50 protein-coding genes (2 of these 50 running past the window's edge) are annotated in these 57671 nt (G+C 60.2%); 21 read left to right on the top strand and 29 right to left on the bottom strand.

What is annotated here, in order from left to right; genetic code table 11:
* From HDE75_RS12220 to HDE75_RS12265, 10 genes are all read right to left on the bottom strand, one after another.
* Positions 1 to 115 carry the 5' end (the start) of a PilN domain-containing protein gene (locus HDE75_RS12220; protein ID WP_183677404.1) on the bottom strand. Its footprint begins 572 nt before the window's first position, so only the first 115 of its 687 coding nucleotides appear in the window; the start codon lies at positions 113 to 115; its stop codon lies off the left edge, out of view.
* Positions 112 to 1083: a type IV pilus biogenesis protein PilM gene (locus HDE75_RS12225; RefSeq protein WP_183677403.1), complete on the bottom strand. Its 972-nt coding sequence runs from the start codon at positions 1081 to 1083 to the stop codon at positions 112 to 114. Before HDE75_RS12225 ends, HDE75_RS12220 begins: the two co-directional genes overlap by 4 nt.
* Before the next feature lie 137 nt (positions 1084 to 1220).
* Entirely contained in the window at positions 1221 to 1676 is a 456-nt protein-coding gene (locus HDE75_RS12230; protein WP_260173983.1) for a pilus assembly PilX family protein, read from the bottom strand.
* Positions 1673 to 2569 (bottom strand): prepilin-type N-terminal cleavage/methylation domain-containing protein, encoded by an 897-nt coding sequence (locus HDE75_RS12235; protein ID WP_183677402.1) that lies wholly within the window; start codon positions 2567 to 2569, stop codon positions 1673 to 1675. Before HDE75_RS12235 ends, HDE75_RS12230 begins: the two co-directional genes overlap by 4 nt.
* Positions 2566 to 3093 (bottom strand): prepilin-type N-terminal cleavage/methylation domain-containing protein, encoded by a 528-nt coding sequence (locus tag HDE75_RS12240; protein WP_183677401.1) that lies wholly within the window; start codon positions 3091 to 3093, stop codon positions 2566 to 2568. The genes HDE75_RS12235 and HDE75_RS12240 overlap by 4 nt, the downstream gene beginning before the upstream one ends.
* On the bottom strand, positions 3080 to 3649 hold the full coding sequence (locus tag HDE75_RS12245) for a pilus assembly FimT family protein (protein ID WP_183677400.1): 570 nt from the start codon (positions 3647 to 3649) through the stop codon (positions 3080 to 3082). Before HDE75_RS12245 ends, HDE75_RS12240 begins: the two co-directional genes overlap by 14 nt.
* Before the next feature lie 125 nt (positions 3650 to 3774).
* Positions 3775 to 4266 (bottom strand): type II secretion system protein, encoded by a 492-nt coding sequence (locus tag HDE75_RS26955; RefSeq protein ID WP_183677399.1) that lies wholly within the window; start codon positions 4264 to 4266, stop codon positions 3775 to 3777.
* Positions 4267 to 4307: 41 nt separating this feature from the next.
* A complete protein-coding gene (locus HDE75_RS12255) occupies positions 4308 to 4838 on the bottom strand; it encodes a type II secretion system protein (RefSeq protein WP_260173986.1) in 531 nt (176 codons plus the stop codon).
* On the bottom strand, positions 4838 to 6073 hold the full coding sequence (locus tag HDE75_RS12260) for a type II secretion system F family protein (protein WP_183677397.1): 1236 nt from the start codon (positions 6071 to 6073) through the stop codon (positions 4838 to 4840). Before HDE75_RS12260 ends, HDE75_RS12255 begins: the two co-directional genes overlap by 1 nt.
* A 1-nt stretch (position 6074) precedes the next feature.
* Positions 6075 to 7778, bottom strand: a complete 1704-nt coding sequence (locus HDE75_RS12265) for a GspE/PulE family protein (protein WP_183677396.1) — start codon at positions 7776 to 7778, stop codon at positions 6075 to 6077.
* A gap of 195 nt (positions 7779 to 7973) precedes the next feature.
* On the opposite strand from HDE75_RS12265, the gene HDE75_RS12270 reads away from it, so the two are divergent.
* The 12 genes from HDE75_RS12270 to HDE75_RS12325 all read left to right on the top strand — a co-directional run bounded on the left by HDE75_RS12270 (position 7974) and on the right by HDE75_RS12325 (position 20410).
* On the top strand, positions 7974 to 8735 hold the full coding sequence (locus HDE75_RS12270) for an ABC transporter ATP-binding protein (RefSeq protein ID WP_183677395.1): 762 nt from the start codon (positions 7974 to 7976) through the stop codon (positions 8733 to 8735).
* A 116-nt stretch (positions 8736 to 8851) separates the two neighbouring features.
* Positions 8852 to 10810, top strand: a complete 1959-nt coding sequence (gene mshL, locus HDE75_RS12275; protein WP_260173989.1) for a pilus (MSHA type) biogenesis protein MshL — start codon at positions 8852 to 8854, stop codon at positions 10808 to 10810.
* On the top strand, positions 10807 to 12111 hold the full coding sequence (locus HDE75_RS12280) for a tetratricopeptide repeat protein (RefSeq protein WP_183677394.1): 1305 nt from the start codon (positions 10807 to 10809) through the stop codon (positions 12109 to 12111). Before mshL ends, HDE75_RS12280 begins: the two co-directional genes overlap by 4 nt.
* A 7-nt stretch (positions 12112 to 12118) precedes the next feature.
* On the top strand, positions 12119 to 13822 hold the full coding sequence (locus HDE75_RS12285; RefSeq protein WP_183677393.1) for a GspE/PulE family protein: 1704 nt from the start codon (positions 12119 to 12121) through the stop codon (positions 13820 to 13822).
* Complete coding sequence (locus HDE75_RS12290) at positions 13822 to 15027, top strand: type II secretion system F family protein (protein WP_183677392.1); 1206 nt, start codon at positions 13822 to 13824, stop codon at positions 15025 to 15027. The genes HDE75_RS12285 and HDE75_RS12290 overlap by 1 nt, the downstream gene beginning before the upstream one ends.
* A gap of 14 nt (positions 15028 to 15041) precedes the next feature.
* The gene (locus HDE75_RS12295) at positions 15042 to 16607 is read left to right on the top strand and encodes a hypothetical protein (protein WP_183677391.1); all 1566 of its coding nucleotides are present in this window, start codon (positions 15042 to 15044) and stop codon (positions 16605 to 16607) included.
* On the top strand, positions 16604 to 17257 hold the full coding sequence (locus tag HDE75_RS12300) for a hypothetical protein (protein WP_183677390.1): 654 nt from the start codon (positions 16604 to 16606) through the stop codon (positions 17255 to 17257). The genes HDE75_RS12295 and HDE75_RS12300 overlap by 4 nt, the downstream gene beginning before the upstream one ends.
* Entirely contained in the window at positions 17254 to 17613 is a 360-nt protein-coding gene (locus tag HDE75_RS12305; protein WP_183677389.1) for a hypothetical protein, read from the top strand. The genes HDE75_RS12300 and HDE75_RS12305 overlap by 4 nt, the downstream gene beginning before the upstream one ends.
* Positions 17610 to 18314 (top strand): prepilin-type N-terminal cleavage/methylation domain-containing protein, encoded by a 705-nt coding sequence (locus tag HDE75_RS12310; RefSeq protein ID WP_183677388.1) that lies wholly within the window; start codon positions 17610 to 17612, stop codon positions 18312 to 18314. The genes HDE75_RS12305 and HDE75_RS12310 overlap by 4 nt, the downstream gene beginning before the upstream one ends.
* A complete protein-coding gene (locus HDE75_RS12315; RefSeq protein ID WP_183677387.1) occupies positions 18314 to 19081 on the top strand; it encodes an ABC transporter permease in 768 nt (255 codons plus the stop codon). Before HDE75_RS12310 ends, HDE75_RS12315 begins: the two co-directional genes overlap by 1 nt.
* Positions 19081 to 19803 (top strand): hypothetical protein, encoded by a 723-nt coding sequence (locus HDE75_RS12320; RefSeq protein ID WP_183677386.1) that lies wholly within the window; start codon positions 19081 to 19083, stop codon positions 19801 to 19803. The genes HDE75_RS12315 and HDE75_RS12320 overlap by 1 nt, the downstream gene beginning before the upstream one ends.
* 34 nt (positions 19804 to 19837) lie before the next feature.
* Positions 19838 to 20410, top strand: a complete 573-nt coding sequence (locus tag HDE75_RS12325) for a prepilin-type N-terminal cleavage/methylation domain-containing protein (protein WP_183677385.1) — start codon at positions 19838 to 19840, stop codon at positions 20408 to 20410.
* A 55-nt stretch (positions 20411 to 20465) separates the two neighbouring features.
* Here the strand turns inward: HDE75_RS12325 and lanKC are convergent, their stop codons facing one another.
* Together lanKC and HDE75_RS12335 are read right to left on the bottom strand one after the other, a co-directional pair.
* Positions 20466 to 23186, bottom strand: a complete 2721-nt coding sequence (lanKC, locus tag HDE75_RS12330) for a class III lanthionine synthetase LanKC (protein WP_183677384.1) — start codon at positions 23184 to 23186, stop codon at positions 20466 to 20468.
* A 42-nt stretch (positions 23187 to 23228) separates the two neighbouring features.
* A complete protein-coding gene (locus HDE75_RS12335) occupies positions 23229 to 23507 on the bottom strand; it encodes a hypothetical protein (RefSeq protein WP_183677383.1) in 279 nt (92 codons plus the stop codon).
* A gap of 277 nt (positions 23508 to 23784) precedes the next feature.
* Here HDE75_RS12335 and HDE75_RS12340 point away from each other — a divergent pair, with 277 nt between their 5' ends.
* Positions 23785 to 28281 (top strand): PAS domain-containing protein, encoded by a 4497-nt coding sequence (locus HDE75_RS12340; RefSeq protein ID WP_183677382.1) that lies wholly within the window; start codon positions 23785 to 23787, stop codon positions 28279 to 28281.
* Positions 28278 to 29201: a diguanylate cyclase domain-containing protein gene (locus tag HDE75_RS12345; RefSeq protein ID WP_183677381.1), complete on the top strand. Its 924-nt coding sequence runs from the start codon at positions 28278 to 28280 to the stop codon at positions 29199 to 29201. The genes HDE75_RS12340 and HDE75_RS12345 overlap by 4 nt, the downstream gene beginning before the upstream one ends.
* Here the strand turns inward: HDE75_RS12345 and HDE75_RS12350 are convergent.
* Complete coding sequence (locus HDE75_RS12350) at positions 29198 to 30049, bottom strand: oxidoreductase (RefSeq protein ID WP_183677380.1); 852 nt, start codon at positions 30047 to 30049, stop codon at positions 29198 to 29200. The genes HDE75_RS12345 and HDE75_RS12350 overlap by 4 nt on opposite strands.
* A 127-nt stretch (positions 30050 to 30176) precedes the next feature.
* On the opposite strand from HDE75_RS12350, the gene HDE75_RS12355 reads away from it, so the two are divergent.
* Entirely contained in the window at positions 30177 to 31082 is a 906-nt protein-coding gene (locus HDE75_RS12355) for a LysR family transcriptional regulator (protein ID WP_183677379.1), read from the top strand.
* Here the strand turns inward: HDE75_RS12355 and HDE75_RS12360 are convergent.
* Genes HDE75_RS12360 through HDE75_RS12375 form a run of 4 tightly spaced genes read right to left on the bottom strand, consistent with a single transcriptional unit; the run spans position 31073 to position 34371 of the window.
* On the bottom strand, positions 31073 to 31537 hold the full coding sequence (locus HDE75_RS12360) for a MaoC family dehydratase (RefSeq protein ID WP_183677378.1): 465 nt from the start codon (positions 31535 to 31537) through the stop codon (positions 31073 to 31075). The genes HDE75_RS12355 and HDE75_RS12360 overlap by 10 nt on opposite strands.
* The gene (locus HDE75_RS12365; protein ID WP_183677377.1) at positions 31530 to 32021 is read right to left on the bottom strand and encodes a MaoC family dehydratase; all 492 of its coding nucleotides are present in this window, start codon (positions 32019 to 32021) and stop codon (positions 31530 to 31532) included. Before HDE75_RS12365 ends, HDE75_RS12360 begins: the two co-directional genes overlap by 8 nt.
* Positions 32018 to 33163, bottom strand: coding sequence for an acyl-CoA dehydrogenase family protein (locus HDE75_RS12370; protein WP_183677376.1), 1146 nt, complete (start codon positions 33161 to 33163; stop codon positions 32018 to 32020). Before HDE75_RS12370 ends, HDE75_RS12365 begins: the two co-directional genes overlap by 4 nt.
* A 17-nt stretch (positions 33164 to 33180) precedes the next feature.
* Positions 33181 to 34371: an acyl-CoA dehydrogenase family protein gene (locus HDE75_RS12375; protein WP_183677375.1), complete on the bottom strand. Its 1191-nt coding sequence runs from the start codon at positions 34369 to 34371 to the stop codon at positions 33181 to 33183.
* A 703-nt stretch (positions 34372 to 35074) separates the two neighbouring features.
* Between HDE75_RS12375 and HDE75_RS12380 the strand changes: the two genes are divergently transcribed.
* A complete protein-coding gene (locus HDE75_RS12380; RefSeq protein WP_183677374.1) occupies positions 35075 to 36550 on the top strand; it encodes a serine hydrolase domain-containing protein in 1476 nt (491 codons plus the stop codon).
* 103 nt (positions 36551 to 36653) lie between these two features.
* Here HDE75_RS12380 and HDE75_RS12385 read toward each other — a convergent pair whose 3' ends face one another.
* The 4 genes from HDE75_RS12385 to aceE all read right to left on the bottom strand — a co-directional run bounded on the left by HDE75_RS12385 (position 36654) and on the right by aceE (position 41793).
* Positions 36654 to 38243 (bottom strand): aspartate:alanine exchanger family transporter, encoded by a 1590-nt coding sequence (locus HDE75_RS12385; protein WP_183677373.1) that lies wholly within the window; start codon positions 38241 to 38243, stop codon positions 36654 to 36656.
* 240 nt (positions 38244 to 38483) lie between these two features.
* Positions 38484 to 38768 (bottom strand): glutathione S-transferase family protein, encoded by a 285-nt coding sequence (locus HDE75_RS26960; protein ID WP_311735125.1) that lies wholly within the window; start codon positions 38766 to 38768, stop codon positions 38484 to 38486.
* Positions 38769 to 39110 (bottom strand): glutathione S-transferase N-terminal domain-containing protein, encoded by a 342-nt coding sequence (locus HDE75_RS26965; protein ID WP_311735107.1) that lies wholly within the window; start codon positions 39108 to 39110, stop codon positions 38769 to 38771.
* 16 nt (positions 39111 to 39126) lie between these two features.
* Complete coding sequence (gene aceE / locus HDE75_RS12395; protein WP_183677372.1) at positions 39127 to 41793, bottom strand: pyruvate dehydrogenase (acetyl-transferring), homodimeric type; 2667 nt, start codon at positions 41791 to 41793, stop codon at positions 39127 to 39129.
* Between the two features lie 151 nt (positions 41794 to 41944).
* Here aceE and HDE75_RS12400 point away from each other — a divergent pair, with 151 nt between their 5' ends.
* Complete coding sequence (locus HDE75_RS12400; RefSeq protein WP_183677371.1) at positions 41945 to 42403, top strand: MarR family winged helix-turn-helix transcriptional regulator; 459 nt, start codon at positions 41945 to 41947, stop codon at positions 42401 to 42403.
* On the opposite strand, the gene HDE75_RS12405 is transcribed toward HDE75_RS12400, so the two are convergent.
* The 4 genes from HDE75_RS12405 to HDE75_RS12420 all read right to left on the bottom strand — a co-directional run bounded on the left by HDE75_RS12405 (position 42395) and on the right by HDE75_RS12420 (position 48853).
* Positions 42395 to 43477 carry a transketolase-like TK C-terminal-containing protein gene (locus HDE75_RS12405; RefSeq protein ID WP_183677370.1) on the bottom strand — a complete coding sequence of 361 codons (1083 nt, stop codon included), beginning with the start codon at positions 43475 to 43477 and terminating at the stop codon, positions 42395 to 42397. The two genes, HDE75_RS12400 and HDE75_RS12405, sit on opposite strands and share 9 nt — an antisense overlap.
* Positions 43478 to 43737: 260 nt before the next feature.
* The gene (locus HDE75_RS12410; protein WP_183677369.1) at positions 43738 to 45063 is read right to left on the bottom strand and encodes an MFS transporter; all 1326 of its coding nucleotides are present in this window, start codon (positions 45061 to 45063) and stop codon (positions 43738 to 43740) included.
* A 78-nt stretch (positions 45064 to 45141) separates the two neighbouring features.
* On the bottom strand, positions 45142 to 46302 hold the full coding sequence (locus HDE75_RS12415) for a YdcF family protein (RefSeq protein ID WP_183677368.1): 1161 nt from the start codon (positions 46300 to 46302) through the stop codon (positions 45142 to 45144).
* Between the two features lie 4 nt (positions 46303 to 46306).
* Positions 46307 to 48853 carry a TonB-dependent receptor gene (locus tag HDE75_RS12420; RefSeq protein WP_183677367.1) on the bottom strand — a complete coding sequence of 849 codons (2547 nt, stop codon included), beginning with the start codon at positions 48851 to 48853 and terminating at the stop codon, positions 46307 to 46309.
* Between the two features lie 156 nt (positions 48854 to 49009).
* Here HDE75_RS12420 and HDE75_RS12425 point away from each other — a divergent pair, with 156 nt between their 5' ends.
* The gene (locus tag HDE75_RS12425) at positions 49010 to 50143 is read left to right on the top strand and encodes an ROK family transcriptional regulator (protein ID WP_183677366.1); all 1134 of its coding nucleotides are present in this window, start codon (positions 49010 to 49012) and stop codon (positions 50141 to 50143) included.
* Positions 50144 to 50270: 127 nt separating this feature from the next.
* Here the strand turns inward: HDE75_RS12425 and HDE75_RS12430 are convergent, their stop codons facing one another.
* Complete coding sequence (locus HDE75_RS12430; RefSeq protein ID WP_300758663.1) at positions 50271 to 50603, bottom strand: helix-turn-helix domain-containing protein; 333 nt, start codon at positions 50601 to 50603, stop codon at positions 50271 to 50273.
* Positions 50578 to 50976 carry a type II toxin-antitoxin system RelE/ParE family toxin gene (locus HDE75_RS12435; RefSeq protein WP_183677365.1) on the bottom strand — a complete coding sequence of 133 codons (399 nt, stop codon included), beginning with the start codon at positions 50974 to 50976 and terminating at the stop codon, positions 50578 to 50580. Before HDE75_RS12435 ends, HDE75_RS12430 begins: the two co-directional genes overlap by 26 nt.
* Before the next feature lie 535 nt (positions 50977 to 51511).
* On the opposite strand from HDE75_RS12435, the gene HDE75_RS12440 reads away from it, so the two are divergent.
* The 3 genes from HDE75_RS12440 (at position 51512) to HDE75_RS12450 (ending at position 55574) form a co-directional block, all read left to right on the top strand.
* Positions 51512 to 52045 carry a sigma-70 family RNA polymerase sigma factor gene (locus tag HDE75_RS12440; protein ID WP_183677364.1) on the top strand — a complete coding sequence of 178 codons (534 nt, stop codon included), beginning with the start codon at positions 51512 to 51514 and terminating at the stop codon, positions 52043 to 52045.
* Positions 52042 to 53019 carry a FecR domain-containing protein gene (locus tag HDE75_RS12445; RefSeq protein ID WP_183677363.1) on the top strand — a complete coding sequence of 326 codons (978 nt, stop codon included), beginning with the start codon at positions 52042 to 52044 and terminating at the stop codon, positions 53017 to 53019. The genes HDE75_RS12440 and HDE75_RS12445 overlap by 4 nt, the downstream gene beginning before the upstream one ends.
* Positions 53020 to 53105: 86 nt before the next feature.
* Complete coding sequence (locus HDE75_RS12450) at positions 53106 to 55574, top strand: TonB-dependent siderophore receptor (protein WP_183677362.1); 2469 nt, start codon at positions 53106 to 53108, stop codon at positions 55572 to 55574.
* 7 nt (positions 55575 to 55581) lie between these two features.
* Here HDE75_RS12450 and alaC read toward each other — a convergent pair whose 3' ends face one another.
* Positions 55582 to 56784: an alanine transaminase gene (alaC, locus tag HDE75_RS12455; protein ID WP_183677361.1), complete on the bottom strand. Its 1203-nt coding sequence runs from the start codon at positions 56782 to 56784 to the stop codon at positions 55582 to 55584.
* Positions 56785 to 56888: 104 nt separating this feature from the next.
* Positions 56889 to 57671 carry the 3' portion of an alpha/beta fold hydrolase gene (locus HDE75_RS12460; RefSeq protein WP_183677360.1) on the bottom strand. 270 nt of this gene lie beyond the right edge of the window, so 783 of the gene's 1053 nt are visible here — the last part of the coding sequence; its start codon lies off the right edge, out of view — the gene reads right to left on this strand; it ends in the stop codon at positions 56889 to 56891.

The following is a 57671-nucleotide window of genomic DNA, read 5'->3' on the forward strand; positions in this document are numbered from 1 at the left end:
TCAGCGCCAGCAAGCCGGCGAACAGCAAGCCCAGGCACTGGCTGGCGGCGCGCGCCGATATCTGGTGTTTTTGCCGTTCGAACTTGGGGTTGAACAGATTGATTTGCTGGCTCATGGCCCCTTCCCTTCGGCATGGCCGCCACTACGGCTTTCATCGCGCAGGGCCGTGCCCAGCGCCAGGAAGTAGCGTGCCTGTATCAAGGGATTACGCAATTCGGCAACTTCGCTGAAATCGAAAATGGTGTCCAGGTCCAGGCGCTCCACCGGCATGTAGAGATTGTCGGCCAGATAGCCGTGCAAGCCATCGGCACCGGCTGCCATCAGCATCAGGCGCGACAGGGAAATGAAATGGAACTGGCGGTCGAAATGGTCGAACGAGCGCTGCAATTCCAGGGTGATGCGGTCGTAATACTGGCTGGCCTGGTCCGATTGCAGCTGCGCCAGTTTCACGTCGATGCGGCGCGCCTGGTACAGCTCGCCATCGAAACTCATCGTCAGCAAGCCGCCGTCACCGTCAAAGAACAGCATGGCCAGGCCGCGCCCCGGCGTTTCCAGCAAGGTGGCGATATTACGCTGGGCCATTTCGGGAATGTCAATCACGGACAGGGCGAGCTTGCACTCGCCATACAGCGCCTGGCGGCGCGACACGGCGGCGTTGCGCGCGGCAACGGCAAACACATTGCTGCCGCGCTGGGTGGCGTTCGCATCGCCGGGAATATCGAACACATCGATGGTGGCGTCGGCCAGCGGAAAATCGAGCATATCTTTCAGCCGCCAGCCGACGGCCGTCTTCAGTTCTTCGCGCGGCACGGCGGGCGCTTCCACCGACAGCAATTGGTACTCGCCCGCCGCCAGCACGGTCGTACAGCGGTAGGATGCGGCCTGTAATTCCTTGGCCAATTTATCGAGCACATCTGCCGGCGCGGGACGCACGCCCGGCTGAAATGCCACGCGCCTGACCAGCGGTTTGCCTTGCTGCTCACCCTGCCTTTGGCGCACGACCACGGCGGCGCTCACGCCTTCGCTATCAAATGCCGTCGCCAGCCATCCCTCTTGTTTTTTTACTCTAGCGAATAAACCCATGCGACCTGTCCAGTGTAAGTGCTTGCGCGATCTTGCTGCGCAGATAATGCATCCCGCCAATTTTAATTCATGAAACCAATTTTGTTGTATAAAAACAATAAATTAGGCCATTTTTTCATCTTTTTTTGATCTGTCTCTTAATCCGACAACACCGCCTGCACACGGCGCTGAATGTAATCAGCGTTATTGCCAGGATTCGGGCAGCCGCCCGCTCCCGGCTGGTTACAGGCAGTGGCCGTGATCTGCCAGCTGCGCAGGGTACCGGGACTGGTCGTCAAACGGCATTGCACGCTGACGGTAAAGCTGGACAGCGTCGTGCCAGCAGGCAAGGCAAACGAGGTATCGGCAAAGCAGTTGCCGCCCGTGTTCACGCGCAACTGCTGGTACAAGCCCCACTCCAGGCCAGTGCGGGCCGCCTGGGTGACGCGCGCGCCCTGCACATCCATGGCCGAACCGGTCTGCTGGAAAGTGCTGATATTGACCATGGCAACGGCCAGGCCAGCCAGCACCACCAGCAGGAAGATGGCGGTGACCAGGCTGAAGCCGCGCTGGCGAATGCGGGAAAAATGCTGCATGGTGCTCATGGTGCTCATGGTGTATTGGCCACTTGTACTTGCTGCACCAGGCTCACCGTGCCCGTATTGCTGCTGGCCACGCCTAGTTTCAGCGTGATGCCGACCAGGCCACGCTGCACATTGGCCAGCTGCGTGTAGCTGAAAATGCAATCGGCGCCCTGCCCCGCCAGCAAGGCGCGCACCGGTGCAGCCACCAGCGGCGCCGCACTGGCGTCGACCGGCTGCGCAGCCTGAATCGCATAGCCCGAATAGCGGGTCAGGGTGCCACGCACGGCGTCGCAGACATAGGTGACGGGTGTCGAGACTACCTGGAAACGGTGCGACGGCGATGACATCGGTGGTTGCTGCGCAACAAAAGGATTATTGGCCAGCGTGATGCTGTTGCCAGCCACACCAGTGACGGTGGCGCGGTTGCAGCCCGCCGCGCAGTTGTAGGCATTCGCCGGCTCATAGCCCGGTCCCAGGTTATAGACGACAATCGCGTCGCCCACCTGGATTTGCTGGCGCGCGCCCAGCGCATCGACGGGCGCGGCGCCCACCAGCGTAAAACGGTTCGGATTGGGGTAAGTGGCGGTCGCATCAAAGCCCAGCACATCGCCCAGGCCAGGCGCGTCATCGTCGCTCAGATAGCGGCCACCGGCCTTGGTCAACAGCAATTCCAGGTAGCGCCCATCGGCCGACACGCGCACGCTGTTGGGCAAGGCCAGGCGCAGATCGCGCGCGATGCGGCGCGTGGCAATATCGGCGGTATCGGCCAGGTTGGCGCGCGCCGTGGCATCGATATACCCCTGCACGGGCACGCGGATAAATACGGCGACCATGCCGCCGATAATACCGGTGATAACAATCACGATCACCAGTTCCACCAGGGTGAAGCCGCGCGTACGGCGCAGGGAAAAGGACGTCTTCATGGAATACTGTTCGGTGCGTAGCGCGTGCGGTAGCCATCGAGCACGACTTGCTGCTTGCCCTGGAAAGCGACGGCAACCTGTATCCACAAGGACTCGCTGGCGGCAACGCCATTCAGGGCGGCCTGCTGTATCGTGACGGTGGCGTTATAGCCGGCAGGGAAAGGATTGCCCGCCGCATCCGTGGTGTAGGGGTTGGCTTGCTGATAATCAGTCACTTGCATATACGGCCGCGTACCCGGCGCTGCCGGCCCCGTGGTGCAGTCAGCCGTACTCTTGGCCGTCGCCGCGGCAGGATCATCGACGGCGCAAAAGGTAAACCGCGCGCCTTCGATTTCTTCGAGCATGCCTTCGGCCAGCGCCAGCGCCTGCTTGCGCAACTGCGGATCGGCGCTATTGCGCGTGGTTAAACTCATCACGCCCAGGATGGCGGTGACTGCCACGCCGACGATGATAATAAATACCACCAGTTCGATCAGGGTCACGCCGCGCTGGCGGCGAAGATACAGCAACTCAGAGGTAGACATAACCGGTCTCCCCTTCAATCTGGATGGTGCGTGTGCTGCCGTCGCCCTGTATCGTCACGGCCAGGCGGGCAGGAAAGGTGGAAGCGGCAGGAAACACGTCGCCCTGCGCATACGGTTTGCCCAGCGCATCGAAATAAAAGCCTGTTGTATTGGCCGGTACGGTCGCCATGCTGACGGTGGCGGGTTTTCCTTCACACAGCCAATTGCTTTGCTGATTGCAGGCGGCCAGGGTTTCCTTGTTGCCGCTGTTGCTGCCTGATGGCGGCAGCACGCGGTTGGCGGCAGTACAAGCAGCATCGAAACACAAGGCCACGCTAACGCCATCGAGGCGCACGAACACGGGCCGGTTTTGCGCCACGGCCAGTTTTTGTCCATAGCGCATTATGCCCATGGCTTGATCGGTGAAGCTGCGCGCGTCATACGCTTCGCGCTGGAAAAAACGCGCGCCGGCAAACGCGGCCAATATTCCGGCCAGCACCAGTACCGCCACCAGTTCGATCAGTGTAAAGCCACGCGCCCGGCTAAACAGCTTGTCAGGGTGGGCAGTATGCTTCAACAGGTTCAAAGGTGCTAACAATAGATGGCCCGTAAAAAAGCCCAACTGGCCAGAGCCTGGTGTTGGGCTGGTGATACACAAGGGCGCTCCGCAATCGCAGCGTGCCCTTGCAAACGGTGGAACAATTATTTACACGTCGTTACAGTGGCGTTATTCGCAACGGTAGCCGCGGTGACAGCACCTGTCGTGGCATTGGTGGAAGCAGGCGTATAGACGACGGAGCATCCGCTACGGCTTAAATCGGCCACAGTAAACGAGCCTGTCGCCGCAGTCAGCGCGTAATCCGTTGCAACCAGACCGGCAGCCAATTGAATGCCGTTAGCCGTCGCATCTGGATAACCGCCGACGGCGGAAATTGGCGTGCCTTCCATCGAAACAGTACTGCCATCGGCTGGGGAACCCTTGATCAGCCATTGTGAGTGATACAGTGCAGCACCAGCCTTGAGCGAACCGGCCGCCGCCGCCATCTTGGCAACGCGCGCATCGGTCGATACATCGATGAATTTAGGAATCGCTGTCGCCGCCAGAATACCCAAAATAACGATCACGACGATCAATTCAATCAGGGTAAAACCTGCCTGGGCGCCACTTTTAAAACTGCGTACCGACTTGTTCATGCTTCGTCTCCAAAATCAAAAAAATACACCATAAAAACAGTTCAATTTCTTGCCGCACCGGCAACTCCCGCTGCCACGCTATCTGGTCCACTTTCAGCCACAATATCTGGCACGCGAGCCAGTTGCTCGGCGTTGGCGTCACTATTGGGCAAGAGTACCTTAAATTTCATTACATCAACTCTCACCGGTGAAAAAATATTACCGGTTCTCAACAAAAAGACAAGTTTTTGATCGCTTCTATCAAAAAACCAATTTCCACTCGGCAACTTCTCCACGTCAGGCGCCAACAATTCGCCCAGGTCATTCGGTGGCCGCTGTTCCAGCCAGTCCAGCGGATTTTGCCGCTGCAAGACAGGCAGCTGCGCCTGCTTGCCCTGTAAATACAACTGCAGCGCCTGCACCCGCACGCTGGTGCGCAATACGCCCAGCATCTGCGCCACGGCCGCGCGCTGCGCCTGCTCCTGGTAATAGGCAAGCCGGCTCAGCAAGACAGTCGCCAGCAAGCCCATCACGATGACCACCACGGCCAGCTCGAAGAAGGTAAAACCACGCTGGCGGCTTCTGTGGATCATCAATGCATGGCCGCGCGGCCGAGGTCCCAGATCGGCAGGAAGATGCCCAGCGCCAATACCAGCACCATCGCACCGAGGAAGACGATCAAGATCGGCTCGATCTGCGACGACAGGGTCTTCAATTCATAATCGACTTCGCGCTCATACATTTCCGCGATCTCGTCCATCAAGTCATCGAGCGAGCCCGACTCTTCGCCCACGGCGATCATTTGCAGCACCACCGGCGTAAACACATTGGCAGCCACCGAGGTGCGCAAAATGCTCTCGCCGCGCTCGACGCCATCGCGCATTTGCTCCACTCTTGAACTGAGGTAGGTATTGTCAACGGTTTGCGCCACCACCGTCAACGCTTGCACAATTGGCACGCCACTGCTGCTTGACAAAGCAAAACTGCGGGCAAAACGGGCCATCGTGCCCTTCAGGATGATCTTGCCGGCGATCGGTATACGCAGCTTGCTGCGGTCCCATTTATATAGTCCGTCAGCCGTTCCCAGCCATGCGCGCCAGCCAAAATAGCCGCCCACTCCCAGCAGCGCCAGCATCGGCCAGTAGGTGACGGTAAAGCGCGATGTCCCTATCAGAATGCGCGTCATCAGCGGCAATTCGGCATGAAAACTGGCAAACACTTTCTCGAACTGGGGAATTACAAACATATTGACCACCACCATGGCGCCGAGCATGGCGAACACCACGAAGCTGGGGTAGCGCGTCGCCGATTTCACGCGCGCGCGCATGTCGCGGTCAAATTCCAGGTGGTCGAACAGGCGCAAAAAGACTTCGTCCAGGCGCCCTGTCATTTCTCCCACGCGCACCATTGACAGGTAAAACGGTGTAAAGATGGTGGGATGGCGCGCCATGGCGGCCGAAAGCTCACGGCCGGCGTCCAGCGATTCGCGGATATCCTTGATCACGCGCCCGAAGGCGGGACTGATGGCCGACTCTTGCAAACCGGCCAAACCACGCATGATGGGCACGCCAGCTTTCAGCAAGGTGTACAGCTGGCGGCTGAACAGCTGCACATCCATGGGCGTGACTTTTTTTTCAAGCAGCCTGGCCCACCAGCCTAGCCCGCTGGCGCCCGCGCCCGTCACGGTCTGCGTGGTGACGCTGATTTCCACCGGCGTGATGCCGCCGGCCATCAACTGGTCGGCCACGGCATTGCTGTCCGCGCCTTCCATGACGCCCGTCAGCAATTGCCCGCTACCGTTGCGGGCCTTGTATGCAAAAAACGCCACGTCAATCCTCGGTCTGGTTGCTGATACGCATGGCTTCGCTGATCGTCGTGCGACCGGCAACCACCAGTTGCACGGCGTGGCGGCGCAAGGTTTCGCCCGCCATTTGCGCGGCCGCCACCTTCATGAAGTGCGACGGATCGGCATGGTTGGCCGCGTCGGCCACGGCGCGCGTGATTTCCAGCAATTCATATACGCCCGTGCGGCCCCGGTAACCCATGCCATTGCAATGCGAACACCCTTTACCATGGAAATACTGGTTGCGCTCGACCAGATCGCCCAGCTCCATGCGCAACCATTCATACTCATTGGCCGTAGGCGCATATGGCGTGCTGCAACTTTCGCAGATCACGCGCACCAGGCGCTGCGCCAGCACGGCTTGCAGCGAGCTGCCGACCATGTAACGTGGCACGCCCATGTCCATCAGCCGCAGCGGCGTGCTGATGGCGTCGTTGGTATGCAGGGTCGACAGCACCAGGTGACCCGTCATGGCGGCGCGCAAACCGATCTGCGCCGTTTCCTGGTCGCGCATCTCGCCTACCAGCACGATGTCCGGATCTTGCCGCAAGGCCGAGCGCAGCACGCGGGCAAAGTTCAGCTCGATCTTGTCATTGACTTGCACCTGGTTGATGCCCGGCAAGCGGTACTCGACCGGGTCTTCCACCGTGATCAGCTTTTTTTCCACCGAGTTCAGTTCGGACAAGGCGCAATACAGAGTCGTCGTCTTGCCGCTACCGGTTGGCCCCGTCACCAGCACCAGGCCATTCGGGCGGTGCACGATGGCGCGGAATTGCTCGACCAGCGCGGGCGGCATGCCGATCGCGTCCAGGCGCAGGGACGTGCCGCCCTGGTTCAGCAGCCGCATCACCACCGATTCGCCATATTGCGTGGGCATGGTGGAAATACGCACGTCGATGCGCTGGTTTTTCACGCGGATGGCGAAACGGCCATCTTGCGGCATGCGTTTTTCGGAAATATCGAGATCCGACATCAATTTGAGGCGCAGCGCCAGCGAACTGGCAATCTTGCTGTCGGCTTCCGTTTGCAGATGCAGCACGCCGTCGATGCGGAAGCGGATCTGCAGCCGGCCTTCCTGCGGTTCGATATGGATGTCGGACGCGCGCACCTGCGTGGCGTCTTCAAACACCGATTGCAGCAGCTTGACAATGGGCGCTTCTTCCAGCCCCGGATTGACGGCCAGCGCGCCGAAATCGACGGAGACATCGCCCAGGTCCTGTTCCAGCTCGCGTGTCAGCGTGGAAATATCTTCCGTGCGGCGATAGATGCGGTCGATCGCTTGCAGCACTTCCGTTTCATTGACGACGGCCAGCTCGATATGGCGTTTGACCAGGCGCGCGATCTCGTCGTAGGCGAACAGGTCAGTCGGATCGGACATGCCGACCAGCAAACCTTCGCGGCGGTCTTCCAGTATCAGCGCGCGGAAACGGCGGGCCTGGGTTTCCGGCAGCAAACGCACCAGCTCGGGATTGATGTTAAAGAATTTTAAATTGATGTAGGGAATGTCCAGCTGGCGCGCCAGGGCGCCCGAAATCTGCTCTTCGGTCACATAGCCATGTTCGACAAACACCCGCCCCAGCTTGCGTCCCGAACGCTTCTGTTCCGTCAACGCCAGGCCCAATTGTTCTTCCGTCAGCAGTTTCTGCTGCACCAAAATTTCACCGAGACGGACTTTCTCAGGCCTTGCCATGCTTACTCCTCAACAGGTTCGACGGACATCGTGCGCTAACGGCGCGCAGCGGTATTTTATTCCAGAACGTGTTGTTTCTTAAAGAAAATACATTCCAAAGTTTGATTTCCGCATATACCGCCACAGTATCAGGAAACACTTGCCCGATGCCAGCGGCCGTGGCAATAATGGTATTCACTTAACTTCACTTTTACCATGAGCGACCACGCCATCCGCTACCATCAGGTGCATAAACAGCTGGCAGGCATGGCGGTGCTGCGCGGCGTCGACCTGGTCATACGCCCCGGCGAACTGTTTGGACTGGTGGGCGTGAATGGCGCCGGCAAGACGACCATGCTCAAGTGCCTGTTCGACTTTTGCACGCCGGATGCGGGCAGCATCGCCATCTTCGGGTTAGCGCATCACCAGAGCGCCGCGCGCCAGCCGCTGTCTTTCCTGCCCGAACGTTTCCAGGCGCCCTATTACCTGACGGGCCGCGACTTTTTGCGCTACCTGCTGGGCCTGCATGGCGTGGCGTATGACGACACTGCCGTGCGCCATGGCATGGCCACGCTGGACCTCGCGCCCGAAGCACTGGGCCGGCCCGCGCGCGACTACTCCAAGGGCATGATGCAAAAGCTGGGACTGCTTGCCTGCCTGCTATCGGGCAAGCGGCAACTGGTGCTCGATGAACCGATGAGCGGCCTGGACCCGAAGGCGCGCGCCCTGTTCAAGCGTGCGCTGCTGAACCTACGCATGCAGGGCCGGGGCGCCTTGCTGACCTCGCATGCGCTGGCCGATGTCGATGAACTGTGCGACCGCATGGCCATCCTGCACGAAGGCCGCATCGTGTTTACAGGCACGCCGCTTGAATGCCGCCAGCGCCACGGCGATGGCGCGCAAACCAGCCTGGAACAGGCGTTTTTGAATTGCATTGCTACCGAAAATATTGCTATGCAACATCGCGTATATCCATAGGGAAATCAAGCTTGCTGATGAGGCAAGCATCAGCTACGTGATGACCGTGGCGAGGGGCAACTTTATTTCAATCGATGCCTGCTTTTGCCTGCACACACGATTGCTTTTAGGCCATCATGCTGTTTAAAATTGCAAAAGCACAACACGACATCAAGGGCGATATCTTCATGAGCAAACACCCTATTCCTGTGCTGGCCCCAGTCGCCCTTGCCTGCTGCGCCATGCTTGCTGGCTGTGCAGTGCAGCAAACACCGTTATCGCAGGGCCATATCAATGAAGCGCCCCGCCCTTCCGGAGCGATTCCCGAGACGGTACAGCAAAGCGCCGTGCTGGCCCCACCCGTGGCCGCGCCCAAGGTCGAGACCTACAGCGTGACGGTACATAGGGTGCCCGTGCAATCCTTGTTGTTTGCACTGGCGCGCGACGCCGGCATGAATATCGATATCCACCCGCAGATCGATGGGCTGGTCACGCTCAATGCCTTGAACCAGACCTTGCCGCAATTGCTCACGCGCATATCCCGGCAAGTGGACATGCGTTATGAAATCGATGGCAAGAACCTGACCGTGCTGCCGGACGAAGCCGTCTGGCGCAATTACAAGATCGATTATGTCAACATGGCGCGCAGCACCAACAGCAGCGTCAACATCGCCACGCAGATTTCCACGGCGGGCGGCGGCGCCAGCAGTAGCAATAACAACGGCAGTGGCGGCAACAATACTGCTAATACCAGCAGCCCGGTAGTAGGCGGCAATGGCAACAACAACTCGACCACCCTGGTGGTGAACCGTTCGGAAAACAATTTTTGGTACAGCCTGGAACGCAATATTCGCGACCTCTTGCGCGACACCACGCTCAACGATCCGCTGGCCGACCCGCTGGCCCTGCTGAACCAGCAACTGGCCAGCGTGCCGGTCCAGCCGCAAAGCAACAATCCCAATGCCACGCCATCGGGCAACAATCCGCCATCGGACAGCCTCAATCCGCCTGCCGGCCAGCCTGCGCGTAATCAGACTGGCGGCAGCGTGCCGCTGGACGCGAATGGCTTGCCGCTATTAAAGCTGGCCAACAAGGGCAAGCCTTCTTCGGTGGTGGTCAATGTGGAAGGCGGCTTGATCGCGGTGCGCGCCACGGGGCGGCAACATGAAAAGGTGGCTGAATTCATCGATATCGTGCAGCACAGCGTCAAGCGGCAAGTACTGATCGAGGCCACCATCATCGAAGTTCGCCTCAGCAATGAATACCAGCAAGGCATCAACTGGTCGCGTTTGACGGGCAGCTTGCGCATCAACCAGGGGCAAGTGGGCACGGCCAGCCTGCCATCGGGCGTGGTGCCAAATTCCACGCCCGGCATCTTCCTGCTCAATTACGCGAAGGACAGTTTTGCCACCACCATCCAGCTGCTCGAATCGTTCGGCAAGGTCAAAGTGCTGTCCAGCCCGAAAATCAGCGTGATGAACAACCAGACGGCGATGCTGAAAGTAGTCGACAACAACGTCTTCTTCACCATCAAGGTCACGCCCGCCGTGATCAGTTCCACGGGCACCATCACCACCCCGGCCACGTATGAGTCGAAACTGGAAACCGTGCCAGTCGGCTTCGTCATGAGCGTCACGCCGCAAATTTCCGACAGCGACGAAGTCACGCTCAATGTGCGCCCCACCATCACGCGCATCGTCGGCTACGTGCAAGACCCGAACCCGGCCCTGGCCACGGCCAGCGTGGTCAGCCGCGTGCCCGTGATCCAGGCGCGGGAGCTGGAATCGATCATGAAAGTGGCCAGCGGACAAATTGCCGTAATGGGCGGCCTGATGCAGGATTCGGTCGACAATGCCAAGGATGGCGTGCCTGGCCTGTCCAGCCTGCCGTTGGTCGGCAACCTGTTTACCTATCGCAATGAAGCGAGTAGCAAGACGGAACTGGTGATCTTCATGCGCCCCGTGGTGGTCAAGGACGCCAGCATCGAAGGCGATTACCGCGACTACCGCTACCTGCTGCCTGGCCAGGTGCCGCTCGATAACCAGCCTTACTCGGATGGACCGCCGCAGGCGCGCCTGCAGGGAGACCCGCCATGAGCTTGCTGATGCAGGCGCTCAAGAAAGCCGAGCGCGCCAAACAGAACAGCCTGCAGGAGGAAGAGCTGGAAAAGCCTTCCGAAGCCTACGACCAGGTGCTGGAGCTGGCGCCAGCCGATGACACGCCGATACCGAGCGCAAGGCAAGCCCAGCCGCCGCCATCGTTCGAGACCACCGATACGCTGAGCCTGGAGCCGATGGCGTCCAATACGCCGTCACAGCCCGAACCTCCGACAGAACCGCGTACGGAAAAGCGCGCAGAAACTCCGCCACCTCCACCGCCAAAGCCAAAGACCAACCAAGCCAGCCGCGCCACCCCGCCACCGCGCAGCGCCGTCAGCATCGACCCGGCCACCGTGCGCCTGGCCGTGCTGCTGGGGATATTGCTGCTGGTGGTGGGTGTGATGGGCTATTGGTATTGGCGCGCCAGCAGCAGTCCTGGCGCGGGCGCCAACCTGCCCGGCGTGCCCATGCCGCTGACGGACGCGCCCGGCGCCAGCAACGCTGGCCCGGCCGCTCCCATCGTTGTAGTGGCGCCATCGGCGTCCGAGCAAGAACCGGCGCCAGTGATCCACCACGAAGAACGGACTGTCGTGCACGCCGAACCAGCGCCGCCGCCTGCACCGGTACCGCCACGTGTAGTCCCGCCCGACACCAGCAATATCAAGGTGCTGCGCACCGATACGGCACCACGCATCAATCCCGGCCTGCAGCAAGCTTATCAGTCACTCAACGATGGCCAGTTGACCAGTGCGCGCCAGCAATATGAAGCCGTGCTGCGCCAGGAAACCAGCAACCGCGACGCGCTGCTGGGCCTGGCCTCGGTAGCGCTGCGCGAACAGCAAGGCGCACAGGCGGCCGCACTCTACGTGCGTCTGCTGGAACTCAATCCCGACGACGGCGTGGCCCTGGCTGGCCTGATCAGCTTGCGCCAGGGCGACGTGGTGCAAAGCGAGTCGAAGCTGAAAGCCATATTGGCCCGCTCGCCCGACAGCGGCCCCGTGCTGTTCGCGCTAGGCAATGTCTACGCCAAGCAGCGGCGCTGGCCCGAAGCGCAGCAGCAATTTTTCCGCGCCTACAGCGCCGCACCCGGCAACCCCGATTACGCATTCAACCTGGCCGTTGGCCTGGACCAGTTGAACCAGCCAAAGATGGCGGCCAGCTATTACGCGCGAGCGCTGGCCCTGGCGCAGACAGCACCAGCCGCCTTCAACCAGGCAGCGGCGCAGGCGCGCCTGCGTGAACTCGGTGCACCTGTCAACCCTGCAACAGACGGCATCGTCATTACCAGACAGGAATAAGCATTACATGGCAGAACAGGCAAAACTTCCGTTAGGTAAATTGCTGATCCAGAAAGGCGTGATCAGCGAAGACCAGTTGCGCATCGTGCTGATCGAGCAAAAGCGCAGCGGCGAACCGCTGGGCAAGCTCTTGATCAGCCTGGGCTTTGTGACGGAAGCCACCGTGCGCGAGGCGCTCAGCGAAAACCTCAGGCAGCAAAGCGCGGACTTATCGAATCTGGTGGTGGACGCCATCGCCCTCAAGCTGATCCCCAAGGACGTGGCCAAGCGCTACCGCGTGTTTCCCATCGTCTATGAACGGCAAACGGATAACTTGATCCTGGCGATGGCCGACACCAGCAATATCGTCGCGCTCGACCAGATCAGCGCCATGCTGGTGAAAGGCATCACGATTTCCACCCTGCTGGTCAATGAATCCGATATCACGCGCGCGATCGACCAGTATTATGGTTTTGAACTGTCGATCGATGGCATCTTGCATGAAATCGAAACGGGCGAAGTCAATTACCAGAGCATGGCTTCGCCCTCGGACGAATACAGCCAGCCCATGGTGCGCCTGATCGATGCGCTGCTGGCCGACGCCGTGCAAAACGGCGCGTCCGACATCCATTTCGAGCCGGAACAGTCGTTCCTGCGCATCCGCTACCGCATCGACGGCATCTTGCGGCAAATCCGCAGCCTGCACAAATCGTACTGGCCCGCCATGGCCGTGCGCCTGAAAGTGATTTCGAACATGAATATCGCTGAAGCGCGCGCGCCGCAGGATGGCCGCATCACGATCAAATTTTCTGGACGGCAAATCGATTTTCGTGCTTCCGCGCAACCCACCGTGCATGGCGAAAATTTTGTATTGCGCGTGCTGGACCGGCAAACGGGCATCGTCCCGCTCGACGCACTGGGCCTGGCCGAGACGGAACTCAATCTTTTGAAACTGATGATCGCCCGGCCCGATGGCGTGATCCTCGTCACGGGCCCGACCGGCAGCGGCAAGACCACCACCCTGTATTCCATTATCAACCATATCAACACGGAAAGCGTCAACATCATGACGCTGGAAGACCCGGTTGAATATCCGATGAATATGATACGGCAGACTTCCGTCAACGAATCGGTCAAGCTGGGCTTTGCCGACGGCATCCGTTCGATGATGCGGCAAGACCCGGACGTGATACTGGTAGGCGAGATACGCGACCGCGAAACGGCCGAGATGGCCTTTGCCGCGGCCATGACGGGCCACCAGGTGTATTCCACCCTGCATACGAATTCAGCCATCGGTTCGCTGTCGCGCCTGCTCGATATCGGCATCTTGCCCGACATCATGGCGGGTAACATCATCGGCATCGTGGCCCAGCGCCTGGTGCGCAAACTGTGTCCGCATTGCAAGGAAACACAGATAGCGGATAGCGTCGAGCGGCGCTTGCTGGGACTGCACCCTGACGATGGCCCCATCAATATCTGCCGCGCCGTCGGTTGCGAGCGCTGCGCCCACCAGGGCTACAAGGGACGCCTGGCCATCATGGAATTGCTGAAAATGACGCCCGAACTCGATGAAATGACGGCGCGCCGGGCCAGCACGCGTGAACTGAAGAATGCGGCCCGCGCAGCCGGTTTCCACGCGCTGGTCGATGACGGCTTGCGCCGCGTGCGCGAAGGCGTGACGACCCTGGACGAAGTGGCGCGCGTGGTCGACCTGACGGACAGGTTAAGCTAATGCCGCAATATGTCTACCGCGCCATGGACGCTGGCGGCGCCCTGATTCCCGGCAGCATGGAGGCGGCCAACGTACCCGACCTGGAAGCGCGGCTGCACCGCATGCAGCTGGACTTGATCGACTGCAAGATTACGGGCCAGTATCTGGCGGTGTTTGGCAAGCGCGTGATCCACCGCCGCGACCTGATCAACTTTTGTTTCCATATGGAGCAATTGACGGGCGCGGGCGTGCCCATTCTGGACGGCTTGAATGATTTACGGGTCAGCACCGACCACCCGCGCCTGCGCGAAGTGGTCACCGACTTGATCGAAAGCATAGAAGGCGGCTTGCCCTTGTCGGGCGCAATGGCCCAGCATGGCGATATTTTCGACGCCACGTTTACCAGTTTGATCCTGGCGGGCGAGCAAAGCGGCAAGATCGCCGAAGTGTTCAAGAACCTGTCGGAAAGTTTAAAGTGGCAGGATGAGCTGGCGTCGCAGACGCGCAAGATCGTGATGTACCCGATCATCGTTGCCATCGTGGTCTGCGCCGTGACGTTTTTCCTGATGATCTACCTGGTGCCGCAGCTCACTGCCTTTATCCGCAACATGGGCGGCGAATTACCGCTGCACACGCGCGTGCTGATTGCCGTCTCGAACGTCTTTATCGATTACTGGTATCTGCTGCTGGCCCTGCCCATCGTGCTGCTGCTGGGCGCGCGCAGCTGGATCAAGCGCAGCGCGGCGGCCCGCTATGCTTTCGACGGCTTGAAACTCAGGGTCTGGCTGATCGGCCCGGTGCTGCATAAAATCATCCTGGCCCGCTTTGCCACCTTTTTTGCGCTGATGTATGCCTCGGGCATCACCATCCTCGAATGCATACGCTTGTCCGAAGGCATCGCTGGCAACCAGGTGGTGGCGGCCGGCCTGCGCCGCGCCGCCCAGCTGATCAGTGAAGGCCAGGGCGTGACCAACGCCTTCCAGCACACGGGCATCTTTCCGCCGCTGGTGATCCGCATGCTGAAAGTGGGCGAGGCAACAGGCTCGCTGGACACGGCCTTGCGCAATGTCAGTTATTTCTACAATCGCGAAGTGAAGGAGTTGATCGAGAAGGTGCAAGCGATGATCGAGCCAGCCATGACGGTGATCCTGGGCCTGCTGCTGGGCTGGATCATGCTATCCGTGCTCGGGCCCATTTACGACACGATCAGTACGATCAAGACGTGAAGGCTGAAACGATCATGTCCCGTAAACAACTCTTTTATCTCACCAGCGACACCCTGACCGCCTACGACTGGCGCCAGGGCGCCTTCGGTCCTGGCCAGGTTTTTCCTGCCAGCGCGGCCGGACTCGACGCTTTCGCGGCCTGGCTGCAAGACCCCAGCGAGCAACGGCAACGCGTACCCGCCTATCTGCTGACGGACTTGATCGAAGAAGATTTCCAGCGCCAGCTGCTGCCCCATGTACGCGGCAAGGCGGGCCGCGCGCTGCTGGCGCGGCGCCTGGGCCAGTTGTACCGCGACACGCCCTATCGTGGCAGCAACCTGCTGGGCCGGGAAGAAACGGGCCGCCGCGATGACCAGCTACTGTTTTTTGCGCTGACCAATCCTGCGCTGCTGCAACCCTGGACGGACGTGCTGGACCAGTTGTCCATCCCGGTGGCCGGCATCTATTCGACCAGCCTGCTGAGCATTGCGCTGGTAAAAAAACTGGCGCTACCGCATGAACACTTGCTGCTGGTGACGCAACAATCGGGCGGCTTGCGGCAAAGCTATTACGAGCAGGGAGAGTTGCGCTTTTCGCGCCAGACGCCGGCCATTGCGCTCGACGGCGTGGCCGTCAATATCGCGCTGGAAACGGAAAAGACGCGGCAATTCCTGACCAGCACGCGCATGCTGGCGCGCGGCGACGTATTACATACCGTCATCCTGGCGCCCACTGCCCAGATCGCCAAGCTGGCACAAATATGTGAAAACGGCATCGAAGTGGCGTATCACTTCATCGACCTGCAGACCGCCAGCGAGCGCGTGGGTTTGAAAACGGCGCCGCTGCTGGCCGATGCATTGCTGCTGAGCTTATTGGGCAAACGGCCGCCAGCCAGCCATTATCCGCCGGGCACGCTGGCCCGCCACCGCCATGTGCAGCGCACCCGCACCGCGCTGTATGGCGCCAGCATCGCGCTGGGCACGCTGGCCGTCATATGGAGTGCGGTCAACTTGCTGGGCGGCTTGCAGGATGGCTCAGAGACCACGCGGCTACGGCAGGAAACGGCCTCGTACCAGGAACGCTACCGCCAGCTCATGTCCGGCATGCCACCGGCGCCGGCCAAGACGCAAACCATGAAAACGGCCGTCACCGTGGAACGCATGCTCAGCAGCCAGGCGCCGGAGCCGGGCCGCCTGCTGGCCATTCTCAGTGCGGCGCTCGATGGAGCGCCGCAAGTGCGGCTGAACCAGCTGCACTGGAATGCAGGGCCGCCACCTGCGCGGACAACGTCCGGTGCGCAAGCGGCGCCGCAAGGCCAGGCGGCGCCAGCCATCGCCAGTACACTGGCCGGTATCCCGGCGGCGCCTGCACAAGCCTTGCGCCTGGAAGCCGATGTCGATATGCCACGCAATGATTACCGCAGCGCATTGGCCGCCATCACCGCCTTTGCGCAAGATCTGGCGCGCCAGCCGCGCCTGCGCGTGGAAATCGAGGAAGCGCCGCTCGATTTGCGGCCCGGCGTGTCCCTGAGCGGCAAGAGCACCGCGCCGGCGCCGGATGGCCATGCGCGCTTCACCGTCTTGCTTGTGTGGCAGCCATGAGCGGCCCCGTCAAATCGCCGCCCTTGCCCGGCATGAAAAAAGCCGTCGCCGCCGCACGCCCCGCACCGTGGTGGCTGGCCGAACTGCACAGGCTAAGACCCGCCCTGCTGTGCGCCGCCTTGACAGTGGCGGCCAGTCTGCTGGTACTCGGATTGAGCTACCGCTACGCCGACCACCAGCGCGATGAACGGGAACTGGCGCGCCAGGCCCGCGCGACAGCGGCCAACCGGTTTAATCAGGTGGAAACGGAAAAGCGCGATATCCGCGCCTATGAACCGGCGTTCCTGGCCTTGCGCCAGCGGGGCTTGATCGGCGAGGAAAACCGCCTGGCCTGGATCGATACCATCCGCCACAGCCAGGAAGAACGCAAGCTGCTCACTATCAGCTATGACATCAGCGCCCGCCAAGTACTGAAAGTGCCACCGGCGCTTTCCATGGGGACGCTGCAGTTACGGGGCACGCCCATGCGGCTGCAGATGGACTTGCTGCACGAAATGGATATGCTGAACCTGCTGGACGACTTGCGCCAGGCCGGCTACTTTGCGGTGCACGATTGCAGCATCAAGCGTAACACTGCAGCGGCTACCTTGAGCGCCGAGTGCGGCTTGTTGTGGCTGACGTTGGGCAATACCGGAACGGAGCGCCCATGAAGCGTTTAATAATCATTTTGCTCGTCACTATGCCGGCGCAGGCACAGCCTCCCCAGTTGGGGCGGCTGTTTTCCTCACCAGAACAGCGGGCCCAGCTTGACGCCCAGCGCTATGGTGCGCCGCCCGCCGACAAGGCCGCCCCGGCAACGCCGCCAGAACCGCCGCCACCGGTGGAATTGAACGGCGTGGTACAGCGCAGCAGCGGCCATTCCACCATCTGGCTGAACCAGTCGCCGCACAACGATACCAAGGGCACCTTGCGCCTGTCGAATGGCTTGCCACTGCGCTTGAAACCGGGCCAGCGCTACGATCCGGCGAGCGGCACCATCAAGGACGTGATCGAGGTGCAGCCATGAAGCCGCAGCATCAAGCGGGCTTCAGCCTGATCGAAATCGCCATCGTGCTCGTCATCGTGGGCTTGATGATAGGCGGCCTGGTCACACCTTTGACGGTGCAACTGGAGCAGCGCAAGGTAGCGGAAACGCAAAAGTCGCTGGAAGACGCGCGCGAAGCGTTGACGGGCTTTGCCGTGCGTTATGGCTACCTGCCCTGCCCCGCCATTTCCGCCATGAATGGATTGGAAGACCGTAGCGGCACCCGCTGCACGGAAGAGAAACGCTCTGGCTTCTTGCCATGGGCCACGTTGGGGTTGCGCAAGAGCGACAGCTGGAACAATCTGTTCCGCTACAGCGTTACGTCGGCCTTCAGCGACAGCGAACAGCAATTTGGCCTGGCGACACCGCGCGATATCAGCATCGCCACGCGCGACGGCGGCCCGTTGACGCAAGCCACCGCCCTCAACGACATTCCCGCCGTGATCATGTCCCATGGCAAGAACGGCTTTGGCGCCACCAGCGCGCAGGGCCAGCGCCAGGTGGCCCAGGCAGATGCTGGCAATCTCGATGAGCGCAACAACATTGCCAGTAACACGCTCTTTATCAGCCGCGCCGCCAGCACGGGCTTGCAGGCGGGCGGCAGCTTCGACGACATGGTCGTGTGGCTGTCGCCCAATATCCTGTTCAACCGCATGGTCACGGCGCAAAGGCTGCCACGCTGATGCACTCGTCCATCATCCTCATCGCCCGCTACACCTTGCTCGAAGCGCTGCGCAGCAAGCTGCTGTGGCTATTTCTGCTGGCTGCCTGCGCCGCGCTGGGCTTGTCCGGCTTTTTGCGGCAGCTGGCTCTGACGGAAAGCCTGGCCGTGCAGGCCGCGCTGCTGGCAGCCGTGCTGCGCCTGGCCAGCGTGTTCCTGCTCGCCACGTTTATCGTCACCAGCATGGCCCGCGAAGCAGCCGACAAAGGCACCGAATTGCTGCTGGCCCTGCCCATGCCGCGCTCCAGCTATTTGTTGGGCAAGCTGGGCGGCTATGCGGCATTGGCGGCCGTGCCGGCGCTGCTGTTTGGCGCCTTGACGGCCTTGTTTGCACCGGCTGCACAAAGCGCGTTGTGGGCGATTTCCCTGCTGGGTGAATTATGGATAGTCGCCGCCTTCAGCCTGCTGTGCGCGGCCAGCCTGCAGCACGCCTTGCCGGCGCTGGCGGCCAGCAGCGGCTTTTATGTGCTGGCGCGCAGCGTGGGCGGCTTGCAACTGCTGGCCCATAGCCCAGGCAGCGGGCCGTCGTGGCCGCGACAGGCCATGGCCAGCAGCATCGATGGCCTGGCCTTGCTGCTGCCGCGCCTGGACAATTTCACGCGCACGGAATGGCTGCTGTACGCCACCGGTGACTGGCATGCGCTGGGCATGGTGGCGGCGCAAACGGCCATTTACGTGACCTTGCTGGCTGCCTGCGCGCTATGCGACTTTTATCGCAGGAATATCTGATGATTAACCGCCTGCGCCCAATGGCTAGCGTACCCAGGTCAGTATGGCTGCTGCTGGCTTGCGCCCTGCTGCTGCAACTGGGCTGGCGCTGGAATCAGAACAACGATGCAGTCCAAGCGGAGCAGCTACCGGCTCCGCCGCCCTTGGCCGCCGTCCGCCTGGCCAGCCTGGGCGACCCGCTGGCCATGGCCAAGGGCTGGCTGCTGTATCTGCAAGCGTTTGAAGACCAGCCCGGCGTCAGCCTGCCGTGGCGCAGCCTCGATTACGATCATCTTGCTGGCTGGCTGGAAACAGGACTGGCGCTTGATCCACGCAGCCAGTACGCGCTGGTGGCGGCCAGCGAAGTCTATGCGGGCGTGTCCGACCCGGTCCGTACGCGGCGCATGCTCGATTTTGTCGCCCGTAGTTTTCACGACGATCCCGCGCATCGCTGGCCCGCCATGGCGCAAGCCACATTGACGGCCAAGCACCAGCTGCACGACTTGCCGCTGGCCCTGGCCTATGCCCGCCAGCTGCGCCTGCAAACGGCAGGCGTGCGGGTGCCGCCGTGGGTACGCGAAATGGAAGCCTTTATCCTGGAAGACATGGACCAGCTGGACAGCGCGCAAATCGTGCTCGGCGGCCTGATCCAGGATGGCCAGATCACCGACCCGCACGAACTGGCCTTCCTCGCGCGCCGCCTCGATACCTTGGGAAGAAAGTTATCAAAAAATGTACAATAGCCTGCCACTGGCAGCTTCTTTGAAAGGAAACGCCATGTCTCACCATCGCCAATCCGGTTTCACTCTGGTTGAAATCGCCATCGTCCTTGTCATCATCGGCTTGCTGCTGGGCGGCGTGTTGAAAGGACAGGGCTTGATCGACAGCGCCAAGGTGAAAAACATCATCCAGCAATCGAATTCGCTGACGGCCGCCGTGAATGCCTACCAGGACAAATTCCGCGCCCTGCCCGGCGACGATATCCAGGCCACCCTGCACGTACCGAACGCAGCCGGCAATGGCAATGGCGATGGGCAAATCGGCGATGGCCAGCCGCGCGAATTCACGCTGGCGCCGCAACACCTGGCGCTGGGCGGCTTCATTACCGGCTCGTTCAACGGCACCAGCCAGTTCATGACCAGCGCCCAGGGCGGCGCCGTCTACCTGTACAACGACGAAGTGGGCGGACGCGCCGGCAACGGCATCCGCTTCGACAACCTGCCCGAAGGCTATGCCGAACAAATCGATAGCAAGCTCGACGACGGCGTCGCCACCACCGGCTCCGTACGCGCTACCCAGCCGTATGGCAATACGGGCGCGATCATTCCCCGCACTGCCGTGTTTTTCTGAACGGCTCTGGCAAGCCTGGCATGGGCATGCCAACCAGGGCTGGCATGCCGCATGTTTAATCGGCGTCGAGCAAATGATCCAGCATGAAGTTCAGATTCGGTCCGCCGCCTTGCAGACGATGCAGGAACAGGGCAATACCGGCTGCGCCGCAAGCGTAGTCGGAACTGATCTTTGCCTGATCCAGCGCCACAAAAGCGGAGCCGGTTTCGCGTGGCAACTCGAAAAGCTTCAAACCGTGCGACAGCCGATGGGCCAACCCCAGGTACGAGTCGTCGTCCAGCATCTGATGAGCATCGAGCAGGTAGTTACCCATCCCGGCCAGACCGGTGAACAGGTCTGGCGACACCGAGTACTTCTGTGCCACGGCAACCTTGATAGCATCGATAAAATCACGATACATGGGACGCTTCGTCACCATATAAAACCGCAGTGCCACACTGCCCACGCCGGCACTGCCATACGCCAGGTACGGCAACAGGATACTGTTCGCACCGGCTGAGTGGCGAGGAAAGCCAATTCCTCCCTCGATGCGCCGGCCGCACGCCATATCAAAACGCAATCCTTGCTCGCCCGTCTCCAGATACCGCGGCGTCCCTGTGACGCGGTAGGCATACAAGAGGAATAGGGCGATGCCGCTGGCCCCCGTCAGCAGGCCGACAGCAGCGCCATCTGCCGCCGCCGGGTCTTCCCAAGCACACCCATCTTGCGTCGGAATCGCTGCCTCGCACACGATATCGGCGATCCGGATGGCTTCCGTCAGATAGGCTTCAGAGCCAGTCTGCTGCCAGAAATACAGATTGGCCAGTCCGTAGCCAGCAGCGCCGTGGCCCAGCGACATCTTTTGAAAGAGGAGCGGGTGCAAGCTGGCCGACTTGATGGCGGCAACCGCCATCTTCTGCCTTCCCAGCGAAGCGAGTACCCATGCAGCCCCGGCCAACCCGTTCATCAGGCCGGGCCGCTGCCCCGCCGCATGAAACCTGCGCCGTATCCATTCGTCGAACTGCGGCGGCAGTTCCTTGTTCACCTGGTGCCAGACATAGGCGATACCCAGCATACCGTGGTCCACCGTCATGGGATCGGTCAATGCTGAGCCGACAGGAAATACCCGCTCGCTTTGCCCCGTATCCATCACGCTGGTCTGATACGCATAGATTGCCTTGAGCATGCGGCGACAATCCGCCACATCGCGCTCTGCCGTATTGCTTGCCATGGAAATACCATGACCATAGCCGGCAACACCCACCTCCACGCCCTGGCGCAAGCTGGCAGCTATCTGGACAAGATCGACCTCGCGATTATCTAATAAATGTTTTACGCATGTGATAAAGTATTCCGGAAGATCGATTTCCTTCGCCACTTCCGAAAAGAATACTTCTACAAAGTCCTCGCGTTTCTGAATCAAGGTCACATTTGGTGCTATCAAGGCCAATAAAGTACAGCCAAGTGCATAATAATCGTCTGAAAATTCGATGCTGACACGATCAAGCCGCTCTTCCGTTCCATAACCAGGCGTAAACATATTAATGGAAGCATCAATTCCCGGCTCCAGCGCACATTCGAAATCAATCAGCTTCAAGGCCAGTGTTTCTGGATTGATCATCACATTGTTCAGTGACAGATCACCGAAAATAATATTACGACCATGCAGCTTGACAAAGATATCGAGCAGATCGACGGCGATCTTCATCGCATTATCCAGCCAAATCTTTAAGGCATCGCCCGAAGTTTCCCCATGAATCAGGCGGTTGGTTTTCACGACATACTGCCGTAACGTAATACCCTCGATAAATTCGGTCGCCAGGAAACAATGGTCCCACTCCTTGAAGAAGTCAAAAGGCCTGGGGCAAATGTTCAGATCGGATATTTTTCCCAATATCCGGAATTCTTTTTGCAGGCGGACGATGGCATCGTTGCCCCTGGCATCGGCGCCCACAAAAGGCCGCGCTTCCTTGACAATGCTCGCTTCCTGGTTTTCCACGTTGCGGCCATAGTAGACACCACCGGCATTGGAAAACTTAATAACGTGCAATATTTCGTACTTCTCACCGAATAAAGGCTTCTCCCCGGAGCGAACTGCATCTTCGTCTTCAACCTCTTCCGGCTCGACAACTGTCTGTTCGAATGGATCGGATACAAAGTCGGGCAATGAAAAGCGGGGCGTACGTGCATCTTCAAAGAATTCGAATTGATCATTCAGGATGCATAGCCTGTTACCGCCATCGACATCGATCTCGGGAAACCGGTGGAAGCCACCATAGCGGTAATGCAGTACGCGAGAATCCTGATATTGCATATCAGATAATATATGTGGCCCCTGCTCCCCCTGCAACGGCCCATACAGCGCAGCGAGCATGGCCTTGAACACCGCGAGGCTGGGAGGATAGATGGTGATGAATTTGCCGCCTGAACCACGCGCACAATTTTTCGACAGCAGCCGCGTCAGGATTTTCGGATCGCTGGCAAACTTGAAATCAACCCCGAATTCCACGCAAATCGGCACAACCTTGGACAGTATATCCGCCGCAGATGCATGAATAGCTGAAACATGTATCTTCCAGCCTTGGGCGACATTGATCACCGAGGGTGACATGGCGTGGGTCCAGAAACTTTCCTGCTTCAAACGCCAGATTTTCGGCAATAGTGCCGACACTTGGTCATGGTATTGGTGTGAAGGCTGGTAGGACGATTGCGGAAGAAAAATATGCGGATCAGGTTTCAACAATTTCAAGGGCGCGTGCAATTTTCTTCCTTTTTCAATACGTTGATGATGACGCAAAGGCCGAGCGCTCAACCTTCACGTCATATTTTCTATCGACGATTAACGGCAATCGTTGCTGGCAGTGCTCCACTCATCAGCCTGGACGGTTTGGCAACGATTGCTGGCAGTGCTCCAGGAATCGACCTCCACTGTTTTACCACCGCTCACTTCGGCAAGTTCCTGCAAATCCAGCACTTTCATCTTGTTTTTAGCCTGGTCTACTGCCTTGACACTATTTGCCATTACCGTTCCTTTAATAAAATAAAAGCACAGCATTTCTTTGAAAAAGAAAGCAATGCGAATCAATGATAATAAGAATGCCAAAAAAAATATTGGCAATTAAGTATCTATTAAAAATGAAATTCCTGTCAACGTCTTTCATGATTTCATGTAAAAAATTATCTCGCCTTTGAAAGCCATGATTGTTAATTTCAAATAATATTTACTTCACATTTATTTGCATCAGGATGTCTGTTCTTTCCTGCTAAACTAAATTCAATATATTGCAATGCAAGAAGCGCGGTGGCATACCTCGGTCTTTACCGGTAAGCTTGTCATCAGCATGCATTTCAACTAGCATCGTTTCATTCCTCGCATCTTTCTGGGAGTTCGCCGCTTGCACGATTTGCCTTCGATACGCGCAAGAATCTCGCGGCTCGTGCTGGCCTGGGCCGTGCCGACAGCGATCGTCTTCGCGCTGCTGGCCACGCAAAGCTACCGGCGCGAGCGCGATCACGTTGTCAGCGAAACGGCGCAGGCGGCGCGCGCGCTCAGCGCCACCGTCGAACGCGATATCGACGGCGCCCGCATGGCGGCCTATGTGCTGGGCAACTCGCCCGCCCTGCGCAATAACGATATCGCCGCCCTGCGGGCCCAGGCGGCCAGCCTGCTGCGTCCCGGCTTTGCCGTCAGCGCCTTTGTTTTGTCCGACACGGCGGGCCATCAGTTATTCGACACCGCCCTGCCCCTGCAGGCCACGCCGCCCGACCTCACGCCCAAGGCCGCCGCCAGCATGCAGCGCACGGTCGATCGCGGGCAGCCCCGCTTGACCAGCCTGCCTTCAGGGGCGCCGGAAATGCCGCAAATGGCCTGGAGCACGCCGCTGGCTAAGGGCAATGGAGCGCCGTTGATCCTCACGGCGCTGTATCCCGCCAACTATCTGCCGGGCGTGATGCGCGAACTGGGCATGCCGTCCTATCTGAGCGCCGCCATCATCAATGCCGACGGCATCAACGTGGCGCGCACGCGCGATCCGCAACGCTATGTGGGGCAGCGCAGCATGCCGCAACTGCTGGAACAGCTGCTGCAGACGCGCGACGGCATGGTGCGCCATGAATCGATGGAAGGGCTGGACGTCTACACGGGCTTTCACCGCGCCCGCGATGACGCCTGGACGGCGGCCGTCACCATGCGCACGGCCACCGTCAGTGAAGCCCTGCTGCGGTCAGTGCTGACAGGTTCGGCGATCCTGGCCCTGCTGCTGGGCGCGGCCTTTGCGCTGGCCTGGAAAATGGGCGGCCGCCTGGCCTACACGCTGCAGACCCTGACGGCGCAGATACAGGCGCTGGCGCAAGGCCAGCGGCTGGCGCCCGGCCGCCATACGACACGCGAATCGGCCAATATGGCGCAGGCACTGGCCACCCTGGAAAGCGATCTGCAGCGTCACCGCACGCAGCTCGAAAGCCTGGTGGCGGAACGCACGCTGGCGCTGGAGCAATCCACGCGCCTGCTGGCCACCGTGTATGCGACGGCCCCCATCGGCCTCATTTTCGTCGATCACGACCTGCGCATCGTGATGATCAACGACTACCTGGCCGCCCTCAATGCCACGCCAGCGGCCAGCCATATCGGCCGTCCCCTGTCGGAAATGATCTTCAACGATGGCGTGCGAACGGAAGTGGAACGGGGCTTGCGGCAGGTTTTACAGACCGGAAAAGCCATCGTCAATATCGAAATGAAAGGCTATAACGGCGAGAATCACGACGAACCCAGCGATTGGATCGTGTCTTACCACCCGATTTTCGGGCCGGAACAGCAGTTATTGGGGGTCTCTGGCCTGTTGCTCGACATTACGGAGCGCCGCCGCACTGAAGCGGAATTTCGCCACTCGCGGCATCTGTTCGGCACTATCATAGAAAATATTCCAGCAATGGTTTTCGTCAAGCGCGCCGACAGGCTGAGCTTTGAGATGGTCAACCGCCATGCCGAACTGACTTTGGGCCGTTCGCGCGAGCAATTGCTGGGCAAGACCGACCATGACTTCTTTCCGCCACAGCAGGCCGCCGCCTTCATCAACGCCGACCGCAAGCTGCTGGCCACGGGACAAATGGTGGAAATCGAACAGGAAGCGATCAATACGGCCGATGGCACGACACGTTATTTCACTACGCGCAAGGTGGTCTTGCGCGACGACGCCGGCCGCGCCAGCCATGTGCTGGGCGTGTCCATCGATATCAGCGAACGCAAGCGGGCCACGGAAGTGCTGCACGCCACCACCTTACGCCTGGAGCAAAGCGAACGTTTCATCCGCACCGTCACCGACAATCTGCCGGGCATGGTGTCGTACTGGGGCCGCGACTTGCGCTGCCGTTTCGCCAACCAGTTTTATACCGAGTGCTTCGGCCGCAGCAGTGCCGAACTCGATGGCATCCATATGAGCGACCTACTGGGAGAGGAACTGTTCAAGGTCTACATGCCCCATGTGGAAGGGGTGCTGGCCGGCCGCCCGCAAAGTTTCGAGCGTGACCTGCCCGCCCCGCAAGGCGAAGTACTGCATACCTGGACAAATTACATTCCCGACTTCGACGACGAGGGCGGCGTGCGTGGCTTCTTCGTGCTCGGCTCGGATGTCTCTGAACTCAAGCGCACGGAATTGCGCCTGCAGGAACTGAACGAGCAGATGGTGCGCGCACGCGACAAGGCGGAGGCGGCCAGCATCGCCAAAAGCAACTTCGTGGCCAATATGAGCCATGAAATCCGCACGCCGATGAACGCCATCATCGGCCTGGCGCGCCTGCTGGAAGAGTCGCCGCTGGAACGGCGCGAGCGCAGCTATGTCAGCAAGATCCAGATGGCCACGCAGTCGCTGCTGGGCATCGTCAACGACGTGCTCGACTTCTCGAAGATCGAGGCGGGCCAGCTGGTGCTGGAACAGCGCCGCTTCCAGCTTGAACGCATGCTGGCCAGTATCGGCGTGCTGCTGGCCAGCGGCGCCTGGGCGCGTGGCGTGGAACCCGTCTTCGTACTGGACCCGCGCGTGCCTGCCGAACTGATAGGCGATGCGCTGCGCGTGGAACAGATCCTCATCAACCTGGTCGGCAATGCCGTGAAGTTCACCAGCGACGGTGACGTGGTGCTGGGTATCGACCTGCTGTTCGAGGACGCCGATACCGTCACACTGGAGTTTTCCGTACGCGACACAGGCATCGGCATCGCGGCGGCCGAACAGGAACATATCTTTGACGCTTTTTCACAGGGCGATGGCAGCACCAGCCGCAAATATGGCGGCACGGGGCTGGGACTGGCCATCTGCCGGCGGATGGTGGAGCTGATGGGTGGCAGTCTCAGCGTCAAGAGCACCCTGGGCCAGGGCTCCGACTTCCGCTTCGTCTGCCGCTTCGGCCGGGCCGGACCTGTGCCCGTGCGCAGCCCCGCAGCGCCGCTATCGGTCCTGATCATCGACGATAACGCGAGCGTGCGCAGCATGCTCGAAGCACTGTGTGCGGCGCAGGGCTGGCACAGCCGCAGCGCCGATGGGGGCATGGCCGGCATGGCGCTGCTGCGCAGCCACGCTAGGTGTGACGATGGCAAGCCGCCGGCCGACCTGGTGCTGCTCGACGCGGCCATGCCGGACATCGATGGCATTTCCATGCTGACCGAAGTGCGTGCCGATCCGGCACTCAAGGTGCCACCCGTGATCATGCTGGTGGCCGACCAGGCCAGCGAAAACCTGGAACGCATCGCTGACAGCCTGGCGCTGGCGGGCATCGTATCCAAGCCGGCCACCCCGGCGCGCCTGTTGGCCGCCATCGAAGCGGTGCGCCAGGGCCGCAGCGCGCCGGCCAGCCTGCCCATTTCCACGCCTTTGTCAGGCCTGCTGGCGGGCATGCGCGTGCTGCTGGTGGAAGACAATGAAATCAACCAGGAAGTGGCGCAATACATCCTGCTGCATTCCGGTGCAAGGGTCGCCGTTGCCGCCAATGGCCAGCTGGCCGTCGACCTGCTGGCACGCTCTCCGCGCGATTTCGACGTGGTGCTGATGGACTTGCAGATGCCGGTACTGAACGGCTATGAAGCCACGCAAGCCATCCGCGCGCTCGGCTTGACCGGTTTGCCCATCGTTGCCATGACGGCCAACGCCATGGATGAAGACCGCTTGCGCGCCATCTCCAGCGGCATGAATGCCCATGTGGCCAAGCCGATCGATGTCGATGAGCTGATCCAGACCTTGACGCGGCTGGTGCCAGGCTTGCAGGCAAGCGATACCCAGTCCCAGGCCTCCAGTGAGCATCACGCTGCCGTGGCCATATCCGCCAGCGTACCCGGCATCGACCTGACTGCGGCGCTGCACCGCTTCGGCGGCGATTACGGCGCTTTCCTGGCGCTGCTCAAGCGCTTTGAAAATTCCCAGGGCGACGCCGTCGCCGAGACGCGCCAGTTACTGGCCCAAGGCGAGATGGAACAGGCGCAGCAATTGCTGCACCGCCTGTGCGGCGTGGCGGCCAACCTCGGCGCCAGCGCCGTGGCGGGCTTGAGCGCCAGGGCCGGCAAAGCCATCAAGGCGGGCCAGCGGCAAGCGGGTAGCACGCTGCTGGAGCAGCTGGAGCACGCCATGGGCGTGGTGATCGAAGGCGCGCGCACGCTGCCACTGCCGCTCAGCCATGCAGCACCCGGCGCCAGCCAGATCGACCTGCAGGCAGGATTGGCCGAACTGCTGGACCTGATCTTGAACAACAACTTGAAAGCGCTGGCGCAATTTCACCGGCTGCGTCCAGCCCTGGAGCAATCGGACCGGGAAACGGCGCTGGCATTGGATTATGCGATCGGCACATTACATTTTTCGGACGCAGAAAAACTCGTGCGCGAACAGATGAAACGAGAGGAAAACACGTGAGCTGGACCAATCTTGCCATGAACGGGCGCATTCTGATCGTCGATGACGCCATGGAAAACATCCAGGTCCTGCACCAGTTGCTGCGCGAAGAGCATGAAGTGCTGTTCGCACTGAGTGGTGAAAAAGCGCTGGAAATCGCTGGCAAACAGCTGCCGGACCTGATCCTGCTGGACGCCGTCATGCCCGGCATGGATGGCTACGCCGTCTGCAAGGCCTTGCGCGAATCGGAGGCACTGCAAGCCATCCCCATCATCTTTGTGACGGCCCTGAACCAGCCCGAAGATGAAACGCGGGCACTCGAAGCGGGCGCCGTCGACTTCATCACCAAACCCTTCAACGCGGCCGTGGTGCGGGCACGCGTGCGTACCCAGCTGACCATCAAGCGCCAGGCCGACGCCATGCGCGAGCTGTCGCTGACGGATACACTGACAGGCGTGGCCAACCGGCGCAGCTTCAACGACACCATGGAAAGCGAATGGCGCCGCTGCGCCCGCGACGGCGTGGCGATGGCCATCATCATGGCCGACATCGACCATTTCAAGGATTTCAACGATACCTATGGCCACCAGGCCGGTGACCTTTGCCTTCAGCAGGTCAGCGCCGCCATGCGCCGCTGCGCGACCCGCCCGCCAGACCTGCTGGCACGCTACGGCGGCGAAGAATTCATCGTGCTGCTGCCGCAGGAAACGCGTGAGGGCGCCGAAGTGGTGGCCCAGCGCATCCTGGAAGAAGTGCGCGCCCTGCATATTCCGCACGCCCGGTCCAGCGTGGGCCCGCACGTCACTGTCAGCCTGGGCATGGCCAGCATCCTGCCGGCCGAAGGCATGGACGCCAGCCTGCTGATACGCGCCGCCGACGCCCTGCTGTACCGCGCCAAGCACTCGGGACGCGACCGCTACTGCGCCTCGGAAGTCGATTAGAAATCCGTCGAGCGCGACAGCGCTTCCCAGCGCGCCATTTCCTCTTCCACGAACGCATGCTTGGCCCGCACGCGCTGCAGGGCGTCGCTGCCCAGTTGCAATCGCAATGGCGGCTGCGGCAGATTCACCAGTTGCAGCACGGCGTCGGCCAGCTTGCGCGGATCACCCGGCTGCGACGGCGCGCGCACAGCCGCCCTCACCACTTCGCGCACCACACCGGCAGTGCCTGCATAATCGGCCAGTTTGCTGGCCGCCTGCTGCAGCGAAGCGCCAAACGTGGTGCGGAAGTAGCCAGGCTCGATCACCGTCACCTTGATGCCCAACGGCGCCAGTTCCGCGTGCAGCGACTCGCTCAAGCCTTCGACGGCGAACTTGGTGGCGCCATACACGCCAAAGCCCATGCCTGCGGAATAGCCACCCAGCGACGATACATTGATCACATGGCCGCTGCGCTGGCGGCGCAACTGCGGCAGCACGGCACGGCTCACATTGAGCAGCCCAAGCACGTTGGTGTTGAACACGGCCCGCGCCTCGGTGCCGCTCACTTCCTCGACCGCGCCCGCAATGCCATAGCCAGCATTATTGACCAGCACATCGATGCGCCCGAACTGAGCCACCGCCTGCGCTGCCGCCACATGCGCCGCCGCTTCATCGGTGACGTCCAGCGCCAGCGCCAGCAAACCGGGCTGCTGACCGAAGCGCTGTGTCACATCGGCCGCCAGGCGCGCCGTCGCCACTACCCGATCGCCCGCTGCCAGTGCTGCCGCCACGATTTCGGCGCCCAGGCCACGCGAAGCGCCCGTCACCATCCATACCTTGCTGTCACTACCCTTGTCCTGTGCCTGCATCTTGTTCTCCAGTCTGGCCAGGCCGTGATACGGCCTGCAACCAGAATCCACGATACGCGCCCGATTACCAAAGAAAAATGTGGATACGGTATATTCGGTATGAACCAGCAGTTCATAAAGGAGTATCGTGGATAAAGACAAGCTCGACGGCGTCGCCGTCTTCCTGGCCGTGGCGGAACTGGCCAGCTTCACGGCCGCCGGCGCGCGGCTGGATATTTCCGCCAGCGCCGTCAGCAAGGCCATCCGCGTGCTGGAGCAGCGCCATGGCGTGCCCCTGTTTCGCCGCAGCACGCGCAAGGTGGCCCTGACAGAAGCCGGGGCAACCCTGTTTGCCCGGCTGGCGCCGGCCGTGGGCGATATCGACCTGGCGTTCGAGGAATTGAATGGTTTTCGCAATACGGCTTCGGGCACTTTGCGCCTGAGCATGACGCGCTCGGCCTGCCGGCTGCTGATCGAACCGATGCTGATGCAATTCTGCCGCGACCATCCGCAATTGCAGCTCGACATTACCTTCGATGAAGGCACGGTGGACTTGATCGCCGGCCGCTACGACGCCGGCATACGCCTCGGCGAAGCGCTGGCGCAAGACATGGTGGCCATACGGCTGACACCGCCGCTGGACTGGACCCTGGTTGCCAGCCCCACCTACTTGCAGCGCATGGGCCGGCCCGCCACCCCGCGCGAACTGATGATGCATACCGCCATCACCTACCGTTTCGTGCGTTCCGGCATGCTGCATCATTGGGAATTTGCCGAAGACGGGCGCAATTTCACCGTCGATCTGCCGACACAATTGATCGTCAACGACCGCTCCAAGCTGCTCGACTTCGCCCGCATGGGACTGGGACTGGCTTATGTTGGCGTTTTCGAGGCGCAAGAGGATTTGCAGGCCGGCCGGCTGGAACAGGTTTTACCAGCCTATGTGACGCCCAGCGACGGCCTGCATCTGTACTTCCCGGCCCGCACGCAAGGGCAAGCCAAGCTGCGGGCGCTGATTGAGGCGTTAAGAAAGCAGCATCTGATTCAGGGATAACAGCGCATCAAAAACTCCGCCACGCACACCGGTTTGCTGTCGCCTTCGCGCTCCATGGCCACAGCCCAGTTCACTTGCGCGCCTTCGGGCAAGTCGTCTACCGACAGGATATCGAGGCGCACGCGCAAGCGGCTGTTGACGGGCACGGGCGCCGGGAAGCGCACCTTGTTCAAGCCATAGTTGATCGCCATGCGGATGCCCGACATGGCCAGCGCGCTTTGCAACATGGCCGGCAGCAAGGACAAGGTCAAAAAGCCGTGCGCGACCGTAGCGCCATACGGCGATTCGCGCGCGCAGCGTTCGGCGTCCACATGTATCCATTGATGGTCGTCGGTGGCGTCGGCAAAGGTATCGATGCGCTGCTGGGTAATCGTCAGCCAGTCGGAAACGGCCACATGCTGGCCGGCCAGTTGCTGGAAGCCGCTAATCCCCTCGATATTGACCGCATCACGCATGGACTGCCTCCGCGCCTGGCCTGCGGCCAAACATGCCCATGCCTTCCACCGTGGTGACCAGTTGACCGTGCTGGTTACTCACCTGCCAGACGGAAACGACAATCCCCCGGTCTGGTTTGGAGGTCGATGGCCGTACTTCCTTGACAAAATAGGTAAGGCTAAGCGTATCGCCAGCGCGCACCGGCAACAGCCAGCGTATGCTGTCCAGGCCTGGCGAACCCATGCTCGATGAATGTTTGAGCAGATTATCCACCACCAGCCGCATCATCATGCTGCAGGTATGCCAGCCGCTGGCGATCACGCCTTTGAAGATGGTTTTTTCCGCCGCCGCATGGTCGACGTGAAATGGTTGCGGATCGAAATCAGTGGCAAAGGCAATGATTTCCGCTTCCGTCACATGGCGCTGGCCAAGGTTGATTTCCATGCCTTGCGCAAAGTCTTCGAAATACCAGTATTTGGGCGTCGTCTGAGTCAATGCGGTCATACAGTCTCCAAAGGCAAAAAGCCCGGCTGGGCGATAAAACGTTCGATATGATGATCAATATCGCCCAGGCTTAATGCGATCATGGTCAAACGCTTGAAATGGTGAGCGGCAGGCAATTCGTCCGTCACGCCCATGCCGCCATGCAATTGCACGGCTTGCTGGCCGACAAACGTCGCAGCCTGGTTCACGCGGGCCTTGGCGGCGGACACGATGCGGCGGCGTTCAGCCACATCATCGCTATCGACCTTGGCAGCGGCCAGCATGGCCATCGAGCGCGCCTGCTCCAGGTGAATAAACATATCGGCCATGCGGTGCTGCAAGGCCTGGAACTTGCCGATCGGTGCGCCAAATTGCTGGCGCGTCTTCAGGTATTCCAGGGTGGCAGCGAAAATCGCATCCATGGCGCCCACGGCTTCCGCGCATAGCAGGGTGGCGCCATAATCGAGCGCGGCGTCGAGTATCTCCCAGCCCTGCCCCGCCTGGCCGATCAAGGCTTCCGCGCCCAGCACCACTTGCACCAGGGTGACGGTGGCGGCGCGCTGGCCATCGATGGTGCGGTTATCCTGGATGCTGACGCCCGGCGCATCGACCGGCACCAGGAATAGCGAAATGCCATCCGTGCTACGCTGCTCACCACTGCTGCGGGCCGAAACAATCAGCGAGCCTGCCTGCGCGCCGTGCATCACCACGGTTTTCGTGCCATCGAGTACAAAACCGTTGCCACTGCCGGTAGCTGTAGTGGCGATATCGAACAAGTCGTGGCGCGCCTGGTGCTCGCCGAGCGCACACGCCAGCTTCAAGCTACCGGCCGCCACCTGTTCCAGCACAGCTTCATGGCCACCCGCCAGCGTGAGGAATTTTGCACCGAAAACGGTGGCAAAATAGGGCTCGACCACCAGGCCGCGCCCCAGTTCCTGCATCACCAGCAGCATGTCCACGGCCGTGCCATCGAAACCACCGGCGCTGGACGGCAACGGCAAGGCTGTCATGCCCAGCTCGGCCAAGCCGGCCCAGGCCGCATCCGATACGCCGGCCTCGGAATGGATGATGCTGCGGCGCTTTTCAAACGCATAATCCTTGTCGACCCAGCGCCGCAGCGCATCGGCGAACTGCTGCTGTTCCTGATTAACATTGAAGTCCATAACGTCTCCCTATCGCCTCACAGGCCCAGGATCATCTGCGTGATGATATTTTTTTGAATTTCGTTGGAACCGCCATAGATCGATGTCTTGCGGTAATTGAAGTAGTAGGCGGCCAGCGGCGCGGCCAGGTCATCGCCAAAACTGCTGTGCTCCGTGGCGCCATCGAGGAAAGCCGTATCGAACGGCAAGGCTTGCGGTCCCAATGCTTCCACCATCAATTCCGTCAATTGCTGCTGGATTTCCGAACCGCGCACTTTCAACATCGACGCCTGCGGCCCCGGCCCCTTGCCTTCTTCGCTGATCACGCGCAAGACCGTCATTTCCAGCGCCATCAATTCAATTTCCAGCTGTGCCACTTTCGCCGTGAATGCGGGATCGCGCAGCAGCGGCTGGCCCCGCTTGACTTGCTGCATGGCCAGTTGCTTGAGGAACGTCAATTCGCGCTTGGAGCGGCCCACGGCGGCAATGCCCGTGCGCTCGTGGCCCAACAGATACTTGGCGTAAGTCCAGCCCTTGTTTTCCTGGCCCACCAAGTTGCTTACCGGCACGCGCACATTGTCAAAGAACACTTCATTTACTTCATGTTCTTCATCAAGCATGATGATGGGACGCACGGTAATGCCTGGCGTTTTCATGTCGATCAGCAAGAAGCTGATGCCTTCCTGCTTGCGCACCGTGCTATCGGTGCGCACCAGGCAAAAGATCATGTCGGCATGCTGGCCCAGGGTAGTCCAGGTTTTCTGGCCATTCACGATGTAATCGTCGCCATCGCGCTCGGCCGTGGTTTTCAATGACGCCAGGTCGGAGCCGGCGCCCGGTTCCGAATAGCCCTGGCACCACCAGTCGTCGCAGTTCAAGATGCGCGGCAGATACCAGGCTTTCTGTTCGGCATTGGCAAACGCCATGATGACGGGCGCCACCATATTGACGCCGAACGGCAGGATGGGCGGCGCCCCGGCACGCGCGCACTCGTCTTCCCATATATGGCGCTGCACAGACGTCCAGCCCGTGCCGCCGTATTCAACCGGCCAGGCAGGCGCGGCCCAGCCCTGTTTGGCGACGATCTTGTGCCAGCGCACATAATCATCCTTGGCCAGCCGCAAATGCTGGCGCACCTTGCGCTGCAGCTCAGGCGGCAAATGCGTGTCCAGGAAGGTCCGCGCCGTATCGCGAAACGCATTCTCTTCGGCCGTGAAGTGTAGATCCATCTTCGTCTCCTTGTTTTTATGCGTCGTTGCCTACAGTATGCGCAGGTAGAAGCAGCGCACAAAAAAGCACGATCGTTCTCGAGGATTGTACAACAGAATATCGGGGCACCAGCGCTTTAAGACACTTGCGGCGCCGATAAATCAGTTGGCCCGAGACGATATCATTACCGCCACAACATCAACTGCAAAGCTATTACCCGGCGGTCATAGAATCCCAGTAAAAGAAGCTAAAGTAAGTTACAGAACGCATTTATGATCAAATGGAACTGTACTGTACATTGCTCGAAAAATGCCCTTCTCACTACAAGAACGATTTCGGCCGAAACCAGGCATTCGCGTTGGCGTGACAATGTGTGACTTTCCTCGCTGTGTAATTCCTTATGCTCACGGGCCGCTAGCGGCGAAGAGCAGCCGTTCAATGATGGGGCCAACGATAAGATTTCTGCAATACAATGTAGTTAAGATTGCGAAGTCGATGTTTGGAAGGCCGATTTTACTCTGGCGCTAAGCTGGCCGGAGCCTGCGGCCATCAGCGCTTCGGATAATGGAGTATTGGCGGAAACCGGCCACAAGCGCACGGTCGAAGAACCGACGTGGCTCGCGTTCCATCATGCGAATCCTGCAACTCGTCGCTTTGTTTCGATTCCAGCAGTTCGGATAATTACACTGTCTGAACTTTCTACTCCCAGCCACTCATCTTCCAATGAAAAAGAACACAAGCGCCATCGGCGAATCCGCCGCTCTTTTGCAGATCAGGACAACGCGCATAAATAAAAGCAATACCATCATCGGTTGCGTTGTTGCACTTGCCGCCGCGCTGCCCTTGGGCGCCTGTGCCCAGCTTGCACCGGATACCACCCGCGCGATTGATGCGATCGTCGTGAAGGCCCTGGAAGACAAATCGGTCCCGAGTGCATCCATTGCCATCGTCAAAGGCGGCAAATTGGTCTATGCGCAAGCGTACGGGATGGCACGCATAGATCGGGCTCTCAAGGCGACGCCGCAGATGCGCTACAAGATCGGCTCGAATACCAAGCAATTCGTGGCGGCGGCGATGCTGTTGCTGGTGGAAGACGGCAAGCTGTCGCTCGATGACCATATCGCACGCTTCTTGCCTGATCTAACCAGGGCAAATACGATCACCGTGCGGCAATTGCTGGCGCATACAGCCGGCTATATGGACTACTATCCGCTCGATTATGTGGCGCCATTCATGGAAAAGGCGACAACCGTGGACGCAATCCTTGCCGACTGGGGCAAAAGACCGCTCGGCTTTGAGCCAGGTTCAAGATGGGAATACAGCAACACCGGTTATGCGGTTGCCGGCCGCATTATCGAAATGGCGAGTGGAATGTCGCTCGATAATTTCATCCGCAGCCGCATCACGGACAAACTGGGTATGCGCTCAGTAGTCGATACCAGTGCGACCCACTGGAGCGACAGCGAACCACAAGGCTATGAAGTTGCGGCATTCGGTCCACCTCGTCCGGCGCGGCCGGAAGGAGCTTATTGGTTATGGGCAGCCGGCAACCTGGCGATGACGGCAAGCGATCTGGCGCGCTGGGATATCGCACTAATGCATGACACTATACTGAGCAGTACATCACGCAAAGTGATGGCGACGGAAAATTTGCTGACCGGTGGCACTGGTACAAATTATGGCCTTGGCCTGTTTGTACGCATGACGCCCGAAGGACGCCTGCGGTGGGACCACGGTGGGGAGGTAGCTGGCTTTCGCTCGCAAAACACGATCTTTCCGAATGATGACGCGGCCATCGTCGTGCTTACCAATGGCGGCGGCAATACCAGTGACAAAGTGACAGGCGAGATCGAAGCGCTACTGTTCGCTCCCGCTGCCGACTCAGTTGACAACTCCGCTGCCGCCCTTGCCCTGCACAAGATTCGTGCGCTGTTCGTGCAGTTACAGGCCGGTCATCCTGACCGCAGCATCCTGAGCGATGGCTTGAACGCGCATTTCAGCGAACAGGTCGTCGCCGATTTCACCGCTTCGCTCAAACCGCTAGGAGAGGTGCAAAGTATCGTTGAATCGCGTTCCGACCGTCGAGGCGGGCTTGTCTATCGTTTCTTTCGTATCAATACCGCTGGTGGAACCGTGCGAGTGCCGACCTACTTCACGCCCGATGGCAAGCTAGATCAGTTCATTGTTTATCCGCGCTAACGATCGGTTTTGAATACGAACAGCTGAATATAGAAATACAAATCGAGTACTGAGCAAGACAGTCCCCGATGACTGCCATCGCTGGCACACGAAGGTGAAGTTTTTACCCATACAAATGCAGCAACACCTGCACCGCAATAATCTTGACGATAGTCATGCTGGGGAAAATCATGGCGTAACCCAAATTGGGCCGGTCGGACTTGGCCAGGCGGTTGGCGAAGACCAGCACGGCGGGGTTGCCGGTGGCGCCGGCGGCGATGCCCAGCAGTTCAGGGAATGGCAGGCGCAGGAAGATTCTGCCTAGCAGCACCACCAGGGCGACCACCACCAGTACCGTGACTGCTCCCAGTACCAGCATGGGCAAGCCGTCGGCGCCGACTTGCCGCACGAACGGCAAACCGGAAGCCATACCGACGGAGGCCAGGAAGATCGTCAAGCCATAGTTGCGCATGACAAGATTCGCCGACAGCGGCAAACGCCAGCTGACTTTACCGATACGGCCCAAACGGCCGAGGATCAGCGCCATGACCAGAGGTCCGCCGGCCAGGCCCAGGCTGAACGAGCCTATCCATGGCAAGGGAATCGGAATCAAGCCCAGCAAGACGCCCAGCACCATGCCCATGCCCAGGGAGACGTAGCTGAACTCGGCCGTGGCGGTGATCGAGTTGCCGAACAGCTTGCGCACGTCGGCAGCGTGCTGCGATGGTGCAATGACCATCACCCGGTCGCCAAATTCCAGGGTCAGGTAGGGCTGCGGCAAGATCATTGCGTCGCCGCGGCGGATGAAGGCGATTTGCAGCGGGAAATCTTTAGCCAGGTTCAGCTCGCCCAGCGGCACGCCGACGATTTCCGCATCGGATACAAACACTTCCATGCCATCGAAATCGCTGCGGTCTTTCATCAGGCGGCCTGGGTCCGAATGGCCCAGCGCCGTCCTGGCCGCTTCCACGGCCGCTACCGTGCCGGTGACCATCAGCGCGTCGCCCAGCGCCAGTACCACGCCGGGCGCCGGCAAGCGGTTTTGGTGTCCCTGGCGCACGGCAATGACTTGCACACCCGCCAGCGGGCCTTCGGCCAGGGCGGATAAATCAGCGCCGGCCAGCGCGGCCGTATCGATGGTGATTTCCGAGACGATGATCGGCGCCGGTGGCGGCGTGAGCACAGGTTTTAATATACGCCCTGCCAGGTACAGGCCCAGCATCGGGCCGACTACGCCAAACGGATAGGCCACCGCATAACCGACGGCCGCGTCGCCATTGCCGTGCGATGCTTCCAGCGCTGCCTGCAAAGCCGCCGTGCTGGTCATGGCGCCGGCAAACACGCCGCTGGCCATGCGCAGCGAGATATCGATCCACTGCCCGCCCCAGATGGAAACGGCCAGGCCGCCCATCACGGCAATAAACGCGATCAGATTATGTTTCTGCCCTGCCCCGCGTAAACCTGCAAAAAATTGCGTACCGTACTGCACGCCTATGCCATACAGAAACAGCAGCAAGCCGATCGAGCCGACCAGCGACGGCGGCACGGAACCGGGGGCGAACGCGCCCAGCGCCAGCCCGGCGAACAGCACGCCGCCCACACCCAGCGAAAAACCGAACACGCTGACTCTTCCCAGCGCATACCCGGCGCCGATAACAAGGAATAAAGCCAGGATCGGAGTCGATTCCAGCGTATGGCGCAGCAGCTCTATCATCGCAAAGTCTTCAAGTAGGGAGAGATACCAGTTTAGCATGCGCTAGAGCAACAAGATGCCAACTTCGCAAGCAAACGTGCGCATCCATGCAGACAGAAAAAAGGCAAAAAAAAGCCCGCTACAGGAGCGGGCTGAATCTATTTCCTGTGAGGAAGTAGAGGAGACAAATGAATGATGCCGCGTTGCAGCATATAAATCTAATTCTATGTTGTGATGATAGAAATACGATCTATCAATATCTCAGGTCAGCTGCCGCGCCGCCTCCCTTTGAATTGCCTCGCGCACGGCTGGCCTTGCGCCGATGCGCGCAATCAGCGCCCTCACGAGCGGAAACGCCGCCAGATCCACCTTGGCGAAATCGGACCAGCTGAGGATGGTGTACAGGTAGGCATCGGCCACCGTCAACGTGTCGCCCAGCAGATACGGCCCGCCGCTGGCCAAGTGCCGCTCCACGTAATCGAGGCGGGCGGCGATGCGCAGGCGGGCCACGTCCTGCGCCTGCGCGCCGTATTCCGGGTGAAACAGCTAGGGGCTGAAAACCTTGTGCAGTTCGGTGGCGATAAAACCCAGCCATGACTGCAGCTGCACCCGCGCCAGGCTTCCGGCTGGCGGCGCCAGGCCGCTTTGCGGTCGCAAGTCGGCCAGATACTGGAGAATGGCTGTACCCTCCAGCAGCACCGTGCCATCGCCCAGCTCCAGCGCCGGCACATACAGATTGGGATTCACGCGGGCGTAATCGGCACCCGTTTCCGTGATGCGTGGAATATTTTTGATATCGACGCGCTCCAGTTCGAGCGCAATGCCCGCCTCGATGGCCACGATGTGCGGCGACAGCGAACACGTTCCCGTTGCGTAATACAACTTCATGCGGCTCTCCTCAAATTTACACGGATGCGGGATCGATTTTTTCCACGTCGATGCCATATTTGGCAATCGCCTCGCCCACTGTGCTGCGCGGCAACTGCCCTTCGTCAGCCAGCGCCGTCAGGGCGGCCAGCACGATGAAGTGGCAGTCCACTTCAAAGAATGTGCGCAGGGACTCGCGTGTATCGGAGCGGCCGAAACCATCGGTGCCCAGGGTGATAAAACGCCGGCCATGCACGAAAGGCCGCACCTGATCGCCGACGATCTTCATGTAGTCGGTGGCGATCACCAGCGGGCCTTGCCGCTCGGCCAGGCATTGCTGGATATAGGGCACCCGTGGCGCACTGTCCGGGTGCAGCATATTCCAGCGCTCCGCAGCCAGGCCTTCGCGCCGCACTTCAGTCAGGCTGGTGGCGCTCCAGACGTCGCTGGCCACGCCGAAATCCTGCTGTAGCAAGTCGGCCGCCGCCATTACCTCGCGCAAGATGGAACCGCTGCCCATCAGTTGCACGCGCGATCCCTTTTCTTGCGGTCCTTGCTGCAAGAGATAAAGCCCCTTGAGGATGCCCTCCTCGCTGCCTTCCACCATGGCCGGGTGTGGATAGTTTTCGTTGAGCAAAGTGACGTAGTAAAAAATATCTTCCTGTTCGGCAAACATGCGGCGCATGCCATCCTGGATGATCACCGCCAGCTCATAGGCAAAAGTGGGATCGTAAGAGATGCAGTTGGGAATCACCGATGACAGCACGTGGCTGTGGCCATCGTCATGCTGCAAACCTTCGCCCATCAAGGTGGTGCGCCCTGAAGTCGCGCCCAGCAAGAAGCCACGCGTGCGGGCGTCGGCTGCGGCCCAGGCCAGGTCGCCCACGCGCTGCAAGCCAAACATCGAGTAAAAGATGTAGAACGGTATGGTCGCCAGACCGTGGTTGCTGTATGAAGTGCCAGCCGCAATCCACGACGAGATCGCGCCCGATTCGTTGATGCCCTCTTGCAAGATCTGCCCATCCCTGGCTTCCTTGTAATAGCTGAGCTGGCCCGCATCCTGCGGCGTGTACAGCTGGCCCAGATAGGAATGGATGCCGATCTGGCGGAACATGCCTTCCATGCCAAAGGTGCGCGACTCATCGGGCACGATGGGTACGATGATCTTGCTCAGCTGCGGATCTTTCAGCAGGGTGCCGAGGATGCGCACGAAGGCCATGGTGGTCGACATGCCCCGCTCGCCGCTATCCTTGAGCTGGGTGGCAAATGCCGACAGCGGTGGCACGGGCAAGGGATCAACCTTGCTGATGCGGGCGGGAATATAGCCGCCCAGCTGCGTGCGGCGCGCGGCAAAGTAGCGCGCTTCTTCGCTGCCCGGCTGCGGTTTCAGATAAGGCATGTCATCGAGCTGTTCATCGCTGACTGGCAAGGCGAAGCGGTCGCGGAAGGCGCGCACGGCGTCGGCGCTCATCTTTTTCAGCTGGTGGTTGATATTTTGCCCTTCACCAGCCTCGCCCATGCCAAAACCCTTGACGGTTTTCGCCAGGATCACCGTCGGGCGGCCCTGCGTGTGCATGGCTTCGGCATAGGCCGCGTGGACTTTCTCGGGGTCGTGCCCGCCACGCGTCAGCTTCCAGATGGCGTCGTCGGACATATGCGCCACCAGCGCCAGCAGTTCCGGATATTTGCCAAAGAAATGTTCGCGTACATAAGCGCCGTTTTGCGATTTAAATGTTTGATAATCGCCATCCACGCATTCCATCATACGCTGGCGCAACAGGCCGCTCTTGTCACGCTGCAATAAAGCATCCCAGCCACTACCCCAGATAACCTTGATGACATTCCAGCCGGCCGCGCGGAAAGTGCCTTCCAGCTCCTGGATCACCTTGCTGTTGCCGCGCACGGGACCATCGAGACGCTGCAGGTTGCAGTTCACCACGAAGATCAGATTATCGAGGCGCTCGCGCCCGCCCAGCGAAATGGCAGCCAGCGATTCGGGCTGGTCCATCTCGCCATCGCCGAGGAAAGCCCACACCTTGCGGCCCTGATGTTCCTTCAAGCCACGGTATTCCAGGTAGCGCATGAAGCGGGCCTGATAGGCGGCCGTCAGCGGTCCCAGGCCCATCGAGACCGTAGGAAACTGCCAGAAATCCGGCATCAAGCGCGGGTGAGGATAGGAAGACAATCCCTCGCGGCCCGCTTCGCGGCGGTAATTATCCAGCTGCGCTTCCGTGATCCGTCCTTCCAGGTAAGCGCGGCCATAGATGCCGGGTGCGGAATGGCCCTGGATATAGACCAGGTCGCCAGCGAACTGCTCGGTGCGGCCACGGAAGAAATGGTCGAAGCCCACGTCGTACAGCACGGCTGCCGACTGGTAGGTGGCAATGTGGCCGCCCACATTCGAATGTTTGGCTGCGCGCAAGACCATCACCATGGCGTTCCAGCGGATGTAGGCATTCAGGCGGCGCTCGATGGCCAGGTCGCCCGGGTAGGCTGGCTGGCGTTCAGTAGCGATACTGTTGGTGTAGGCGGTGGTAACGCGGCCGTGCATGCCGCCGAATTGCGCGGCATCGCCATCGACCAGCTGGTCGATCAGGTAATGGGCGCGCGGACGCCCTTCCACCGCGACGACCGCCTGCATCGCCTCCAGCCATTCTTGGGTTTCCTGCGGATCAATATCGGGCAAAGCAAGGGATGTGGTCATGGCTGTCTCCTGGAGGTGGGAATTTCATCTACACGATCGATTGCTACTGCAATCATTGTATTTGCTATAGTTGCATTTGCAATCGTTATTTTGCAATTGTATAGCGCTATAATTGCATTTGCAACTGCTATTGAATTCGGAGGAATACCCTATGTCTGCAACTGAACCCGACCTGTGGTTCTCGTTCGTGCGCACGCACCGGCTGATGATCCGCGAGATCGAGCGGCGCCTTGCTGCGGCCGAACTTCCCTTGTATGCGTGGTATGACGTGCTGTGGGGGCTGGAAAGCGGCCCGGACGGTTCGCGGCGCATGCACGAACTGGCCGACGCGCTGGCCATCGAACGCTACAACCTGACGCGCCTGGTGGACAAGCTGGAAAGCGACAAGCTGGTGACGCGCACGCGTTCGATGGAAGACGGCCGTGCCGCTTTTGTGTCGATCACGGAAGAAGGCAAGATCCTGCGCAAGAAGATGTGGGCCGTGTATCAAGCCACGGTGGCCGATCTATTTCTGGCCCAGTTCGGCAGCGAGGAACGCCAGGGCTTCAACGACGCCCTGGTGCGCGCCGCCGATGCCGCACGCAGCGCACGTAGCGACGCATCAAACTAAGCTGTAACGCTGCAGCGCCTGCTCCACGCTCTGCACGGAGATGCTGTTCTCATCGGCAAGCGCTTTCAGGGCCAGCACGACCAGCCAGGCAGCGCAGAGCTCGCTGTGGCTATCGGCGCCGATGGCCTTGAAGTTGCCGCGCACAAAGCCGCCGATCTGGCCCGCGATATGCTGGGCATAACCGGTCACGGCAATAGTTGGTGCGGCGCTGCCGCCAAGGCAACGCTGTACATGGGCCTGGCGCGGCGTGGCGCCTGGGTGATGCAGACTCCAGACTTCTGCCGCCTGCCCGTCGCGCGCCAGACGTGTGTAGCTGGGGCAACTCCACACTTCCACCTTGATCTGCCAGTCATCGCGCAGCAAACGGGCCGCTTCCTGCACCAGCGCCAGCGCCCTGCCCGCGCCGCACAAGCGCAGCTGGGCCGGCGCCGTATCGAACGGCGGCAAGCGGTACATGCCCAGGCTGGCGGCGGCCGCATCATCGGCCGACAAGGGCTCTGCGTATCGTTCCTCATCGTGCATCGCCAGATAGAAATAGCCAGGCTGCTCGTCCACATATAACGCTTCCAGCGCCGCACACATGATGGCGCGCACTTCCTCGCCATTGGCAGGATCGAAAGGCGTGCAATTGGCTTGCGCAGCCAGCCAGGCGGGCAACACCGGCTGCACGCCTTTCAGCCAGCGCGAGACTTGCGTTTCCGCATCATTGCAGACGATGCCACGCTCACGGGAATCGACCAGCACGCCGCGCAATGCGGCCAGCGACTCGGGGCGGCATAAGTAGAGCAGCGGCATCTCGGCGCGATAACGCAGCGGCCAGGCACTCACTGACGCCGCCACATTCCAGGCATCGTCCGGCGCGTCCTGTGTTTCGCTACGCACAATATGCAGCGATCCGGCAGATTCGCCTTGCCGGTTCAGGCTGCCCGCCATGGCGCCCAGCGCGCGGCGCGGTGAAGCGTGCTGCGGCAAGAAACTGGACGCATCGGAGAGTGCGCTCAAACAAGCGCTGGCGGCATCGCGCGCCATATTTGCTGGCGCCGGCGAAGAAGGGGATGGCGATGATGCATGCATGAAAACTCCTGTCTCGGTATGGCGTACGCAAGGCAAGTATTGCCCATACGATTGCATTTGCAATGATTGTAATTGCAATCCTATTGCGCTGGCAAGAGACACGGAACGCCAATGTACGGTAAGGATGCAAGCGGGCAAAAAAAAGCCCGCTACGGAAGCGGGCTGAATCTATTTCCGTGGAGGAGATAGAGGAGACAACTCAATAATGACGCATTGCAGCATCGCCATCCAATTGTATGTTGTGATGATAGAAATGCGTTTCATTGATATCTTTGATATCTGACCGGTAGGCCGCAGCGTGTCCATAGCCAGGTCAGCAGCATCACCAGCAGGCATGCCAGGATCAAGGGCAGGCACATCAGGCCGGGCAATTGCCCGCTTTGGGTTCCCCGGTAATCGATGCCGCCGAGTAGCTGTCCCAGCAACAGGCAGTTGCATCCAAGCGCGATCTTGACGGCGCCCGTCATCAAGCCATACGCCAGGCCTGCGTCAGCCTTGGCGCTGTCCGCGACGATGTCACCAAAGGCGGCCCACAATACCGTGCCGCAGCCGCCGCTGAAGATGCCAAAACCCAGGGCGCAAGCCATGATCAAAGGCCAATCGTGTGTTCCCAGCCAAAATCCCACGATAGAGACCAGCAAGCCCGCCGTGGCCAGCAGCAGACAATCGACCCTGCTCTTGCCTGACTGCAGCAGCAGATAACGCCATAAAAACTGCGACAGGATCGCCCCCAGCGAGGCCATCATGGCGATCGAGGTCCCCCACGTTGGCGACTTGAGCACGTAGGCGATGTAATACGGTTCCAACTTGAGAAACATGGCACAGCCGCCCGAGATCAGCACGATCATGGCCACCAGTATCCATACCCCTGGCGGCAAGCCGCACAGCGCTTGCCACAAGTTTGGCCGCGGCGCCGGCGTGGATGGCTGTGCCGGAAAAGGCCCGGCTTTGCGCATGGCCCGCAGCAAAACAACAGCCGAGACGATGGCGGCCAGCGACAGCCCAAACACCAGCAGCAGGAAGCGTGCCGGCTGGCCGGTGGCGATGCGGGACGTCAACAATGGTGCGATGGCGCTGGCAATCAAGAGCGAGGCCGTGCCGCTGAAGAAGATGCGCAGGGAACTGACCCTCGAACGGCTGTCTGCATCCTTTGTCGCCAGGCTGAGCAAGGCGTTCTGCGGTAAATCATAGAGTGCGTAAGCGATACGAAAGGCGATGCCCGTCAGCATGGCGTAGGGTGCGCCCCAGGCCGGCGGCACATAGGTGCAGAGAAACAGCAGCACCAGCGTCAAGGCGCTGAGCACGGCGCCCAGGCATTGCATGCGGCAAGTCTGCAGCACGTGGGACAGGCGTTGGCGCAACAGCAGGCCCAGGACCAGGTCGGCGGCCGTACCGGAAAAATAGCCGAGGGCCAGGATCAGCCCCATATAGCGCACGGGGATGTGGCCCACTTCCGTGAGAAAGTAGGCAAACAGGATTTCACTGGCATACCAGAACAGGCTTTTGCCGAAATGCGCGCCCGCATAGGCATACGTCAAGGTCCGCGACTGCGGCGTTCCCAGCAAGTGATCAGATGCAGTGTTCAAGATGGCAGCCCTTAAAAAAAGGGAGTAGCCGTCTGGCCACTCCCCTTGCGTTTCACCACGATCTCATCGGAAACAGGCTTATGGATCGAGCGGATCTTTAGGGTCCATGCGCGCCGAGGCGGCGGCAGGCCGGAACACCAGCTCCGTCGGCGAGATGCGCGCGCCGATAGTTGCCGGCTGATAACCGAGCTCCTGCAGGTTGCGCTTGTCGAACTCCGGGCTGCCGATGTAGCGGCTTTGGTCCACGTCGGTAATCACCAGGCCGTCACGCCCCAAAGGCGCGCCCAGCGCGATCAGCCTGCGCGTGGCATTGCGCAGATTGGTCGTCGTGTGGCGTGCGTAAGGTTCGATAATGATGCGGTCGGCAGGCACGCCGTAACGCTCCATCAAGGCCTTGCGCATTTCCACCGCTTCCACAAAACGGCTGCCCTTGGGATGCACGGAAGCGCCGCTCATCATCACGAATGCCACGTCGCCTTGCGCAAAACGCTGTGCCGCCAGACGTACACGCAACTTGCCGCGCGCACTCAAAGGCGTGGCCAGGTTTTCCGGCCCCATGCCCGGCACCACGATGGCCGTGTAGCGGTATTGAGACCAATCAAGCGTCCTGGCGCGAGCCAATGCGTCGGCATTGAACTTCGCTTCGAGTGGTTCAAACGCCACCGCTTCGCTACGGTCATTGACGTCCAGCAAAGCCAGGGCCATCGCCAGGCTAGGATCCAGTGCCAGCGCAGGCTCTTCTTCGCTGGCCTCACCCAGCAGCACGGCATCGGCAACGCTATCATTGAACAGCTTGCTGCCGACAGCTTCCAGCGGACCGTCGATCTTCGGATAGCGTGGCGCTGCGCCCTGCCCATACACGGCGATGATGCTGTTCAAGCCACGCAGCTCGCGCGTCAGCTGGGCCGCTACGCCATCATCGGCCAGCGACACCTTGCGCCAGGCCGTGGCCGGACGCTTGGCCGCCAGGCTTGCCACGCTGGCGATCTCGGCATCGCTCCAGCTGGCAGCGCGCAAAACGCATGCGGTCTCATGCTGGCAAGCATCGAAACGCACCCGGCGCCTGGCCAGCACATCCTGCAAGGCTGGCGCCTCTTGCGCCGTGCTGGCGCCCAGGTCCAGCATGGCAGGAAACAGCTGATTGCCCAGCAGCGCCCAGTGCGCATCACGCACCGGAGCGGCTTGTACAGCTTGCGCCATCGACAGCAAGGATGCCGCCACTAATAATGCACGCTTCATCCCATCACCACGCTTTGCTCAGCACGATGCGGCCGCTGCGGCCAAATACGGGGCGGCCGTAAATCGCTTGCTGGGTGCCCTGGCCCGACAGGGTATCGGTGCGGGTATTGCCTTCGGTCAAACCTTTGGCGTTCGTCAGATTGTCACCAACAATTTGCAATGTCCAGTCTCCTTGTGTCACCGTCACGCCAGCGCCGAAGGAATGGTAGGCGGGCAGTTCGGTTGCGTTGAAAAAGTCGACATAACGCTTACCGGTGTAAGCGTAGCTGCCATAGACGTCAACTTGCTTGTCGCCCACATTGAAATTATAGCTGGGGCGGATATTGCCGAACACCTTGGGTTCGCGAATGATCTGGTTGCCGACCACTTGCGATGGATCGGCGCCCACGCTGCTGACAAAGTTCTTGTATTGCGGGTCTTGCAAGGTCAGGGAGCCGTTCAGGTAGAAGCGGTTCGTCAAATACCAGGCGCCATCGAACTCGGCGCCCTTGACAATGGCCTGGCCAAAGAATGGCACGGTCTGATCATTGCGGCCCGTGACCGGATTAAACGCCGTAAACGAAGCGTTGAGCGGATTGAACTTGGTGTAGAAACCCGTCACGTACAGGTAGGAGCGGCCCGCCTTGGCTTTCACGCCCACTTCATACTGGTCGGCCTTGGTGGTCAGCACCAGCGGATCGACGGTGGCGGCCACTTGCAGCGATGGCGGCACTTCCAGGTGCGAGATGCGGGCATAGCCGCCAAACTGCTCCGAGAAATCGTAGTTGGCGCCGGCGGTCCAGTTCTTGGTGGTGGTGTTATAGGTATGGTCCTGACGCGCTCCCGTAAAGGCGCGGGTAGTGTCGTCGGCCAGGGTGGTCGGGTCGCCCAGGTTGACCTGGTTGGTCAACAAGGCATAACCATTGTAGTGGTAACGCTCGGCGCGCAAGCCCGCGTCCAGGCGCAGACGGCTGTTCACTTCCCAGGTGTCGTTGACATAAAACGCGCCCATCTTGGCGTCCGTGTCGCCCTGGTTCAGGGTCGACGTGTAATGCAGCACGCCATTGTCCGTCACGGAACCGAGCATGGAACCGTTGGCCGCATAAGCGATCAAATCCAGCGTACGGGGCTTGCCCGCCACTTCGGTCAGCATATCGTTGTAGACCGATTTGCTGGTCTGGCCGTAAGCACTGGTGTAGACGCCAAACTTGACGTCATGGTTACCCATTGCCGTCTGGAAGTTGCGCGTCAGGTTGATGTCGCTCTGGGCCGAGTAAAAGCTGGAACTGGCGGCGCGGTACTGCCCTTGCATCACCAAGCCCGAAGCGCTGTTCGGATTGTAGACTTGCGCGCCATTGGTGCCGGCGATCGCGTAACCGAAGTGATCGACCGGGCCGAATGCCGCCGTGGCGGCATTTTTAAAGCCATTGGCAAACGCGGTGGCGTCTGCCGGATTCGAGGTCGAATAGTAGGCATCGAAATCCAGGCGGCCCTGGGTATAGCCGCCCTTGGCCGACAAGCGCCACTCGCCGATGTCGCCATCGAATTGCACGCCGACATTGCCAAACTGCAGATGGCGGCCATTGTCCAGGTCGCGGTGATCGGTTTGCAGGTTGCCATTGCTATCGCGGTATTTCTGCGTGACGTTTTGCAGCGATGGCGAATTCATGGTGCCATCGAAATAATTGATGTATTTATCGAGCGACACGGACGGATTGCGCGGGTCCGCAATCGGTATCGGCAGATAAAACTGGTTATGGTCGTTCAGGTAGTTGACGCTGAACTTCAGTACGCCCGCATCGGTCACGCGCTTGATATTGGCGCGGATCTGGCCGCCACGGTCATTCGGGAAACCGTTGTCGCGGTGACCCTGGTCTTCGCGCAGGAAGCCGCCGATGGCGTAATAGGTACGGTCATCGATCTTGCCCGACTGCATAAGATCGACACGGGTCAGGCCGGTCGTGCCCAGGGTCACTTGCGCCTTGCCACGGGTTTGTTCGCCACCGGTCACGGTGGTGCTGTTGACGATGGCCGCCGCCTGGCTGGCATAGATGGGCGCCGGACCGCCGCGCACCACTTCCAGGCGGTTGGTCATCAAGTCATAGCGGTTCAGACTATCGCCACGGAAGAAAAAGCCATTGATTTCGGTGAACAGCGGCAAGCCATCTTGCTGGAACAGCGCCAGGCCGTCGTCGGTAGGAATGCCGCGCACGCGCGTGATGTTTTGCACTTCACCGCCGGTCGCCTCGACCTGGATGCCGGGCAGCTTGCCCAGCAAGTCCGCCATGTTTTGCGGCGCCAGCTTTTGCACTTCTTTTTGCGACAGCGCGTTGACGGCATAGGACACATCAAAACGCCGCTGCGGACGCGCCGAACCGGTCACCACCACGACCGATGCATCGGATTGGTCCGACGCTGGCGCCGCAGCAGCTGATTCCTGCGCCACCACACCTTGCTGCTGTGCTGGCGCAACGGCATCTTGCGTTGCCGTCTGGGCAAGAACGGGAGCAGCAATGGCGCATAACGCGACCAGGGCGCAGCCTTGGGTACGCGTCGACTTTCTTTTAGACATGGTTTCCTCTGTGATAATTGGTGGTTACAAATAGTCAACAGCGATATTACTGACGGTATATGACAGCTTTATTTATTACTTGCGAAATAAATAAAAAATCAACTATTATGTCGCTTATACCCAACAACGGCGATAGCGCTTGACAGGATTCCCACCATGAATATCGGACGTTTGAACTTGAGTTCAGAGGCAAAACACTTGCTCTGGCATTTGCGCACCAAGGGGCCGACGGCCCGTACCGAGCTGTCGCTGGCGATGGATGTCAGCAACTCGACGGTCACCAAGCTGTCGCATGAGTTATTGAATCTGGGACTGGTCGAGGAACTGGTGTCGCCCGAAGCTCCGCGCCGTGGCCGGCCGACGATCCCCTTGACGATTTCACCGGACGGCGGCTACACGGTGGGTGCGACCATCCATAAAGGCGTGCTGGAAATTGCACTGGTCGATTTTGCCGGCGGCCTGATCTCGATGACCACCGAAACCATAGGCGCGCCCGGCCCGGTGGAATTTGCCCAGCTGCTCGACAAACGCATCATCGACCTGTCGGTCCAACACCGCTTGCTGGGCAAGCGTTTTCTCGGTGTCGGCATCGGCATCCCTGGCCCTGCCCTGGCGCGCGATGGCAAACGCTGGCATGTGGTGACGGACTTGCCCGGATGGCGCGACGTGCCGCTGCGGCAGATACTGGACGACACGCTGGGACTGCGCGTGATGCTGGAAAACGACGCCAATGCGGCGGCCCTGGCGGAATATTACCGGGGCGGTCCCGTGCGGCAATCGTCGACCGTGATCGTTATCCTGCTCGGTTACGGCGTGGGTGCGGGTGTGATGGAAGACGGGCGCCTGCTGCGCGGCGGCCTGGGCAGCGCCGGCGAAATCGGCATCCTGTATAAAAGCGACCTCCCCCGCCCTACCACCCTGGACTTGCTGGCCCTGTTGCGCGAGGCGGGCTGCGAAATCGATTCCGTGGCGGACTTCGATGAACAGACGCGCGCCTATGAAGACGTGATAGAGCGCTGGTTGGACCGGGCGGCCGAGCAGCTGGAGGCGGCCTTGAACAGTGCCATCGCCTGGTTCGATCCGGCCGAAATCATGTTATCGGGCTCGCTGCCGTTCTCACTACTGACCCGGCTATCAAGCAAGCTGAACAACGACCGTTTGATCCGCGGCGATCACAGGTCGGCCTGCGTGGTGCGCGTGTCGGACCTGGGCCGCAGCTCGATTGCACTGGGCGCTGCGCTGTTGCCGATACATGCCTTGACGCATACCTTGTCCGTCAATCAGTTCTGACAATACAAGGCATCAGGCAAGGTGTTCATAAGCATGGCCCGGAACAGTTATCTCAAGCTAATAAAAAATAGCAGTCAGGCTGGAGCCCCACTGCTATTTCTGGAATTTCAACAAGACGCAAACACACTCAAGCAAATATCGCCTCAATGCCCCTGGTTTCGACTATCTGTAGCAACTTCGCTGCGGCGCCGCTCGGATGCTTTTCCGCAGTGGGAGACTCCCACTTTTGAACCGTGGAAACACTCACATTAAGCATGGAAGCGAATACTTGTTGACTCATTCTTGCAACCTGAGTGCGAATGGCAACAACCCGTTGCGGTGGATACGCTGGCGGCGCCTCGCACAACGCCTTCATGCGCGCCATGTCCGCCTTGGACACAAGACCGTATGCGCTCAAGTCAGCGGTAGTTTCCAGCAGTTCGCGTAGCACACGGCTATCCGCATTTGTTTTCTTGCTCACCGCAAATCTCCATTAGTACGCCATCAGTTTTCATGGTTTCAAGCTTCACAACAGTTGCTGCCTGCAATAATTTCCCGGCAAGTTTTGCAGCCTCCTCCTCATTCGGGGAGAAATCCGTTCCTGGGTCGCTCTTCGCGCGACCGGCAAGGAAGAAAATTGCTGATTTATGCTGCTTCGCCACCAGCGAACGTGCCGAACCACTCTTCCCTTGACCCGGTACAGCAATTCTTTTTTTGCAAACCCCTTGGCCTAAGTCAGCTTCAAACTCGCCACGTTCAATCTCTCTCGCCGCTTGGCAAAGCAAGGCATCAGAAAGAATCTTCTTGGCCCATCGCGCAAACGACTTTGTTTTGAAGACTCTTTTTTTATTCATTTCACCCTCAAAAATTATAGCACATGGTGCTACCATTTTTGCCTTATACAGACACGTGGTGCAAAGTCTCAAGATGCTGACCTAGGTGTATTCTGTAGAAATTTCATCACATGGGCAAGCGCACTAAGCAGCATTCCTTCTGTGTGGCAGCGAAACCGATGCCAAACTATTGATTCAAAAATAATGAACTAGTTGCTTATGAACACCTAGCAGGCAAAAAAAAGCCCGCTACGGGAGCGGGCTGAATCTATTTCCTTGGAGGAGATAGAGGAGACAAGTTCAGTATGTCGCGTTGCAGCATATCGAACCACTTTATATTGGTGATGATAGAAATACGGTTGAATGATAATAAGGGCGTGGCGGGCCAAATCAGCCCTGCTGCGGGGGTAAACATAGCCACGATGCTGCTCTGGGGCAGTGTCTGAACCATGCAACACTGCCCGTGACGAGATTGACGCAAATGCAGCATTTTTGCGATAATGAGAATTATTCTCAATAAAGATCTCTCTGGACGGCAAAATATGCCTGTCTGCAGATGCCAGCGCCAGCTATCGTGACCCTTGCCCTCTCCGCCCCCAGCGATCCCGCCGATCCCATCAACGCGATCTACCGCCAGCACCACGGCTGGCTGCTGCGCTGGCTGCGCGGCAAACTGCAATCTGCAGACCAGGCGGCCGACCTGGCGCACGATACGTTTGTGCGCCTGCTGACAAGCACACATCAGCCAGCCTTGCGCGAACCGCGCGCCTACCTGACGACGGTGGCGCAGCGCCTGGTGATCGACCATTACCGCCGCCTGTCGCTGGAACAAGTCTGGCTGGACACCCTGGCCCACGTGCCGGAACTGACGGCCATGTCGCCCGAAGAGCGGCTCGATATCCTGCAAACCCTGCACCGCATCGACGCCATGCTCGACGGCTTGCCCGCCCCCGTGCGCAGCGCCTTTTTGCTGTCGCACCTGGAAGGCTTGAGCCACGCCGACATCGCCGCGCGCCTGGCAGTATCCGAGCGCACCGTGCAGCGTTATCTGGTGCAGGCAATAGAGCGCTGCATCATGCTGATCGCATGAATTCAACCAGTGCACAGATCGATCCGCGCGCGGCGCACGAAGCCGCCTCATGGCTGGTGCGGCTGCGCTCCGAAGACTGCGGCATCACAGACCAGCAAGCCTGGCAAGCGTGGCGCAGCAGCGACCCGGCCCATGAAGCGGCTTGGCAGCGCGCCGAGCTGCTGTGCCACAGCCTGGGCCTGTTGCCACCTGCCGCCGGCATGCGCGTGCTGGACCGTCCAATAAGAAAAACGCGGCGCAGCACCGTCAAGACCCTGGCGGCCCTGATCGCAGCCGGCCCGCTGCTATGGGGTGCCGATCACCTGGCGGGCGGCCCCGCATGGCGCGCCGATGTGCGCACGGCCAGGGGAGAAATCCGCGCCATGACGCTGGACGATGGCACCCGCATCGTGCTCAACACGGACACCGCCATCGATATCGCATATGGCCAGCAAGAGCGGTTGATAGACCTGCGCAGCGGTGAAATCCATATCGAGACGGCGCCCGATATCGCCTCCCCGCCGCGCCCTTTGCTGGTCCAGACGGAGCAAGGCCGCATCCGCGCCATCGGCACGCGTTTTAGCGTCAGGCACGATGACGGTCTGTTCCAGCCACGCACGCAGGTGGCCGTGATGCAAGGCGCAGTGGAAATCCGGCCCAGGAGTCATGATCACGCCGCGCGGATCCTGAAAGCTGGCGAACAAACCAGCTTTACTGAAGACGCCATCTCGGCCACGTTGCCGCTGGCGCCCCACTTTGACGCATGGTCCAGGGGCGTGCTGGTGGCCGACAATACACCGCTGGCTGAACTGCTGGCGGAAATTGCACGCTATCGTCACGGCGTGCTGCGCTGCGCGCCCGAACTGGCCAGCCTGCCCGTTTCCGGCACGTTTCAACTAAAAGATACAGACAAACTCCTGCATCTGCTGCAACGCAGCCTGCCGATCCGCCTGCGCCAGCGCACGCGCTTGTGGATCACCATCGAGCCGGCTTAAAAAGTTCGAAAAGTTTGTCCGTTTTTCAGATCTGCTCCGTCATACCAGATAGAAGCAGAAAAATCTGAACCTCCGAAAGGGACTCCATGGCATTGCAGCATTCTCCACAAAGACATCCAACCACTGTTGCCGTGCGCGCCGCGCTGGCCCTGCTGATCGCTGCCAGTTGCGCTACGGCCAGCGTGACGCCATCGGCGCAAGCCGCCGAGAGCGCTGCGGCAAGCCAGCGTCAGTACCAGATTCCAGCCGGCCCGCTCAACGCGGCGCTGTCAAGCTTCGCCATCGAAGCGGGCGTCAGCGTGGCCACCGCCTCCGCTCAAGTCAACGGCTTGCACAGCAAGGGCTTGCAAGGCCGCTACACGGTGTATGAAGGCTTCCAGAAACTGCTCGATGGCAGCGGCCTGGAAATCGTCGAGGAAGGCAATGGCAATTACAGCCTGCGCAAGGCTGGCGCGGAACCGGCGATGGCCACCATGCCGGGCGTGACCGTCAGCGCGCAGGCGGACAACAACAGCACTGAAGGCACCAGCTCCTACACCACGCGCGCCATGAGCACCGCCACCGGCCTGTCGCTGTCGCAGCGGCAGACGCCGCAAACGGTCAGCATCATTTCGCGCCAGCAGATGGATGATTTCGAACTCACCAGCCTGCAAGACGTGGCCCAGGCCACGCCGGGCATCTACAGCAAGGGGCAAGCCGTATCGGACCAGGAAGCGACCTATTTTGCACGCGGCTTTGCACTGAGCCACGTCAATGTGGATGGCTTGCCGCTCGACGTCACGGGTTTCAACGAGCGCAATGTCTCGGCCGATATGATCATGTACGACCGGGTGGAAGTGGTGCGCGGCGCCACCGGCTTGCTCGAAGGCGCCGGCGCACCATCGGGCAGCATCAACCTGGTGCGCAAGCGCCCTACCGCCACGCCGCTGCTGAACCTGTCGGCCGGCGCTGGCAGCTGGAACAACCAGCAATTGACTGTGGACGCCAGCAACGCCCTGAACGACGCCGGCACGGTGCGGGGACGGGTGGCAGGCAGCTGGCGCGACAGCGATAGCTACATCGATATCGTCAAGCACAAGGATGCCACCCTGTACGGCATCGTGGAAGCGGACCTGGCGCCCGACACCACCCTGGGCATCGGCTTTTCCGTGCAGCGCAGCCGCACCAATGGCCTCTTTGTCGGCTTGCCGACTTTCGCCGATGGCCGCCATATGGACTTGCCCCGTTCCAGTTTTTTCAACAATGCCGACTCGTTCCAGAACCGCGACAACAACGTGCTGTTCGCCGATCTGGAACAGCGCCTGAGTGGCGGCTGGCGCGCACGTTTCGCCGTCACTCATATCGACGCCACCTCGAACACGCGCAACACTACCAACAGCCGCATCGATGGCGAGGATTATCTGCTGAGCCAATCGGAAACGGGCTGGCATTACGGCACCAGGCAGCTGGTAGCCGACCTGCGCGCCAGCGGCCCTGTCAACTGGTTCGGACGCCAGCATGACCTCATCATCGGCACCAGCTACCGCCATGACGACTCGCTGGCATCGCAGGCGTGGGAAAACGATAGCGACCGCGTGATCGATATCCGCCACTGGAATCCGCGCGCGTTTTCCATGAATGGCCACGCCGCGCCCTTGTATGCCTGGGGCCGCAAGACCAATGAAAAAGGCGTGTATGCCGCCGGCAATTTCAGCCTGGCCGATTCCGTGCACATGGTGCTCGGTGGACGCTTCGGCTGGTATGCGCAAGACGTGACGGGCTGGTATGAAACGCCGCCCAACTGGAAGCGCAGCCTGGAAGAAAGCGCCAAGTTCACGCCTTACGCGGGCCTGGTCTATGACCTGGACCAGCAGCATTCGCTGTACGCCAGCGGCACGCAGATTTTCGAGCCGCAAAGCGCCATCGACGTGAAAGGCAATACCCTGCCACCGCTGACGGGCACCAATTATGAAGTGGGCGTGAAAGGCGAATACTTTGGCGGCGCGCTCAATACCAGCGCGGCCCTGTTCCGCATCGAGCAAAACAATCGCGCCATGGCCGATGAACAGAACTGCCCGACGGGCGGGAAAATCACCTGTTCGCGCGCGGCCGGCCAGGTTCGCAGCGAAGGTCTGGACCTGCAGGTATCGGGCTCGCCCCTGCCCGGCTGGCAGATATCGGCCGGCTATACCTATGTGATGGCCAAGTACATCAAGGACAGCATTGCCAGCAATATCGGCCAGCGCATCGCCACCGATGAACCGAAACACTTGTTCAAGCTATACACCAACTACCAGCTGGGCGGCGACTTTGCCAAATGGAACGTAGGCGCTTCCGCCTACGCTCAGGACAAGATCTACCGCAGCGATACAGGCTTTTATACCAGCCAGGGCACTTATGCCCTGCTCGGCCTGACGGCCGGCTACCGGGTCAATGACAAGCTGCAGCTGCGGCTCAACGTCGATAACCTGCTGGACCGCCGCTATTACCAGGCGCTCGGTTATTCCTGGTCCGGCGGCCTGGAGCGCTACGGCGCCCCGCGCAGCATCTTGTTGAGCCTGAACTACAAGATGTAACTTGTAATTAAGTGGCGGCAGGTTCCCTGAGCATGTTCCTGATACCCCGCAGCGCCTGCCGCACCCGCGACTCGTTTTCAATCAGGGCGAAGCGCACATATTCATCGCCGTATTCACCGAAGCCGATACCGGGCGAGACGCTCACTTTCGCCTTTTCCAGCAGCAGCTTGGCAAATTCCAGCGAACCCAGGTGGCGGTAGGCTTCCGGGATATGCGCCCAGATATACATGGACGCCTTCGGTTTTTCCACCATCCAGCCCGCCTCGTGCAAGCCTTTCACCAGCACGTCGCGGCGGCGCTGGTACTGGGCGCAAATTTCGGTCACGCAGCTTTGATCGCCTTCCAGCGCCGCGATCGCCGCCACCTGCACGGGGGTAAAACTGCCGTAATCGTGATAACTCTTGATGCGCGCCAAAGCCGCCACCAGTTCCGCATTGCCGACCATGAAGCCGATGCGCCAACCCGCCATGTTATAACTTTTGGACATGGTGAAAAACTCCACGGCCACGTCACGCGCGCCGGGCACCTGCATGATGGACGGCGCTTTCCAGCCATCGTAGGTGATGTCGGCATACGCCAGGTCATGCACCACCAAAATATTATGCTGCTTGGCCAGCGTTACCACACGCTCGAAAAACTCCAGTTCCACGCATTGCGCGGTCGGATTCGATGGAAAACCCAGCACCATCATCTTCGGCTTCGGATAGCTTTCGCGTATCGCCCGTTCCAGCTCCGCAAAGAAATCCACGCCCGGCCCCATGCGCACGGAGCGGATATCGGCGCCCGCAATCACCGCGCCCCATATATGAATCGGGTAGCTGGGGTTCGGCACCAGCACCGTGTCGCCCCGGTCCAGGGTGGCCAGCATCAGGTGCGCCAGGCCCTCTTTCGAACCGATGGTGACGATGGCTTCACTGTCCGGATCGATATCAACTTCGTAGCGCTTCTTGTACCAATGTGCAATCGCGCGGCGCAAGCGGGGAATGCCCTTGGAGGCGGAATAGCCATGCGTATCGGGCCGCTTCACGGTCTCGATCAATTTATCGACGATGTGCGATGGCGTGGCGCCATCGGGGTTGCCCATCGACATATCGATGATGTCCTCGCCACGGCGGCGCGCCGCCATCTTGAGTTCGGCGGTGATATTGAAAACGTAGGGGGGAAGACGATTGATGCGCGAAAAGCTGCGCGGAGTTTGGCTGTCGGTCATGGTATCTCTTTACGTAAGCGCCCGGATCCGTCCGAGCGACGTTGGCACAATGGGTGCGCCTGCAACGATACTACCGTGTCATTGCAGGCGCTGGCAAGTCCTGTTCAATAACTATCGACCTCGATCACCGCCCTGGCAAATTCATGCGGCGCTTCCTGCGGCAGGTTGTGGCCCACGCCTTTGAAAATGCGGTGCGTGCGCTTGCCGGAAAATTTGCTGGCGTAGGCCGTGCCATCCGACGCCGGCGCCACGCCATCCGCATCGCCATCGATGGTGATGGTCGGTACGCCGATCACGGGGCCGGCAGCCAGGCGCTGTTCCAGCGCATCGTATTTCGGGTCGCCCTTGGCCAGGCTCAGGCGCCAGCGGTAGTTGTGGATCACGATGCGGACATAATCGGGATTATCGAACGAGGCCGCGCTGCGCTCGAAGGTGGCGTCGTCGAACTGCCAGGTCGGCGAATTGACCTTCCAGATCAGCTTGGCAAATTCGCGCCGGTACTTTTCGTAACCAGCCTGGCCCCGGTCTGTCGCAAAATAAAACTGGTACCACCAGCCATGCTCCACTGTCGGCGGCAAGGGAATCTTGTTGCGCTCCAGGTTGTTGATCAGGTAGCCGTTCACCGACACCATGGCCTTGCAGCGCTGCGGCCACAGGGCCGCGATGATATTGGCCGTGCGCGCGCCCCAGTCATAGCCGGCCAGGATGGCTTTTTCGATCTGCAAGGCATCCATCAGGGCGATGATATCGAGCGCCACCACCGCTTGCTGGGCATTGCGGAAAGTACTGTCAGACAGGAAGCGCGTCGTGCCGTGACCGCGCAGATGGGGCACGATCACACGGTAACCGACCGCCGCCAGCATGGGCGCGACTTCCGCATAGCTATG

The organism is Janthinobacterium silvisoli, from assembly GCF_014200725.1.
In the GTDB taxonomy this organism is placed as follows: Bacteria; Pseudomonadota; Gammaproteobacteria; order Burkholderiales; family Burkholderiaceae_D; genus Janthinobacterium.

What these genes read in the sequence shown, in the direction of transcription:
- HDE75_RS12450 (WP_183677362.1), top strand. Translation starts at nt 53,106, where the DNA reads ATGGCATTGCAGCATTCTCCACAAAGACATCCAACCACTGTTGCCGTG.
- HDE75_RS12375 (WP_183677375.1), bottom strand. Translation starts at nt 34,371, where the DNA reads ATGGATCTACACTTCACGGCCGAAGAGAATGCGTTTCGCGATACGGCG.
- HDE75_RS12240 (WP_183677401.1), bottom strand. Translation starts at nt 3,093, where the DNA reads ATGTCTACCTCTGAGTTGCTGTATCTTCGCCGCCAGCGCGGCGTGACC.
- mshL (WP_260173989.1), top strand. Translation starts at nt 8,852, where the DNA reads ATGCTGTTTAAAATTGCAAAAGCACAACACGACATCAAGGGCGATATC.
- HDE75_RS12225 (WP_183677403.1), bottom strand. Translation starts at nt 1,083, where the DNA reads ATGGGTTTATTCGCTAGAGTAAAAAAACAAGAGGGATGGCTGGCGACG.
- HDE75_RS12370 (WP_183677376.1), bottom strand. Translation starts at nt 33,163, where the DNA reads ATGGACTTCAATGTTAATCAGGAACAGCAGCAGTTCGCCGATGCGCTG.
- HDE75_RS12235 (WP_183677402.1), bottom strand. Translation starts at nt 2,569, where the DNA reads ATGAAGACGTCCTTTTCCCTGCGCCGTACGCGCGGCTTCACCCTGGTG.
- HDE75_RS12365 (WP_183677377.1), bottom strand. Translation starts at nt 32,021, where the DNA reads ATGACCGCATTGACTCAGACGACGCCCAAATACTGGTATTTCGAAGAC.
- HDE75_RS12320 (WP_183677386.1), top strand. Translation starts at nt 19,081, where the DNA reads ATGATTAACCGCCTGCGCCCAATGGCTAGCGTACCCAGGTCAGTATGG.
- HDE75_RS12435 (WP_183677365.1), bottom strand. Translation starts at nt 50,976, where the DNA reads ATGAATAAAAAAAGAGTCTTCAAAACAAAGTCGTTTGCGCGATGGGCC.
- HDE75_RS12445 (WP_183677363.1), top strand. Translation starts at nt 52,042, where the DNA reads ATGAATTCAACCAGTGCACAGATCGATCCGCGCGCGGCGCACGAAGCC.
- HDE75_RS12265 (WP_183677396.1), bottom strand. Translation starts at nt 7,778, where the DNA reads ATGGCAAGGCCTGAGAAAGTCCGTCTCGGTGAAATTTTGGTGCAGCAG.
- HDE75_RS12315 (WP_183677387.1), top strand. Translation starts at nt 18,314, where the DNA reads ATGCACTCGTCCATCATCCTCATCGCCCGCTACACCTTGCTCGAAGCG.
- HDE75_RS12255 (WP_260173986.1), bottom strand. Translation starts at nt 4,838, where the DNA reads ATGATCCACAGAAGCCGCCAGCGTGGTTTTACCTTCTTCGAGCTGGCC.
- alaC (WP_183677361.1), bottom strand. Translation starts at nt 56,784, where the DNA reads ATGACCGACAGCCAAACTCCGCGCAGCTTTTCGCGCATCAATCGTCTT.
- HDE75_RS12305 (WP_183677389.1), top strand. Translation starts at nt 17,254, where the DNA reads ATGAAGCGTTTAATAATCATTTTGCTCGTCACTATGCCGGCGCAGGCA.
- HDE75_RS12425 (WP_183677366.1), top strand. Translation starts at nt 49,010, where the DNA reads ATGAATATCGGACGTTTGAACTTGAGTTCAGAGGCAAAACACTTGCTC.
- HDE75_RS12230 (WP_260173983.1), bottom strand. Translation starts at nt 1,676, where the DNA reads ATGAGCACCATGAGCACCATGCAGCATTTTTCCCGCATTCGCCAGCGC.
- HDE75_RS12325 (WP_183677385.1), top strand. Translation starts at nt 19,838, where the DNA reads ATGTCTCACCATCGCCAATCCGGTTTCACTCTGGTTGAAATCGCCATC.
- HDE75_RS26965 (WP_311735107.1), bottom strand. Translation starts at nt 39,110, where the DNA reads ATGAAGTTGTATTACGCAACGGGAACGTGTTCGCTGTCGCCGCACATC.
- HDE75_RS26955 (WP_183677399.1), bottom strand. Translation starts at nt 4,266, where the DNA reads ATGAACAAGTCGGTACGCAGTTTTAAAAGTGGCGCCCAGGCAGGTTTT.
- HDE75_RS12440 (WP_183677364.1), top strand. Translation starts at nt 51,512, where the DNA reads ATGCCAGCGCCAGCTATCGTGACCCTTGCCCTCTCCGCCCCCAGCGAT.
- HDE75_RS12350 (WP_183677380.1), bottom strand. Translation starts at nt 30,049, where the DNA reads ATGCAGGCACAGGACAAGGGTAGTGACAGCAAGGTATGGATGGTGACG.
- HDE75_RS12400 (WP_183677371.1), top strand. Translation starts at nt 41,945, where the DNA reads ATGTCTGCAACTGAACCCGACCTGTGGTTCTCGTTCGTGCGCACGCAC.
- HDE75_RS12420 (WP_183677367.1), bottom strand. Translation starts at nt 48,853, where the DNA reads ATGTCTAAAAGAAAGTCGACGCGTACCCAAGGCTGCGCCCTGGTCGCG.
- HDE75_RS12285 (WP_183677393.1), top strand. Translation starts at nt 12,119, where the DNA reads ATGGCAGAACAGGCAAAACTTCCGTTAGGTAAATTGCTGATCCAGAAA.
- aceE (WP_183677372.1), bottom strand. Translation starts at nt 41,793, where the DNA reads ATGACCACATCCCTTGCTTTGCCCGATATTGATCCGCAGGAAACCCAA.
- HDE75_RS12300 (WP_183677390.1), top strand. Translation starts at nt 16,604, where the DNA reads ATGAGCGGCCCCGTCAAATCGCCGCCCTTGCCCGGCATGAAAAAAGCC.
- HDE75_RS12290 (WP_183677392.1), top strand. Translation starts at nt 13,822, where the DNA reads ATGCCGCAATATGTCTACCGCGCCATGGACGCTGGCGGCGCCCTGATT.
- HDE75_RS12270 (WP_183677395.1), top strand. Translation starts at nt 7,974, where the DNA reads ATGAGCGACCACGCCATCCGCTACCATCAGGTGCATAAACAGCTGGCA.
- HDE75_RS12360 (WP_183677378.1), bottom strand. Translation starts at nt 31,537, where the DNA reads ATGCGTGATGCGGTCAATATCGAGGGGATTAGCGGCTTCCAGCAACTG.
- HDE75_RS12380 (WP_183677374.1), top strand. Translation starts at nt 35,075, where the DNA reads ATGAAAAAGAACACAAGCGCCATCGGCGAATCCGCCGCTCTTTTGCAG.
- HDE75_RS12385 (WP_183677373.1), bottom strand. Translation starts at nt 38,243, where the DNA reads ATGATAGAGCTGCTGCGCCATACGCTGGAATCGACTCCGATCCTGGCT.
- HDE75_RS12310 (WP_183677388.1), top strand. Translation starts at nt 17,610, where the DNA reads ATGAAGCCGCAGCATCAAGCGGGCTTCAGCCTGATCGAAATCGCCATC.
- HDE75_RS12415 (WP_183677368.1), bottom strand. Translation starts at nt 46,302, where the DNA reads ATGAAGCGTGCATTATTAGTGGCGGCATCCTTGCTGTCGATGGCGCAA.
- HDE75_RS12295 (WP_183677391.1), top strand. Translation starts at nt 15,042, where the DNA reads ATGTCCCGTAAACAACTCTTTTATCTCACCAGCGACACCCTGACCGCC.
- HDE75_RS12405 (WP_183677370.1), bottom strand. Translation starts at nt 43,477, where the DNA reads ATGCATGCATCATCGCCATCCCCTTCTTCGCCGGCGCCAGCAAATATG.
- HDE75_RS12280 (WP_183677394.1), top strand. Translation starts at nt 10,807, where the DNA reads ATGAGCTTGCTGATGCAGGCGCTCAAGAAAGCCGAGCGCGCCAAACAG.